The organism is Halorussus salinus (assembly GCF_004765815.2).
Classification (GTDB): Archaea; Halobacteriota; Halobacteria; order Halobacteriales; family Haladaptataceae; genus Halorussus; species Halorussus salinus.
Genome location: NZ_ML974128.1, coordinates 377077 through 432436, shown reverse-complemented (window position 1 = coordinate 432436; position 55360 = coordinate 377077). Strand labels below are relative to the sequence as shown.

At 67.0% G+C, this 55360-nt stretch carries 56 protein-coding genes (1 of these 56 cut by a window edge); 20 read left to right on the top strand and 36 right to left on the bottom strand.

What is annotated here, in order from left to right; genetic code table 11:
- A protein-coding gene (locus tag EPL00_RS10250) for a redox-regulated ATPase YchF (protein ID WP_135852798.1) crosses the window boundary here: on the top strand, positions 1–761 show its 3' portion. 433 nt of this gene lie to the left of the window's left edge; only the last 761 of its 1194 coding nucleotides appear in the window; its start codon lies off the left edge, out of view; the stop codon is at positions 759–761.
- A gap of 309 nt (positions 762–1070) precedes the next feature.
- On the opposite strand, the gene EPL00_RS10245 is transcribed toward EPL00_RS10250, so the two are convergent.
- Complete coding sequence (locus tag EPL00_RS10245; protein WP_135852799.1) at positions 1071–1946, bottom strand: class I SAM-dependent methyltransferase; 876 nt, start codon at positions 1944–1946, stop codon at positions 1071–1073.
- A 294-nt stretch (positions 1947–2240) separates the two neighbouring features.
- Entirely contained in the window at positions 2241–3716 is a 1476-nt protein-coding gene (locus EPL00_RS10240; protein WP_135852800.1) for a cytochrome P450, read from the bottom strand.
- An 82-nt stretch (positions 3717–3798) separates the two neighbouring features.
- On the opposite strand from EPL00_RS10240, the gene EPL00_RS10235 reads away from it, so the two are divergent.
- The 4 genes from EPL00_RS10235 (at position 3799) to EPL00_RS10220 (ending at position 7911) form a co-directional block, all read left to right on the top strand.
- Entirely contained in the window at positions 3799–4458 is a 660-nt protein-coding gene (locus EPL00_RS10235; RefSeq protein ID WP_135852801.1) for a helix-turn-helix domain-containing protein, read from the top strand.
- A 110-nt stretch (positions 4459–4568) separates the two neighbouring features.
- Positions 4569–6413: an acetyl-CoA carboxylase biotin carboxylase subunit gene (locus EPL00_RS10230; protein ID WP_135852802.1), complete on the top strand. Its 1845-nt coding sequence runs from the start codon at positions 4569–4571 to the stop codon at positions 6411–6413.
- Between the two features lie 67 nt (positions 6414–6480).
- A complete protein-coding gene (locus EPL00_RS10225) occupies positions 6481–6852 on the top strand; it encodes a DUF7522 family protein (protein ID WP_135852803.1) in 372 nt (123 codons plus the stop codon).
- A 72-nt stretch (positions 6853–6924) separates the two neighbouring features.
- Positions 6925–7911 carry a biotin--[acetyl-CoA-carboxylase] ligase gene (locus tag EPL00_RS10220; RefSeq protein WP_135852804.1) on the top strand — a complete coding sequence of 329 codons (987 nt, stop codon included), beginning with the start codon at positions 6925–6927 and terminating at the stop codon, positions 7909–7911.
- 146 nt (positions 7912–8057) lie between these two features.
- Here EPL00_RS10220 and EPL00_RS10215 read toward each other — a convergent pair whose 3' ends face one another.
- Positions 8058–8552, bottom strand: coding sequence for a universal stress protein (locus EPL00_RS10215; RefSeq protein WP_135852805.1), 495 nt, complete (start codon positions 8550–8552; stop codon positions 8058–8060).
- An 85-nt stretch (positions 8553–8637) separates the two neighbouring features.
- On the opposite strand from EPL00_RS10215, the gene EPL00_RS10210 reads away from it, so the two are divergent.
- The gene (locus tag EPL00_RS10210; protein ID WP_162224194.1) at positions 8638–8814 is read left to right on the top strand and encodes a hypothetical protein; all 177 of its coding nucleotides are present in this window, start codon (positions 8638–8640) and stop codon (positions 8812–8814) included.
- 7 nt (positions 8815–8821) lie between these two features.
- Here EPL00_RS10210 and EPL00_RS10205 read toward each other — a convergent pair whose 3' ends face one another.
- Entirely contained in the window at positions 8822–9481 is a 660-nt protein-coding gene (locus EPL00_RS10205; RefSeq protein ID WP_135852806.1) for a helix-turn-helix domain-containing protein, read from the bottom strand.
- A gap of 82 nt (positions 9482–9563) precedes the next feature.
- On the opposite strand from EPL00_RS10205, the gene EPL00_RS10200 reads away from it, so the two are divergent.
- Positions 9564–10982: a cytochrome P450 gene (locus tag EPL00_RS10200; RefSeq protein WP_135852807.1), complete on the top strand. Its 1419-nt coding sequence runs from the start codon at positions 9564–9566 to the stop codon at positions 10980–10982.
- A 15-nt stretch (positions 10983–10997) separates the two neighbouring features.
- On the opposite strand, the gene EPL00_RS10195 is transcribed toward EPL00_RS10200, so the two are convergent.
- The 4 genes from EPL00_RS10195 to EPL00_RS10180 form a co-directional block, all read right to left on the bottom strand.
- Entirely contained in the window at positions 10998–11336 is a 339-nt protein-coding gene (locus EPL00_RS10195) for a hypothetical protein (protein WP_368407943.1), read from the bottom strand.
- Between the two features lie 2 nt (positions 11337–11338).
- The gene (locus EPL00_RS10190; protein ID WP_135853231.1) at positions 11339–12883 is read right to left on the bottom strand and encodes an acyl-CoA carboxylase subunit beta; all 1545 of its coding nucleotides are present in this window, start codon (positions 12881–12883) and stop codon (positions 11339–11341) included.
- 160 nt (positions 12884–13043) lie between these two features.
- Positions 13044–14375, bottom strand: coding sequence for a sodium-dependent transporter (locus EPL00_RS10185; RefSeq protein WP_135852808.1), 1332 nt, complete (start codon positions 14373–14375; stop codon positions 13044–13046).
- 264 nt (positions 14376–14639) lie between these two features.
- On the bottom strand, positions 14640–15974 hold the full coding sequence (locus tag EPL00_RS10180) for a sodium-dependent transporter (protein ID WP_135852809.1): 1335 nt from the start codon (positions 15972–15974) through the stop codon (positions 14640–14642).
- Positions 15975–16176: 202 nt separating this feature from the next.
- Between EPL00_RS10180 and EPL00_RS10175 the strand changes: the two genes are divergently transcribed.
- The gene (locus tag EPL00_RS10175; RefSeq protein ID WP_135852810.1) at positions 16177–16767 is read left to right on the top strand and encodes a hypothetical protein; all 591 of its coding nucleotides are present in this window, start codon (positions 16177–16179) and stop codon (positions 16765–16767) included.
- On the opposite strand, the gene EPL00_RS10170 is transcribed toward EPL00_RS10175, so the two are convergent.
- From EPL00_RS10170 to EPL00_RS10145, 7 genes are all read right to left on the bottom strand, one after another.
- Positions 16728–17588 (bottom strand): hypothetical protein, encoded by an 861-nt coding sequence (locus EPL00_RS10170; protein ID WP_135852811.1) that lies wholly within the window; start codon positions 17586–17588, stop codon positions 16728–16730. The genes EPL00_RS10175 and EPL00_RS10170 overlap by 40 nt on opposite strands.
- Before the next feature lie 33 nt (positions 17589–17621).
- Positions 17622–18386, bottom strand: a complete 765-nt coding sequence (locus EPL00_RS10165; RefSeq protein ID WP_135852812.1) for an SDR family NAD(P)-dependent oxidoreductase — start codon at positions 18384–18386, stop codon at positions 17622–17624.
- An 87-nt stretch (positions 18387–18473) separates the two neighbouring features.
- The gene (locus EPL00_RS23535; protein WP_202932595.1) at positions 18474–18629 is read right to left on the bottom strand and encodes a hypothetical protein; all 156 of its coding nucleotides are present in this window, start codon (positions 18627–18629) and stop codon (positions 18474–18476) included.
- Positions 18630–18844: 215 nt separating this feature from the next.
- Entirely contained in the window at positions 18845–19858 is a 1014-nt protein-coding gene (locus tag EPL00_RS10160) for an amidohydrolase family protein (protein WP_135852813.1), read from the bottom strand.
- A 394-nt stretch (positions 19859–20252) separates the two neighbouring features.
- The gene (locus EPL00_RS10155) at positions 20253–20675 is read right to left on the bottom strand and encodes a hypothetical protein (protein ID WP_135852814.1); all 423 of its coding nucleotides are present in this window, start codon (positions 20673–20675) and stop codon (positions 20253–20255) included.
- A 6-nt stretch (positions 20676–20681) separates the two neighbouring features.
- On the bottom strand, positions 20682–21749 hold the full coding sequence (locus EPL00_RS10150) for an mRNA surveillance protein pelota (protein ID WP_135852815.1): 1068 nt from the start codon (positions 21747–21749) through the stop codon (positions 20682–20684).
- A gap of 52 nt (positions 21750–21801) precedes the next feature.
- A complete protein-coding gene (locus tag EPL00_RS10145) occupies positions 21802–22566 on the bottom strand; it encodes a DUF4013 domain-containing protein (RefSeq protein WP_162224193.1) in 765 nt (254 codons plus the stop codon).
- 174 nt (positions 22567–22740) lie between these two features.
- Here EPL00_RS10145 and EPL00_RS10140 point away from each other — a divergent pair, with 174 nt between their 5' ends.
- Positions 22741–24375, top strand: coding sequence for a methyl-accepting chemotaxis protein (locus tag EPL00_RS10140; RefSeq protein WP_135852817.1), 1635 nt, complete (start codon positions 22741–22743; stop codon positions 24373–24375).
- Between the two features lie 67 nt (positions 24376–24442).
- On the opposite strand, the gene EPL00_RS10135 is transcribed toward EPL00_RS10140, so the two are convergent.
- The 3 genes from EPL00_RS10135 to EPL00_RS10125 form a co-directional block, all read right to left on the bottom strand.
- Entirely contained in the window at positions 24443–25162 is a 720-nt protein-coding gene (locus EPL00_RS10135; RefSeq protein ID WP_135852818.1) for a DUF4013 domain-containing protein, read from the bottom strand.
- A 150-nt stretch (positions 25163–25312) separates the two neighbouring features.
- The gene (locus tag EPL00_RS10130; protein ID WP_135852819.1) at positions 25313–26074 is read right to left on the bottom strand and encodes a DUF4013 domain-containing protein; all 762 of its coding nucleotides are present in this window, start codon (positions 26072–26074) and stop codon (positions 25313–25315) included.
- Positions 26075–26203: 129 nt separating this feature from the next.
- Positions 26204–26626, bottom strand: coding sequence for a winged helix-turn-helix domain-containing protein (locus tag EPL00_RS10125; RefSeq protein ID WP_162224192.1), 423 nt, complete (start codon positions 26624–26626; stop codon positions 26204–26206).
- A gap of 113 nt (positions 26627–26739) precedes the next feature.
- Here EPL00_RS10125 and EPL00_RS10120 point away from each other — a divergent pair, with 113 nt between their 5' ends.
- Entirely contained in the window at positions 26740–27447 is a 708-nt protein-coding gene (locus EPL00_RS10120; RefSeq protein ID WP_135852821.1) for a DUF7509 family protein, read from the top strand.
- Positions 27448–27474: 27 nt separating this feature from the next.
- On the opposite strand, the gene rqcH is transcribed toward EPL00_RS10120, so the two are convergent.
- On the bottom strand, positions 27475–29586 hold the full coding sequence (gene rqcH / locus EPL00_RS10115; protein ID WP_135852822.1) for a ribosome rescue protein RqcH: 2112 nt from the start codon (positions 29584–29586) through the stop codon (positions 27475–27477).
- Between the two features lie 186 nt (positions 29587–29772).
- Here rqcH and EPL00_RS10110 point away from each other — a divergent pair, with 186 nt between their 5' ends.
- Together EPL00_RS10110 and EPL00_RS10105 are read left to right on the top strand one after the other, a co-directional pair.
- The gene (locus tag EPL00_RS10110) at positions 29773–30789 is read left to right on the top strand and encodes a hypothetical protein (RefSeq protein WP_135852823.1); all 1017 of its coding nucleotides are present in this window, start codon (positions 29773–29775) and stop codon (positions 30787–30789) included.
- Between the two features lie 83 nt (positions 30790–30872).
- A complete protein-coding gene (locus EPL00_RS10105) occupies positions 30873–31661 on the top strand; it encodes a DICT sensory domain-containing protein (protein ID WP_135852824.1) in 789 nt (262 codons plus the stop codon).
- A 228-nt stretch (positions 31662–31889) separates the two neighbouring features.
- Here the strand turns inward: EPL00_RS10105 and EPL00_RS10100 are convergent, their stop codons facing one another.
- From EPL00_RS10100 to EPL00_RS24015, 11 genes are all read right to left on the bottom strand, one after another.
- Positions 31890–32861 carry a zinc metalloprotease gene (locus tag EPL00_RS10100; protein ID WP_135852825.1) on the bottom strand — a complete coding sequence of 324 codons (972 nt, stop codon included), beginning with the start codon at positions 32859–32861 and terminating at the stop codon, positions 31890–31892.
- 6 nt (positions 32862–32867) lie between these two features.
- Positions 32868–33803 carry an ATP-grasp domain-containing protein gene (locus EPL00_RS10095; protein ID WP_135852826.1) on the bottom strand — a complete coding sequence of 312 codons (936 nt, stop codon included), beginning with the start codon at positions 33801–33803 and terminating at the stop codon, positions 32868–32870.
- A 427-nt stretch (positions 33804–34230) separates the two neighbouring features.
- Positions 34231–35886 carry a tRNA uridine(34) 5-carboxymethylaminomethyl modification radical SAM/GNAT enzyme Elp3 gene (locus tag EPL00_RS10090; protein WP_135852827.1) on the bottom strand — a complete coding sequence of 552 codons (1656 nt, stop codon included), beginning with the start codon at positions 35884–35886 and terminating at the stop codon, positions 34231–34233.
- Positions 35887–35976: 90 nt separating this feature from the next.
- Entirely contained in the window at positions 35977–36615 is a 639-nt protein-coding gene (locus tag EPL00_RS10085) for a phosphoesterase (RefSeq protein WP_135852828.1), read from the bottom strand.
- Between the two features lie 156 nt (positions 36616–36771).
- Positions 36772–38910: a DHH family phosphoesterase gene (locus tag EPL00_RS10080; RefSeq protein ID WP_135852829.1), complete on the bottom strand. Its 2139-nt coding sequence runs from the start codon at positions 38908–38910 to the stop codon at positions 36772–36774.
- Between the two features lie 68 nt (positions 38911–38978).
- Positions 38979–39218, bottom strand: coding sequence for a hypothetical protein (locus EPL00_RS10075; protein WP_135852830.1), 240 nt, complete (start codon positions 39216–39218; stop codon positions 38979–38981).
- Positions 39219–39310: 92 nt separating this feature from the next.
- The gene (locus EPL00_RS10070) at positions 39311–39574 is read right to left on the bottom strand and encodes a hypothetical protein (protein WP_135852831.1); all 264 of its coding nucleotides are present in this window, start codon (positions 39572–39574) and stop codon (positions 39311–39313) included.
- A gap of 57 nt (positions 39575–39631) precedes the next feature.
- A complete protein-coding gene (locus tag EPL00_RS10065) occupies positions 39632–39820 on the bottom strand; it encodes a hypothetical protein (RefSeq protein WP_135852832.1) in 189 nt (62 codons plus the stop codon).
- Between the two features lie 103 nt (positions 39821–39923).
- Complete coding sequence (locus tag EPL00_RS10060) at positions 39924–40577, bottom strand: YIP1 family protein (protein ID WP_135852833.1); 654 nt, start codon at positions 40575–40577, stop codon at positions 39924–39926.
- A 9-nt stretch (positions 40578–40586) separates the two neighbouring features.
- Positions 40587–41171: a thymidine kinase gene (locus EPL00_RS10055; protein WP_135852834.1), complete on the bottom strand. Its 585-nt coding sequence runs from the start codon at positions 41169–41171 to the stop codon at positions 40587–40589.
- 528 nt (positions 41172–41699) lie between these two features.
- Entirely contained in the window at positions 41700–41825 is a 126-nt protein-coding gene (locus EPL00_RS24015) for a hypothetical protein (protein ID WP_274380988.1), read from the bottom strand.
- A 160-nt stretch (positions 41826–41985) separates the two neighbouring features.
- Between EPL00_RS24015 and EPL00_RS10050 the strand changes: the two genes are divergently transcribed.
- Positions 41986–42720, top strand: coding sequence for a competence/damage-inducible protein A (locus tag EPL00_RS10050; protein ID WP_135852835.1), 735 nt, complete (start codon positions 41986–41988; stop codon positions 42718–42720).
- 1 nt (position 42721) lies between these two features.
- On the opposite strand, the gene EPL00_RS10045 is transcribed toward EPL00_RS10050, so the two are convergent.
- On the bottom strand, positions 42722–43741 hold the full coding sequence (locus EPL00_RS10045) for an NADP-dependent oxidoreductase (RefSeq protein WP_135852836.1): 1020 nt from the start codon (positions 43739–43741) through the stop codon (positions 42722–42724).
- Between the two features lie 65 nt (positions 43742–43806).
- Complete coding sequence (locus EPL00_RS10040; RefSeq protein WP_135852837.1) at positions 43807–44394, bottom strand: NADPH-dependent FMN reductase; 588 nt, start codon at positions 44392–44394, stop codon at positions 43807–43809.
- 92 nt (positions 44395–44486) lie between these two features.
- On the opposite strand from EPL00_RS10040, the gene EPL00_RS10035 reads away from it, so the two are divergent.
- The 3 genes from EPL00_RS10035 to gdhB all read left to right on the top strand — a co-directional run bounded on the left by EPL00_RS10035 (position 44487) and on the right by gdhB (position 48999).
- Positions 44487–47474 carry a bacterio-opsin activator domain-containing protein gene (locus EPL00_RS10035; protein ID WP_135852838.1) on the top strand — a complete coding sequence of 996 codons (2988 nt, stop codon included), beginning with the start codon at positions 44487–44489 and terminating at the stop codon, positions 47472–47474.
- Positions 47475–47555: 81 nt separating this feature from the next.
- Complete coding sequence (locus tag EPL00_RS10030) at positions 47556–47705, top strand: rubrerythrin-like domain-containing protein (protein WP_135852839.1); 150 nt, start codon at positions 47556–47558, stop codon at positions 47703–47705.
- Positions 47706–47709: 4 nt separating this feature from the next.
- Positions 47710–48999, top strand: coding sequence for a glutamate dehydrogenase GdhB (gene gdhB / locus EPL00_RS10025; protein ID WP_135852840.1), 1290 nt, complete (start codon positions 47710–47712; stop codon positions 48997–48999).
- A gap of 138 nt (positions 49000–49137) precedes the next feature.
- On the opposite strand, the gene EPL00_RS10020 is transcribed toward gdhB, so the two are convergent.
- From EPL00_RS10020 to EPL00_RS10005, 4 genes are all read right to left on the bottom strand, one after another.
- Positions 49138–50571 carry a serpin family protein gene (locus EPL00_RS10020; protein WP_135852841.1) on the bottom strand — a complete coding sequence of 478 codons (1434 nt, stop codon included), beginning with the start codon at positions 50569–50571 and terminating at the stop codon, positions 49138–49140.
- 81 nt (positions 50572–50652) lie between these two features.
- Complete coding sequence (locus tag EPL00_RS10015; RefSeq protein WP_135852842.1) at positions 50653–51357, bottom strand: SDR family oxidoreductase; 705 nt, start codon at positions 51355–51357, stop codon at positions 50653–50655.
- Positions 51358–51421: 64 nt separating this feature from the next.
- Positions 51422–51808 carry a hypothetical protein gene (locus tag EPL00_RS10010; RefSeq protein WP_135852843.1) on the bottom strand — a complete coding sequence of 129 codons (387 nt, stop codon included), beginning with the start codon at positions 51806–51808 and terminating at the stop codon, positions 51422–51424.
- 9 nt (positions 51809–51817) lie between these two features.
- A complete protein-coding gene (locus tag EPL00_RS10005; RefSeq protein ID WP_135852844.1) occupies positions 51818–52768 on the bottom strand; it encodes an HhH-GPD family protein in 951 nt (316 codons plus the stop codon).
- A 108-nt stretch (positions 52769–52876) separates the two neighbouring features.
- On the opposite strand from EPL00_RS10005, the gene EPL00_RS10000 reads away from it, so the two are divergent.
- The 4 genes from EPL00_RS10000 to EPL00_RS09985 all read left to right on the top strand — a co-directional run bounded on the left by EPL00_RS10000 (position 52877) and on the right by EPL00_RS09985 (position 55286).
- Positions 52877–53125: a hypothetical protein gene (locus EPL00_RS10000; RefSeq protein WP_135852845.1), complete on the top strand. Its 249-nt coding sequence runs from the start codon at positions 52877–52879 to the stop codon at positions 53123–53125.
- An 87-nt stretch (positions 53126–53212) separates the two neighbouring features.
- The gene (locus EPL00_RS09995) at positions 53213–53545 is read left to right on the top strand and encodes a hypothetical protein (protein ID WP_135852846.1); all 333 of its coding nucleotides are present in this window, start codon (positions 53213–53215) and stop codon (positions 53543–53545) included.
- Between the two features lie 423 nt (positions 53546–53968).
- Positions 53969–54688 carry an RNase P subunit p30 family protein gene (locus EPL00_RS09990; protein WP_135852847.1) on the top strand — a complete coding sequence of 240 codons (720 nt, stop codon included), beginning with the start codon at positions 53969–53971 and terminating at the stop codon, positions 54686–54688.
- Positions 54672–55286 carry a class I SAM-dependent methyltransferase gene (locus EPL00_RS09985; protein WP_135852848.1) on the top strand — a complete coding sequence of 205 codons (615 nt, stop codon included), beginning with the start codon at positions 54672–54674 and terminating at the stop codon, positions 55284–55286. The genes EPL00_RS09990 and EPL00_RS09985 overlap by 17 nt, the downstream gene beginning before the upstream one ends.
- Positions 55287–55360: the final 74 nt, after the last annotated feature.

Genomic DNA, 55360 nt, shown 5'->3' with positions numbered 1-55360 from the left:
TCGAAGTGCTGGAGAAGGGCATCGACCGCTACGAGAGCGGGTACGACGGCAACGACGACGACATCGAAGTCGAGTTGGCCGAGCAGATGAGCGCGTTCCGGACGAACAAAGACGAGATAAAGCGCGAAATCCTCTCGCTCGGCCTGCCGCTCGACCCCGCGGAGTGGGACGACGAGGACCGCGAGGAGTTGGCCCGCGAGATTCGCAAGACGACCAAGCCGATGGTCGTCGCCGCGAACAAGATGGACACGCCCGAGGCGCAGGCCAACTACGACGAAATCACCAGCGACCCCGAGTACGAACACCTGACGGTCGTGCCCGCCAGCGCCCACGCCGAGAAGGCCCTGAAGCAGGCCGACGAGCAGGGCGCGGTCGAGTACCGCCCCGGCGACGGCGACTTCGAAATCGTGGGCGACGTGTCGGGCGACCAGCGCGAGGGACTGGAGGCCATCGAGGAGTTCGTCGCCGAGTTCGACGGCACGGGCGTCCAGCAAGCCCTCGAAGCGGCGCTGTTCGATGAGTTGGGCCTCGTGCCGGTCTTCCCCGGCGGCGCGAACGGTCTCGGCAACGAGAACGGCGAGGTCCTGCCCGACTGCTTCCTCCTGCCGGAGGGCGCGACCGCCGAGGACTTCGCCCACCACATCCACTCGGACCTCGGCGAGGGCTTCCTCCACGGCATCGACTGCCGGAGCAACCGGCAGGTCGGCGCGGACGCCCGACTCGACAGTCGGGACGTTATCGACATCGTGTCCACGAACTGAGCGCGCTCGACCGAGACACCCATATCTGTTTCTAAGCCATATTTTAATCTTCTTGAGAAATATTTAGGTTTCTTTCGCCGACGCGCACACGAGTCCGGCCGCGGGCGCTCGGTCCGACAGCCGACACCGGCGAACGCCCGACAACATCGACCACCGGCGGGTGGGGTAGAGGGGCCGCGCGCTCGCGGGCGGGGCTTTCTACGTTCTTTCCAACTTCCCGTATCACTGTTCTCGTCGCGTTTCGACCGTCCCTCACCGAGGAGACGAAAGCTCTCGAAGCGAAAGCCACCGACGAGGGAAAAACGGGGGTTATTCGACTCGACAGACCGCGAGCATGTGTTCCGAGCAGTCCACCGCGGTCCGGTCCTCGCGGAGCGTCCGGACGACCTCCCGCACCGACTCGACGGCCTCGTCGTCGGCCTCGGCCAACTCGCATTTCGTCCGGGAGGCGACGTTCTCCAAGCCGACCAGCTTCTCGACCGCGAATCCGGCCGCTTCCAGTTCGCGCTCGAACTCGTCTACCCGGAAGCCGTGGCACTCCGCCCAGCCCTCGCCGTCTGCGTGTTCTGCGACTCGCTCGGCGGTGTAGTCGCCGTCTCGGGCGATGGGCGCGAGGAGACCGTGAGAGTCGTCCAGCCCGAACGTCACGATGTCCCGGAGCATGGCCAACCGGCCGATGACCGAGACGAAGACGGGGGCTTCGGGGACGGCGACGCGCCGAAGTTCCGCCATCGCGGTCGCGCGCTCGTCGTCGTCCACGACGTGGCTCAGGGGACCGCCGAGACAGCACACCGCGTCGAAGGTATCGTCCGCGAATCGCAGGTCGCGCACGTCGCCTCGTTCGGCGGTGACGCGCTCGGCGACGCCGCGTTCCGCGGCCTTCTCGCGGGCGATGGCGACCTGCGCGGCCGAGAGGTCCACGAGCGTCACGTCGTAACCTCCCTCGGCCAGCCAGCAAGCGTACCGGCCCGCCGCGCCGCCCGCGTCGAGGATGCGGACGGAACGCTCCTCGGCGTCCGGCGCGTCGGGCAGGTACTCGGCCAGATAGTCGGTCGTGTTCTCGAACTCCATGCGGGTCACGGGGTCGCGGTCGAGGCGCTCCCACTCGGCCGCGCCGAACTCGTCGTAGTAGCCTTCGGGGTCCAAGTCGGTGCCCGAGTCGCGTTCGCCCTCCTTGTCGCTCATCGCTCGACCCTCGCGTCGGCGGTCGATTCGGTAGCGGTTCGTCTGCTTCGTGTCGCGTGGTCGTGCTTCGTTCTCATCCTGTGGGTTGCTGTCGTTGGCGGTCGAAAATCGAGACGAAAAGAGTCGAAACCGTCGGGGTTCACCCCGACGCCGCGTCAGCGGCGGTCGGGACTCCACCCGGCGAAAGCGGTCGCTGGTCCGCGATGCGGGCCAGTTCGGGGTGGAGTCGGTCGCGTCACGGTCGAAGCGTCAGCGGGGCGGAATATAAATTTTGCCGGGGCGTGCTACCGCGGGTCACTCCCGTCGCCGGACGCGCATTGTCATCGGCTGGTCGGGTCGCATCGTCGCCGCCATCGAGAGGTCCGGGTCGCCGTCGTAGGTGGGGTCGAACGCGACCTCGCGGGCCAGCGTCGCCAGCACGAGTTTCAGTTCGGCGAGGGCGAAACGCATCCCGATGCAGTGGCGCGGACCGCCGCCGAACGGGAGGTAGGCGTACTCGGGCAGTTCCTCCTCGAACTCGTCGGTCCAGCGTTCCGGCCGGAACTCGTCCGGCGCGTCGTAGAACCGCCCGTCGCGGTGGAGTTTGAAGATGGGAATCGTCATCGCGGTGCCTTCCCGGACGCGATGGGGACCGACCCGGACCTCCTCGGTCGGTTCCCGAAAGAGGACGTACGCGGGCGGGAAGAGGCGCAGGGCCTCGTTCACCACCCGCTCGGTGTAGTCGAGCGCGGGCAGGTCGGCCATCGTCGCGCGCCGGTCGCCCAACTCGGCGTCGAGTTCCGCGCGCAGGCGGTCGAGTGTCTCGGGGTTGCGCCCGAGGAGGTGCCACGCGTAGGTCAGCGCGAGCGCGGTCGTCTCGTGACCGGCGAACAGGAACGTCACCATCTGGTCGCGCACCACGTCGTCGTCCATCGTGGTCCCGTCCGGTCCCTCCGCATCCAGCAGGATGGACAGCAGGTCGTCTGGCGACTCGGCGTCGTCGGTCTCGCGTCGCTCCGCGATGAGGTCGTCCACCATCTCCTCGAAGTCGGCCATCGCGCGCCGGAACCGGCGGTTCTTCGGCGTGGGCACCCAGTCGGGGAGGAACGCCGACGCGCCGCTGGCGTCGCCCCGAGCGTTGAGCGCGGCCGCGGCCTCCCGGACCACCTCGCGGCGGCCCGCCACGTCCACGTCGAACAGCGACTTGGCCAGAATCTTGAGCGTCACCTCCGACATCGCGTCCTCGACGTTCACCACGTCGCCGTCCGAGAACCGGTCGCCGGACTCCTCGGCGTACCGGACCATCGCGTCGGTGTAGCTCCGAATCTTCTCGGGCGTGAACGCCGGTTGGACGCGGACGCGCTGGTCGCGCCAGACCTCGCCCTCGGTCAACAGCAGACCCTGCTCGGCGAACCCCGCCGCGGCCTCCTGAAGCATCTCGGCTTTGACGTACTTCTCGTTCTCCTCGACCAAAATCCGCTGGACGTACGCCGGTTCGAAGACCGTGCAGAACTCCTGCCGGGCGACCTCGTAGCGGACCGCCTCGCCACGCGAATCGAGGAGGTCGTAGAACCCGAACGGGTCGCGGACGAACTGGAGCGTGTTGCCGACCAGCGGCGGCGAATCCAACTTCGGCGGGAGTCGGGCGTCCGCGCCCGAGCGGTCGCCGTCCGTGCCGGAACGGCCGCCGTCGCTACTGGGGCGGTCGCCGTCGGTTCCGGAGCGGTCGCCGTCGGTGCCAGCGCGCTCCCGGTCCGGCGACGAATCGGCGGCGGAATCCGAGTGGCTCATAGCCGATTGTTGGGTCGGGCCGTCGATAGGAATTCCGTCGAAGTGGCTAGCTCTTTTTTACGTGGCGTCGAGAACGTCGCCCGTGAAGTACCTCACGCTCACCATCCGGCAACCGCGGGAGACGCGCCACCCGATGCAGAATTTCATCGCGGACTCGTCGGCGGTTGCCCGCGAGGAGTTACTGGCGTGGAATATCCTCCACGACGAGGGCGTCGAGTACCTGTTGTTCTACGTCGAGGGCGACCGCGACCCCTACCGCGCGGCGATGGACGACGTGGCGACGATTCCGGAGTACAGGCTGGTCCCCATCGACGAGCGGTCGTTCTACGCCTACGTCCACCAAGAGACCCGCGAGACCGACACCGACTTCCGGTCGGTGTTCGCCCGGCGGGAGTTGCTCGTGGTGCCGCCCATCGAGTACACCGGCGAGGGACACATGCGGTTCACGCTCGTCGGCGCGCCGGAAGACCTGCAGAGCTTGCTGGACGACCTGCCCGACCGCATCACCGCCGACGTGGAGGAGGTCGGCGACTACGACCGCAGGCACGGCACCGTCGCTGGCGGCCTGACCGACCGGCAGTTCGAGGCGGCGTCGGTCGCCGCACGAATGGGCTACTACGAGGTGCCCCGCGAGGGGTCGCTCGCCGACGTAGCCGCCGAACTCGACTGCGCGGAGAGTACGGCCTCGAACCTCCTCCGGAAGGCCGAGACGAGCGTAATGAGCCGAGTCGTCGGCGAGTAGGGACCGGAGACTCGTCAACCGATTCGCTCGTCAGCGTAGACGAGCGTCCCGCTACTCGCCGGGAGGAACCGACAGAATGAGGTATCCCACCCGAATATTTGCCGCCAAGAATGTTCGACAAGGTACTCGTCGCGAACCGCGGCGAAATCGCGGTCCGAGTGATGCGGGCCTGCGAGGAGTTGGGTATCGACACCGTCGCCGTCTACAGCGAGGCGGACAGCGACTCCGGCCACGTCCGGTACGCCGACGAAGCGTACAACGTCGGCCCGGCGCGGGCGGCCGACTCCTATCTCGACCACGAGGCGGTCATCGACGCCGCGAAGAAGGCCGACGCCGACGCCATCCACCCCGGCTATGGCTTCCTCGCGGAGAACGCCGAGTTCGCCGGGAAGGTCGAAGACACCGAGGACGTGAAGTGGATCGGTCCGAACAGCGACTCGATGGAGCAGTTGGGCGAGAAGACCCACGCCCGCAAGACGATGCGCGAGGCCGACGTGCCCATCGTCCCCGGCACGACCGACCCCGTGGAGGACCCCGCAGAAGTCGAGGAGTTCGGCGACGAACACGGCTACCCGGTCGCCATCAAGGCCGAGGGCGGCGGCGGCGGCCGCGGGATGAAGGTCGTCCGGAGCGCCGACGAGGCCGCGGACCAACTCGAATCCGCCAAGCGCGAGGGCGAGGCGTACTTCGACAACGACAACGTCTACCTCGAACGCTACCTCGAAAACCCGCGCCACATCGAGGTCCAGATCATCGCCGACCATCACGGTAACGTCCGGCACCTCGGCGAGCGCGACTGCTCGCTCCAGCGCCGCCACCAGAAGGTCATCGAAGAAGGCCCCTCGCCCGCGCTGACCGACGAACTGCGCGAGGAGATAGCCGAGGCCGCCCGCCGGGGCGCGGACGCCGCGGGCTACTACAACGCGGGGACCTTCGAGTTCCTCGTGGAGGAAGACGAGAGTCGGGGCGACGGCGAACTCCTCGGCCCGGAGGCGAACTTCTACTTCCTCGAAGTCAACACCCGGATTCAGGTCGAACACACCGTCACCGAGGAGCTAACCGACATCGACATCGTGAAGTGGCAGATTCGGGTCGCCCAAGACGAGAAACTGGGCTTCGACCAGAGCGACGTGGACCTCGAAGGCCACGCGATGGAGTTCCGCATCAACGCCGAGAACGCCGCGAACGACTTCGCGCCCGCGACCGGCGGCAACCTCGAAACGTACGACCCGCCGGGCGGCATCGGCGTCCGACTGGACGACGCCTTGCGACAGGGCGACGAATTGGTCACCGACTACGACTCGATGGTCGCCAAACTCATCGTTCACGGGAGCGACCGCGAGGAGTGTATCGTCCGGTCCCAGCGCGCCCTCGCGGAGTACGACATCGAGGGCATCCCGACCATCATCCCGTTCCACCGCCTGATGCTCGAAGACGACGAGTTCGTCGCGGGCACTCACACCACGAAGTACCTCGACCACACGCTCGACCCCGAGCGCATCGAGGAGGCCCAAGAGAAGTGGGGCAGTTCGACCGAATCGACCGCGGGCGACGACGAGGAGGTCGTCGAGCGCCAGTTCACCGTCGAGGTCAACGGCAAGCGATTCGAGGTGGACTTGGAGGAGCGCGGCGCGGCCGCGATTCCGACCGCTGGCGGCGGGAGCGAGGGCGGCCAGAAGCCCCAACCCGCGGGCGGTAGCGACGACGGCGGGAGCGGCGGGAGCGCCGCGGCGGACGCCGAGGGCGAGAGCGTCACCGCCGAGATGCAGGGCACCATCCTCGACGTGAACGTCGCCGAGGGCGACGAGGTGGCCTCCGGCGACGTGGTCTGCGTACTGGAAGCGATGAAGATGGAGAACGACGTGGTCGCCGACCGCGGCGGCACCGTCACGCAGGTCGCCGTCGGCGAGGGCGACAGCGTGGACATGGGCGACGTGCTGGTCGTCATCGAGTAATCCTTCCTCCTTCTCTCGGTACCGTCCTGCCACAACCCACTTGCGCGGCGGGAGCAAACGTCGGTCCGTGTCGGAGGTCTACCCGTATCGACTCGCGGACTTTCTCCAAAGGCAGGTCGGCGACGGCCTGCGGAGCGTCATCTACCACGACCGCGACGAGTACGAGGTCGTCTTCGTCCGCGAGGACGTGGACGACTACGACGGCGAGATAGACGCCATCGTCACCGACCTCTGGGCCGACTCCCACGAGCAGGCGATTCGGGAGGACATCCGGGGCCACGGCGCGCTGAACTGCACCGTCTGGGTGTTCGACGAGGCCATCGAGATGCACTTCGTCGCCGACGAGCGAAAGGGCGTCGCGGTGGCGCTGGACACCGAGACGTTCCTCGCCCAGAGCAGTTTTATCAGACAGTGTCTCGGCATCGCGGGACTGGAGTAGGCCACGGCTCGGACCGCCACGCCCGTCCGCGGAAACGCACCTTTCTTGTCTGATTCGGCCCTACCGCCGAGTATGAACGACACCCGCCGGGCCGTCTTAGAGGCCGTCGCGGACGGGCCGATTTCCGGTCCCGACCTCGCCGAGCGCCTCGACATCTCGCGCAACGCGGTCTGGAAACACGTCGAGGCGCTCCGAGACGCGGGCTTCGAAATCGAGAGCGAGGAGGGCGGCTACCTCCTCGGCGGCGTCCCCGAGTACGGCGGCCCGGCCGTCGAGTTCGGTCTCGGCGCGCCCTTCGCCGTCGAGTACCACGACGCTATCGGGAGTACGAACGACCGCGCGCGGGAACTGGCCGCGGAGGGAGCCAGCGACGTGGTGGTGCTGGCCGACGAACAGACCGGAAGCCGGGGTCGCCTCGACCGCGAGTGGTCGGCCCCCTCGGGCGGCGTCTGGGCGAGCGCGGTCCTCCGACCCGACCTGCCGCCCGCCCACGCCCCGGCGCTCACGCTCGCGGCCGCGGTGGCGACGACCGACGCGGCCCGCGAGGCTGGCGTCCCCGCGGAAATCAAGTGGCCGAACGACGTTCTCGTGAGCGGAGCGAACGAGACCGCGGAAGGCGAAGCGACCGCGGAAACCGAGGAGACCCCCGACCGCGGCGGCCGGAAGCTCGCGGGTATCCTGACCGAGATGGAGGGCGAGGCCGGTCGGGTCTCGTGGGTCGTGGTCGGCGTCGGGGTGAACGCCAACGTCTCGGCCGACGACCTTCCCGAGGGCGCGACCAGCGTCCGCGAGGAGGTCGGCGACGTGGACCGGCGGGTGTTCGTCCAGCGGCTTCTCGAACGGCTCGACGAACTCCGGGCGGACCCCGAAGCGACCATCGACGCGTGGCGCGACCGGTCGGCCACGCTCGGCCAGCGCGTCCGCGTCGAGACCGCGACGGGAGAAATCGTCGGCGAGGCGGTGGACGTGGCGGTCCCCGGCGCGCTCGTGGTCGAGACCGACGAGGGCGAGCGCGTCCGAGTCCACGCGGGCGACTGCGAACACCTCCGGCCGGTGTGACGAGGAGGTCGCGGTGCTGTGCGGTAATTCCTTTTTGTCGGCAACAGCGCGGTTCACGGTCGCAGTGCGGTTTGCAGTCGCAGTATCGGTAGCTCTCGTAGTACAGTCCGTGGCGAGTCGCCAGTCACCGACTCCGAAATCTTCCGCTACGGTACCGACTTTCCGACGTTCGCACTCTCGGCGTCCGATTCGGCGGACTCCTCGGTATCGTCGCCGACCTGCACGGTCAGGACCGGCACGGAACAGGCCCGGACGACGCCCTCCGCGACGCTCCCCAGCAGGAGGCGGTCGATGCCTCCTCGGCCGTGGGTGCCCATCACCACGAGGTCACAGTCCTGCCCTTCGGCGTACTCCACGATACACCTGCTCGGCGAGCCGTCGAGGAGCTTCGAGGAACACGCGACGCCGTACTCGGCCGCGATGTCGGCCACCCGCTCCAGCGCGGTCTCGCCCTCCTCGCGCAACACCTCGTCGACGCCCTCCCACGAGGTCTCCATGTGGAGGCCCGCGAACGTCGCGGAGTTGACGACGTAGACGCCGTGGAGTTCGGCGTCGTGTGCGGCCGCCAGTTGGGCGGCGTGTTCGACCGCGCGCTCGGTCTCGGTCGAGCCGTCGGTCGGCACGAGAATCCGGTCGTACATCTATCTGATAGTTGGTACCATCCCGCACGATATAAGCGTTCCGAGCGTGGGCAACCGATTTCTGTCGGGAGAACGAAGCGAACGTATGGTCTCCCGCGAGAACAAGATCGTCCTCGCCTGTATCGTCGTCGCCGTGCCGCTGGGCTTCGCCGTCGCCTCCCTCGACGGCGTCCCCGACTGGGCGGCCTACCTCGTCCTCGTCGCGGTGGGCGTCCTCCTACCGGGGTATCTGACCGGGCGACACCGGCCGAACGCTTCGTAACCGCGTTTCAGCGAACGAGCGCGGCGTCCACGAGCGCGCGCTCGGCCTTCCGGAGGAGCGCCGACGCCGTACTCTGCGTGCAGTCGAGCGCGTCGGCCACCTCGGCGAGTTCGGCCTCGCGGGGCACCTCGTAGTAGCCGAGGTCGCTCGCCGCCTCGATGGCCTCGAATTGGCGCATCGTCAGCCGACCCGCCAGCGACCCGGCGAGGTGGCGGTGGTCGCTCACCCGGTCGATTTCGACGCCGACCTCCTCGGGGAAGTCCGCGACGACCCGCCGCAACTCGTCGGGGTCGCCAAGCACCGTCAGCGCGATAGCGCCGTCCGGCCCGAACACTATCGGCGGGACGACGACGACACGCCGGTCGGTCATCGCGCCGAACCACGCCGCGTCCTCGGGCCGCAGGTCCATCGCAACGTAGGCGTAGAAGGTGTCGTCGTCCACCGGCGAGAGTTCGAACGAGCGAATCGCCTCGACCGCGGCCAGCGCCTCGCGGACCGCCTCGATGTCCCCGACGACGAGCGAGAGGAAGTACTCCATCTCGTCCTCGTCGTGGGTGTGCCACGACAGCATCTCCTCGCGCTCGAAATCGTCGCCGGGCGCGACGTGTTCGGGCACCGACAACCGCATCTCGGGCGGGAGCCGAATCGTCACGTCGAGCGATTTCACGGCCGGACGAACGACCGCCCAATATAAAAACACCAATAGCTTCGCGGCAACCGGAAGGGGTTCGGATACCCTCTCTCCTGATATGAGCGACCTCGACTACGCCACGAGAGGCGCGGAAGGGACCGACCGCGAAACCGAGCGAGGAGTCGCCGAGACGCCGCCCCACCGTTCCGGCCTGCCGGTCGTCGGGTCCACCGTCGCGGCGTCGCGCGACGGACTCGACTTCACCGAGGAGGTCTCGTCGCGGGGCGACCTCGTGTCCTACGAGGCGTTCGGCACGGAGATGCTCGCGGTCTTCGACCCCGAGGTGGTCGAGACCGTGCTGGTCTCGGAGAACGATGCCTTCGAGAAAGGCGAGTTCGAGATGTCGTTCGGCGACCTCGTCGCGCCCGAGGGCATCGCCTTCGCCGAGGACGAGCGGTGGCGACGCCAGCGGACCGCGCTCCAGTCGGCGTTCACACCGGACAAAATCCGGGGCTACGCCGACGAGATGGTGGGACACACCGCGGCGCTGTGCGAGGACTGGGGCGACGACGAAGTGGTCGAAGTCGGCGACGCGTTCGCCACGCTGACGCTCCGCATCCTGACGCGCGCGCTCTTCGACCTCGACTTCGACGCCGAGCGCGGCGGGGTCGTCCGCGAAGCGACCGACGCCATCTCGGTGATGATGGACCGGTTCGGCCTGCTCTCGGTCCTCCCCGAGTGGGTACCGACGCCGACGGAACGACGCTACGAGCGCGCGATGGCCGACTTGGACGCGCTCGTCGAGGAGTTACTGGCGGAACGCGAGATGGGGACCGACCCCGGCGCGGACGCCCCGGAGCGCGACGACCTCCTCTCGCTGCTCGTCGCGGCCGCGGACGCCGACGGGACCGGGATGGACCGCGAGGCGGTGCGCGACCAGTTGGTGACGTTCCTGTTCGCTGGCCACGAGACGACCGCGACCGCGCTGACGTACACCTGCTGGCTCCTCGCCGGGAATCCGGCGGTCCGAAAGCGACTCGATGCCGAACTCGATTCGGTCCTCGGCGACCGCGACCCCGAGTTCGCGGACGTGCCGAATCTCGACTACACCGAGGGGGTGGTGAAGGAGGCCCTGCGTCTCTACCCGCCGGTCTACGCGCTCTATCGGGAGCCGAGAGAGGAGGTTCTCCTCGGCGGCTACCGCGTCTCGGGCGATACGACGCTCCAACTCGCGACCTACAACGTCCAGCGCGACGACCGCTGGTGGGACGCGCCCGACGAGTTCCGGCCGGAACGGTGGAGTAGCGAGGCCGGGAAAGCGAACGACGACCGACCCGAGTACGCCTACTTCCCGTTCGGCGGCGGTCCCCGCCACTGCATCGGCATGCGCTTCGCCATGACCGAGTTGCAACTCGTGGTGGCGACGCTCGCGCGCCGCGTCGAGTTCGAGCGCGTGACCGACGAACTGGACCTCTCGATGGGGCTGACGCTGGACCCCGGACCGGTCGAGATGCGCGTGCGAAAGCGAGGCGAGTAGAAAAGACGGACCGACTCAGAACCGGTCGCTTCGTCCGGAAGCGGCCCACGCGTCCGTGGGCGCGCTCGTCGGGACGCGGCCCGCGCGGCCCTGCAACCCGCGCAGGCGACCGGCGAACGACCAGCGGTTGCCGTCCCACGTCTCGTCGCCGTCGCGTTGGGCGGCCGCGGCCGCGGCGGCCTCCTGCGCCCGGAGGTGGGCACCGATGGCCGCGGCGATGGCGGCGGCCTCCTCGTCGGTGGCGTCGTCGGGAATCCGGAGGTCGGCGTCCGCCAGCGGGTCGCTGTGGGCGTTGGTGTCGCTCTCGTCGTCGTCGGCCTCCTCGTCGGGGTCGTCCGTGGTTGGCGTCGCCATCGTCAGAGCGGGATGTTACCGTGTTTCTTGTCGGGCAGTTCGTCGCGCTTGCTCGACAGCATCTCCAAGTCCTGAATCAGGCGCGGGCGGGTCTCGGGCGGTTCGATAACGTCGTCCACGTAGCCCAAGTCGGCGACCGTGTAGGGGTTGGCGAACTGGTCGCGGTACTCGTCGATGAGTTCCTCGCGGCGGGCCTCGGGGTCGTCGGCCTCGTCCAACTCGTCGTCGTAGAGGATGTTGACCGCGCCCTGCGGCCCCATCACCGCGATTTCGGCGGTCGGCCACGCGTAGTTCACGTCCGCGCCGATGTGTTTCGAGGCCATCACGTCGTAGGCCCCGCCGTAGGCCTTCCGGGTGATGACGGTCATCAGGGGCACCGTGGCTTCGGAGTAGGCGTACAGCAGTTTCGCGCCGTGGCGGATGATGCCGCCGTGTTCTTGGTCGGTGCCGGGCATGAAGCCCGGCACGTCCACGAACGTCAGGATGGGGATGTTGAACGAGTCGCAGAACCGGACGAAGCGCGCGCCCTTCTCGGAGGACTTGATGTCCAGCGTCCCGGCGTTGACGCGGGGCTGGTTGGCGACGATGCCGACCGACCGGCCGTCGAGTCGCGCGAAGCCGATAACGATGTTCTTGGCGTAGCCCTCCTGCACTTCGAAGAACGAATCTTCGTCCACCACGCCGTCGATGACCCGCGTCATGTCGTACGGTTTCTTGGGCTGGTCGGGGACGATGTTCGTCAACTCGTCGTCGCGGCGCTCGGGGTCGTCCCACGGTTCGACCCGCGGCGGGTCCTCGACGTTGTTCTGCGGGACGTACGACAGCAGGCGGCGGATGTCGTCCAAGGCTTCCTCCTCGCTCTTCTCGGCGAAGTGCGCCACGCCGGAGGTCGATTCGTGAGTCTTCGCGCCGCCCAACTCCTCGAAGGTGACCTCCTCGCCCGTGACCGTCTCGATGACATCCGGGCCGGTGATGAACATGTGGCTGGTGTCCTCGACCATGAAGATGAAGTCCGTGATGGCGGGCGAGTAGACCGCGCCGCCAGCGCACGGTCCCATGATGGCCGAAATTTGGGGGATAACGCCCGACGCCTCGGTGTTGCGCCGGAAGATTTCGGCGTAGCCCGCCAGCGACGAGACGCCCTCCTGAATCCGCGCGCCAGCGGAGTCGTTCAGGCCGATGACCGGCGCGCCGACCTCCATCGCCTTGTCCATGACCTTACAGACCTTCTCGGCGAACACCTCGCCGAGCGACCCGCCGAAGACGGTGAAGTCGTGGGCGAACACGAACACCTTGCGCCCGTTGACCTCGCCGTACCCGGTCACTACACCGTCGCCTTTGACCTGCTTCTCCTCCATGCCGAAGTTGTGGCTCCGGTGGGTTCGAAGCTGGTCGAACTCGTTGAACGTGCCGTCGTCCAAGAAGTAGTCGATGCGCTCGCGCGCGGTCATCTTGCCCTTGTCGTGTTGGGCCTCGATTCGCTCCTCGCCGCCGCCTTGCAGGGCCTCCTCGCGCAGTTCGCGAAGCTCCGCTATCTTGTCTTCCATCGTCACGTCGAATCCCTCCGATGGCTACTCATTGGGCGATTTGATGACCACTGGGCGGAAAAACGTTCCTAAACCAGCGGACGGAGGCGAACCGCTCACCCCGGCATCGTCGCGGCGAGACCGCCCGGAACCCGACGAGTCGGAACTCGGGGACCCGGAGTTAGAACCCCGCGAACGCGAGCAGATTCACCGCGAGCGTGGCGACGAGAAAGAGCGGCAGGATGGTCCGGACCGACCAGAGCCACGCCGGGCCGAGCGACCGGACCCGCGACCCCGCGCCCGAGGAGTACTCGGTGAGCGCGTCCTTGCCGAGGACCCACCCGACGAAGACGAGGAAGGCGACGAGTCCCGCGGTCAGCATCAGGTCCACGAGCGTCCCGGCGACGAAGCCGAAGAGGCCGGGATTCAGCGCGTTCGCCGAACCGGTGACGGCGACGACGCCCACGAGGAGCGCGGTCGCGGCCTTCCGCGAGACGCCGTGTTCGTCCACGAGGTACGCGACCGGGATTTCGAGCATGCTGATGGACGACGAGAGCGCCGCGAGGACGATGACGCCGAAGAACAGCACCGCGAGCGGTTGCCCCAGCGGGACCTGCGAGAACGCGCCCGCGAGACTCACGAACAGCGCGCCGGGACCGCCGCCGGAGGCGGCCGGACCCGTCAACTCGCCGAACGTGGCGAACAGGAGCGGGAAGACCACCAAGCCCGCGAGGACGCCGACGCCGGTGTTCAGGACCGCGATGGCGCTCCCGTCGGTGACGAGGTTTCGGTCGTCGCCGAGGTACGACGCGTAGGTTATCATCGTTCCGGCCCCCAGCGAGAGGGTGAACAGCGCCTGTCCGGCCGCCGCGCCCAGCACGTCGAAGAAGTTCGCCCGGAGGTAGCTCGGGTCGAAGTCGAGATAGAACGACAGGCCAGCGCCCGCGCCGGGTTGGCTGACCGCCCACGCCGCCAGCGCGACCAGCAGGACGACGATGGCGGGCATCATCACCTTCGTCGCCTTCTCGATACCGTCGCGGACTCCTCCGACCACGACCAGCGCGGTCAGCGCGAGGAAGCCGACGTGGAACCCGACCGCCGGGAGTCCGTAGTCGATGGCCGAGAAGTACGCGCCGGGCGACCCGAAGTACGACCCCGTGAAGCTGGCGAGGAAGTACCGGACGATCCACCCGCCGACGACGCTGTAGAACGACAGCAGGACGACGGCGGTCACGACGGCGAACAGGCCGACCGCGCGCCACGACTTCGAGCCAGACGAGAGTCGAAAGAGCGCGCCTGCCGGGTTACGCTGGGAGCGTCGCCCGATGACGAACTCCGCGAGGAGTCCGGGGACGCCGACCAGTAGGACGATACAGAGGTACACGACCAGAAAGGCGCTCCCGCCGTTCTCGGCGGTCATCCACGGGAAACGCCAGACGTTGCCGAGTCCGACGGCGCTCCCGACCGCCGCGAGGATGAAGCCGAGGCGAGTGTGCCACGATTCGCGTGTCATTGCTACGCACTCGCCATGCCTCCCCAAAGAGCCTTTCGAGTTTGGAATCGTAACTTCGAACTCACGACGGTTTTAGTGCGTATTTTCGTGATGATTTCGAGTGACGAGCGCCCGATAGTTCGGACGGCGATGAAGATTCGTAGATTTCGGCTCGAAATTCGAACTCGAAACTACGAATCGTAACCGGCAACGGAACCGGCCGCGCGGCTACGGGACGAGATGTCGAAAAAACGAACCGAATCCGCGGGGGTCAGGCCCGGCGCGTCAGAAGTACGCGCCGCTACTGAGGCCCTCGTAGAGCGTCTCGATACCGAGGTAGAGCGTCATGAGGACGACGGCCGGGACGACGATGCGGACCCACCAGAGCCACGTCGTCGTGAACGACGAGCCGACCGACGAGCCCCGACCGAGTTCGTCGATGGCTTCGCGGTCGGCGACCCAACCGACGAAGATGGCCAGCAGGAACACCGAGACGGGGAGCAGGAGGTTGAACACCACGTCGTTGTAGAAGCCGAGCCACGACGTGCCGAACGTCGCGGGCAGGCCGACCGCCGCAATTGTGCCGCCCATCCCGATGGCGGTCGTCCGGCGACCGACGCCGTAGTTCTCGGTGATGTACGAGACTGGAACCTCCAGCAGACTGATAGAACTGGAGAGGGCTGCGAACAGCAGGACGACGAAGAAGAAGAAGCCGATGATGCCGCCCGCGGGGATGTTGCCGAACGCGCCCGCCAGCGCGACGAACGCGGTTCCGGCACCGCCGCCCGCGCCTTCCGCGCCGCCCGTGGCGAACAGGATGGGGAAGACGACGAACCCGGCCAGCAGCGCGACCATCGTGTTGACGACGACGATAGCGCCGCCGTCGGCCGGGAGGCTGTCGTCGCGGCCGAGGTACGACGAGTAGGCGATCATCACGCTGAACCCGAGCGAGAGGGTGAAGAAGGCCTGTCCCATCGCGGGCGGGACGATGGAGCCGAAGTTACTGGCGATGAGGCCGAAGTCCGGCGAGAGGTAGTACTCGTAGCCCGCGGCGGCACCGTCGAGCGTGGTCGCCCACGCCGCGAGTCCGACTAACAGGAGCAGGATGGCGGGAATCATGAACTTCGTCGCGCGCTCGATGCCGTCGGTGACGCCCGAGGCGACGATGCCGACGGTTATCAGCATGAAGACGAGGTGCGTGCCGATGGCGACCGGACCGGATGCGACCGACCCGAAGTACGTCCCGGCGTCGCCGAAGTACGCACCGGTCGCGCTCCCGACGATGTAGCTGAGGACCCACCCGCCGACGACGCTGTAGAACGACAGGGTGACCAGCGACGAGAAGACGCCCAGTCCGCCGGTGAACGACCAGTTACCGTAGCCGATTTTCTCGAAGGCGGCCACGGGGTTCTGCTCGCCCCGCCGACCGATGACGAACTCGACCATCATCGTCGGGAAGCCGATGAGGACGACCGCCAGCAGGTACACCACGAGGAACGCCGCGCCGCCGTTCGCGGCGGTCTGGAACGGGAACGACCAGATGTTTCCGAGCCCCACCGCGCTCCCGACCGCGGCGAAGATGAATCCGATACGACTCGTCCACGTCTCACGTTCTGCCATGTGTGAGGGTAGCTTTCAAAGGGCCGGATATAAACGGAACGATTCGGGAGCGGGCGGGCGATTTTTACCAATTTCTTGTTGACACGTGGTTCGAGGAGAACCGAAATTAGACGAACGTCGAGTAGGCCCACGGAGCGACGGTGCGCCGCGTCTCGTGGCACACCCGATACGTTCTTGGTCGCGGCCCGAGACGCCCCGACCGATGGACGACCGACTCCGACGCGGCCTCCCGTTTCTGCTCGCGGTCGCCCTGCCCGCGGTCGGCGGTCTCGACTGGTACGCTCGCACGGGGTGTGACGAGTGCTACGGCGCGGCGCTCCCGGCGACGCTCGCGGGCTACCTGCTCGCGCTGGTCGCCGCGGGGGCGTTCGCGGCGCTGGCGTCGTGGCTCCTCGGGGAGGCGATAGACAGGGCGCTCGACTTCCGCCTCGGCCGGGCCGTCTTCGCGCCCTCGCGTCGGACGCTGGCGGCGCTCGTTCCCGTGGTCGGCGTCACGCTCGTGCTGGCCAGACCGCTGTTCGCGGGGGACGTGACCGCCGAGCCAGCGGTTTGGTTGCTTCTCGCGGTGGCCTACGCGCCGTTCGTCGCCGGACTGCTTCCGGGGTTCGCGCTCCTGAACGCGGTCGGGTCGGGCCAGCAGGGCGTCGCGCTGTTCGTCCTCCTCGTCGTCTGTCTGCTGGCCGCGAGTCTCGCCGAGGTCGTCTGGCTCTACCTGCTTGCGGGCGGTCTCGGGCGCGTCGCGGCGGGCGTCGCTCACCGCGTCACGTCGAGGAGAAACTCCGCGAGCGAGTAGCCCGCCCAGTCGGGGCGCTCGACGGTCGTCTCGCCCCACTTCGAGAAGGCGTAGACGTGGCGGCTATGGTCTCGGGTTCGGTTCCCGGCGGCCCCGGACTCCTCGTCGGTCTCCGAGAGCGCGGACCGACCGAAGACGAGGCGTCGGAGGTGGCCCTCCGTCTTGTCTACGACCAACGTAAGATTCGCGCGGAGTCCCCGCTCGCGGGCGTACTCGGTGTCGCCGATGCCGTCTCGACCGGTCGCGAGGTACTGCGCCGTGTCGGTGTCGTCGATGCGGAGAACCAGTACGCTCTCGTTCTCGCGGACGACGGTGACGTTTGCGTCCGGTTCGCGCACCGCGTCCCAGTCGCCGTGGAGCCTGTAGAACTCGGTCGGTCGTTGGCGACCGCCGAAGTTACACGCGCTCGGCGGGTCGGTCCCGCCGTCGGCGGACCGGAGCGACCAGACGCAGTTCTCGGTGGCGAACGTCGCGGGACCGGCCGACGGCACGACGCGAATCCGATTTTCGGACCCCTCGACGGCGGCGCTGAGGAAGACCCGGTAGTCGCGGCTCGCGGACGAATCGGCGTCGTCGGACTCGCCGCGTTCGTCGTCGGGCGCGGGCGGAATCCGCCACTCGACGGCGTAGTCGCGGTGGTCGAGTTGCGAGAGCGCGTCGTACGCGATTTCGTCGGGCGACTCCGCGAGGTCGAGGTCGTGGTCGGGCGTCGCGGGGTCGGCGAGGCGGTAGCCGACCACGCCAGCAGTGGTCAGCGCCAGCGCGACGACCGCCGCGAGGAGGACCCGTCTACGCACACCGGCGGGGAGCCGTCCGTCCATATCGGGACGCACCGACGCCGACCCGATAAATCCTCAGGCTTCGCCGTACACCGGCACCGCCGCGCCGCTGGTGACGGGGGTCGCCGACGAGCAGAGGACCAGCACCGTCGTCGCGATGTCGGCCGGTTCGACCCACGTAGAGTGGTCGGCGTCGGGCATCAGCTCGCGGTTGGCGGGCGTGTCGATGACGCTCGGCATCACCGCGTTCGCGCGGACCGCGCCCGATTCCTCCTCGGCGATGCTCTCGGTGAGCAGTCGGACGCCCGCCTTCGACGCCCGGTAGAGGGCGTCGCCCGCGCCGCCTTCGAGCGACGAGCGCGCGCTGACGCTCACGATAGCGCCGCGTCGAGCGTCGTTGCTGGTGTCCGCATCGTCGCTGGTATCCGCGTCGCCGCCGCTCTCCCGGAGGTGCGGAATGGCGTGCTTACTGGCGAGAAACGCCGTCTTGAGGTTCACGTCGAACAGGAGGTCGAACGTTTCGGCGTCGGTCTCCGCGACGGGCGACCCGCCGCGCCACGTCCCCGCGACGTTGGCGAGGTAATCGAGGCCGCCGTGGTCGTCCACGATGTCGGCGACGACACGCTCTACGTCGGCCTCGTCGGTGAAGTCGCCCTCGTAGAAGTCGATGCGCTCGCGGTCGGCGTCGAGGAGGGCGTCCTCCTCGTCGGGAGCCACCACGTCGGCGGCGGCCACGGTCGCGCCCGCGTCGGCGAACTCCTCGCAGACCGCGCTCCCCAGCGCGCCGCTCGCGCCGGTCACGAGTGCCACGTCGTCGCTGAAGTCGAAACTGACGCTCATGCGGGGTAGAGAGTCTACGCGGAGCGGGTTAAAGAGGCGGGGCGAGGTGGTGTGTGGTGAGGTCGAGTGCGGCGCGCGCCGAGCGGTTCAGGAGCGATAGAGGTGAAGCACGACCACGAAGAACAGCAGGAGCGGGACCACCGGGGCCGCGACCTCGAACGGGACCAAAAGGAGCAGTATCGCGGCCATCACGACGAACTCGACCACGACGAGGAGACTGATAGCTTCTGCCGGGTCGGTCATCTCTCGACGGTGGTCACCGAGGAATGTTAAATCCCCGGCGCGTTCGGAGCGCGTTCCGTCGGTCGTCTCACCGAGCGTATCCCGCTCCGTCTCCCGCCGAGCGCGTACCCCATCCACGTCGCGGACGCGGCGCAGACGCAAACGCCGACGAAAGACATCGCTGTCCACTGTTAGCAAACACAAATACGTCTTAGAGAAAAGGAATTATTTCCGTACTACAGAATTACGTCGGCCATGTCGCCGACGCCCGCGCGGCGGACGACCGCGCGCACCACGTCCTGCGCTCCGGCGAGGTTGTCCGAGTCGCCGTCGAGGACGAGGAGTTTCCCGGCGTGGCCCTCCTCGACGACGCCGCAGTCCAGCCCCGCGATGCGCGCACCGTTGTAGGTCGCCATCCGCAGGACTTCACGGGCGCTCACGTCGGCCAACTTGGCGGCGAACTCCATCTCGCGGAACATCGACGGCGAGTTGAGCATCACGTTGTCGGTGCCGAGCGCGACGGTGGTCCGCTCCGCGAGGTCCGCGATTGGCGGGACGCCGACGTTCGTCACGAGGTTCGAGCGCGGGCAGACCACGACCGGGACGGCCTTGTCGGCCAGTCGGTCGAGGTGGAGCGGTTCGGGGTGGACCATGTGGACAAGAAAGTCGGGGTCCAAATCCAGCGCGGGGTTGATGTCCGACGAGTCCCGCTCGCCCGCGTGGATGCCGAAGAGTTTGCCCTCCTCGGCGGTAGCGGTGCGCTCGCGGGAGAACTCGGCGTCCCGCGCCCCGCTCGCGCCGAACCCCTCGGCGGCCTCCATCGCCTCGACGGTCTCGCGGCCCAAGATGAACGGCTCCACGCCGAGACCCTCCGCGGCCTCCCGGAGCGCGTAGACGCCTTCGACGCCGCCCTCGCGGAATTCGAGGAACGACGCGGTGCCGGTCGTCTCCATGAACTGGATGGACCGGCGCATGGCTCGAACCTTCTCCTCGCGCGAGGCGGCGCGCAGGAGTCGGTGCTTGAGGCCGTCGGGCGGCGCGACGAGTTCGTCCAGACTCAGGCCGCCACCGGCCTCCTTGGCGATGGAGTCGCCGATGTGGGTGTGGGCGTTGACGAACGCTGGCAGGACGACGTTGGACGAATCGACGGACGCTTGCTCGACGGCCGTTATCTCGCCCTCCTCGACCACGACCCGGCCCTCGATGGGTTCGAAGTTCGGCCCGCGGAGGACGGTTCCCTCGACTATCATGTCCGAGGGATGCTTCCGGACGGCCTTGAACCTCCCTGTTCGTTCATCGCGGGACGTGGTTCAGTTTGGAGTTGCTCGACACGCGGTGGTCGGGTCGGTCGTCGGAGCCAAATCGGTCGTCGGAGCCAAATTGGTCGTCGGAGTCGAGTCGGTCGGCTAGCGCGAGACGAAAGTGAAATCGGCAAAGAAGCGAACTACTGCCGACAACACGGAGTTGACTGCACAGCACGCAACCGCACCGCACAGCACCGCGATAGCCACACCCTCCCCACCCGACTGCGGTCCTCACTTCGTTGCGGTCCTCGTCCCTCGCGCGGTTGGCGCGGCGCTTACGAGCGCCGCGCCAGCACGCGCCGGGCTAAAAGTCCAAATCAGCCCGAGGAGCCGCCGAGTCTCACGGTTCCGGCGTCCCGAACCGGTACGCCAGCGTCCGGAACCGGCCGACGACGCGGGGGAGCGCGGCCATCCCGGCGACCGAGACCAGCGTCGAGACCGCGATTCCGGCGAGAGCGACGCCCGAAGCGACGTGGGCGGCGGCACCGGCGTAAGTCGCGGCGGCGACGGTCGCGCTGTAGTACGCCGAGCGCAGGGGCATGGTGTAGAGGTCGCCCGGCGCGGGCCACTCGCCGAGGTCCACCCACGGCCCGCGGAAGGTCCCGGCCGCGCAGGTCGAGACCCCGAGCGCGGTCAGCGCGGCGACCGCGATGGGACCCGGCGGCTCGGCGGCGAGCAACAGGACGAGCGCCGGGAGCGACAGCATCGAGATTTCGAGGCCCGCGAAGAACACGTAGTCGAGCCAGCGTTCCACGTCCAGCATAGCGGCCTATTCGAGCCGATAGCGCAAGAGTGCGGCGATGCCCCCGAACCCGGCGAGCTGGTCGCCCGGCGCGAACTCGCTGGAGAAGACGGTCACGTCGCCGCCCTTCTGCTCGGTCGTCGTGATGAGTTCGTTCACGTCGAACGCCCACTCGCCCTCGGCGCCGCGCTCCTCGCGCAGGCGCTCGTCCAGAATCAGCAGGTGTTCGATGGCCCCGAAGTCGGCGGCCTTCTGGACCTGCTCGGCCCCGTAGGCGACTTTCGGCCCCTCGCCGATGCGCTTGGTGAGTTCGTCGATGAGTTCGGCCTCCTTCGCGATGCGGGTGTCCTTCTGGACCTCCTCGACCGCGCCGCGCTTGAGAACTTCGTGGACGCCCCGGTCGCCGACCGCGCTGGTGTCCACCGTCGTAATCTTCTCGGTCAGGTCGCGGGTGTTCTCCTCGATGTAGTCCAGCGCGTCCTGCTTGGTGAACCCCGGCCCGGCGAGGATGATGGCGTCCGCGTCGAGGCGTTCGACTGCGCTGGTGAGTTCTGCAAAGAGTTCGTCCCGACCGCGGGCGAACTCGCCTTTCCCGGTCGTGCCGGTGAACTCGGCGCGCTCTTCGGTCCCGTACTGGGCGACGGTGTGGATGTGCGCTTTCCCTTCTTCGACGGTGACGATGGCCACGTCGGCGTTCTCGGTGGCTTCTTCTGCCTCTTCGAGGCGGTCGAGTTGGTCGGGCTTCCAGAATTTCTCTATCGTGAGTTCCTTGTTCTCCTCGACGTTGACGGTGTGGTGCTGGCCGAGTTGGTCCTCGCGGGAGGCGCTCTCGATGATGCCGCTGATACGCAGGCGATTCGAGAACTTGTGGAACTCGGTCTCCTCGACTTTTAGGGTGACGTGCATGTGTTCGCGCTCGCCGCCGGTGTCGCGCATCTGGTCGTCGTTGCGCTGGATGCGCCGGGTCGTGTCGGCGGCCACGAAGTCGCCGGGTTCGAGGACGTAGGTGAGATGCCAGAGGTCGTCGAGGGTCTCGGGGACGAGCGTGATGCGCTCGCGTCGGCCCTCGGCGGGTTCTCTGCTCGTGATTCGCATATCGGTTCGTGCGTGGGTCGGAGGTAAGTGTCCTGCTATTCGGGGTGCCCCGTCAGTTTATCATCCGAGTGTCGTCGGTTCGGGTGTCGTCGGTCCGGCTTTCGGGAGGACGCCGAGCGTGGCCGTCGCCGCCCTCCGCGTCGAGGTCCAAGGCGTTGGCGAACGACCGACCGTAGATGTAGAACGTGGACACGCTGAAGAAAAAGTACACCCACGGTAGGACGAGGATGCCCACGATGGTCAGCGCGACGAGATTGGCGACCAGCCCTTGGACCGCGATGATGATGAACGCCAGCACCCAGCCCACGACGTACTCGGAACTGGTCGCCACCTCGAAGATGGTGCCGAAGTCGAAGCCCGCGCCGATGGTCCGCTCGCGCGCGAAGTTCACCTGCGCCGCGGGAGCGAAGTAGCCGAACACGAGGAGCAACACGAGGAACGCGAGTCCGCCGACGCCGGTGAACAGTCCCACGAGGTCCTCCGTACCCGAGGCGGTCCCGGCACCGATGCCGAGGAGGGCGAACGCGACGAACACCGTCGTCGGTACGAGCAGGTAGAGAAATCCGAGGACGAGCGACTTCAGGCCCGTCACCATCACGCCGAAGCCGAAGTCGCCCCACTCGGGAACGTCGTCGTCCTCGCCGAGCGCCTCGCTCATCACCTCCACGAGGAACCCCTGAATCGCCAACAGCGGGAGCAGGAGGAACGAGAACAGCAACAGGCCGCCCCCGATGAGGTTGGTCACGAGCCAGTCGTCGTCGGACATCGGGAACGAGAGTCCCCGCGTCAGCAAGTCGCCGGTCGAGCGTTCTACCATGCAGTCGGATTGACACATATGTTACTTAAGTTTGTACGTTTCAGACTCGATGACGGGACAAAATTCTCTCCTTTTTCGGCCGTTTCGATCAACTATTAGCAAGGAAGTACGGGCGTATTATCAGATATCATAATCGGAGATATACTTATCATAACCGAGTGGAGACTGAGACTCATGCTTTCTGGCTTGCTCGCCGCGATGGGGCCCTCGAACGAGGAGACGGGCGAGCGCGACGCCCCCTCAGACGAGCGCGACGACCGACCCGCCGACCGAGACTCCTCCGGCGGACCGAACCGCTCCGCGGCCACCGCCGATTCCATCGTCCGGAGCGTGCTGGACGGTCTCGGCTACCCCATCTTCACCGTGGACGCCGAGGGAAACATCGACCGCATCAACGACGAGGCGCTGGACCTCTTCGGGAAGACCCGCGAGGACCTGCTCGGCGCGTGCCTCTTCGACTTCGACGAGGCCGACAACACCGTGATGCGCGAGGTGCTGGACACCGGAGAACCGGTCCAGAACCTCGAAAGCACCATCACCGTCGATGGCGAGGAGATTCCCGTCAGCAGGAGCCTCATGCCACTCTACGACGACGCGGACGAAATCGTCGGCGCGCTCGAAATCAACCGCGACATCACCGAGCGCACCGAACTCCGCGAGCGTGAGGAGACCCTCGAAGCGTATCAGGAGACCGTCGTCACCGAACTCCAGACCAGCATCGCGCGACTCAGCGAGGGCGACCTCACCGTGGAGCCGACCGTGCCGGAACCCGAGGCCGACTTCGAGGCGATACACAACGTCCACGAGACGTTCGACGGGATGGCGACCGACCTCCGGGAGGCGGTCGAATCGCTCCGGACCGCGCTCGAATCGACCCGCGACCGCTCCGACGAGATGGCCCGCATCGGCACGGAGACCCACGACGCGGCCGCCGAGGTTCGCGCGGCCATCGACGACCTCGGCGACGCCAGCGACAGCGTGGCCGCGACCGCCGAGCGACAGGCCGAGCGCACCGTCGATGCCGAGGAGAACGTCTCGAACCTCTCGGCGTCCATCGAGGAGATAACCGCGACCGTCGAGCAGATAGACGGCCGGGCCAAAACCGCCGCCGACCTCGCGGAGACGGGCACGACGACCGCCGCCGACGCCATCGACACCATCGACGAGGCGGGCGAGGCCGCCGAACGCAACGTCGAGACGATAGAGTCGTTGGAAGACCAGATGGAGACCATCAACCGCACGACGGAGATGATAGCCGACATCGCCGACCAGACGAACCTGTTGGCGCTCAACGCGAACATCGAGGCGGCGCGCGCCGACGGCGACGGGGCCGGATTTCAGGTGGTCGCCGACGAGGTGAAGGCGCTGGCCGAGGAGTCCAAGGAGACCGTCGAGGAGATATCGTCGTCGCTCGGCGAGGTCAAGGAGGGCGTCAGCGAGACCGCGGCCGCGGTGGCCGAGAGCAAGCGGCAGGTCGAGACCGGGGTGGACGCGGTCCGGGGCGTCGTGACCGACATCGAGGAGATAGAGACCGCGATTCGGGAGACCAACGAGGGATTGGCGGAGATTCGGCGCGCGACGGCCGACCAAGCCGACGACGCCGAGGAGGTCTCGCGGCTCGTGGAGGACGTTTCCGAGGCGTCCCAGACCGTGAGCGCCGAAATCGAGCAGATCGCCGCCAGCGTGGACCAGCAGGCCCGTGCCGTCGAGGAGGTCCTGCGGGTGGCCGAAGAGACCTCCGAGTTGTCCGAACGGACCCGAGAACAGTTGGACGAGTTCGAGCTAACCGAGTCGGAGCGGGCGGCGTAGGAGCGTTCGCGGCCCTCCTCGCCGCTCCGGCCCTCCTCGCCGCTCCGACCCTCCTCGCTCCGTTCGCTCACGCCACGCCGCGACCCGCCAGCCGCGCGACCACGACCAGCGCGTAGAAGCCGAGAGCGAGCGCCGCGACCTCCCCCGGTCGCCCGAGCGCGGCCAGCGACCCCAACAGGACCGCGAAGACGACGCCCGTGACGGCCGCCGCGACCCACGCGACGAAGTAGCCGCCGCTTCGGGCGCTCCGGAAGAGTCGCCCGCGGTCGAGCGCCGCGCCGAGGGTTCGGGTCCGGGCGACTCCCGCCAGCGCCGCGGGCAGGAGGTAGGCGAACCCGAGCGAGGCGAACAGGACGACCGTGCCCGCGCCGAAGACGAACAGCGTCGTCCCGAACGACTCTGGGCGTCCGCCCGCGCCCGCGCCGCCGACCGTCAGGACGAGGAGCGCCGCCGGGAGCAGGAGGTAGCCGACCGAGACGACGACTGCACGCAGGCCGTCGGCCGCGAGGGTGCGATAGTTCCCGAATCCGGGGAGTTCGTCGTCGCCTGCGACGCCGCCCGACGCGGGAGTGTCTCCCCCGGACGCCGCGCTGGCTCCAGACGCCGTGCTGGCCCGGAGGACCGCCTGCGCGTAGCCCGCAAGCAGGACGGCCGGGACGACCGCGAGGACCCCAAGCAAGCCGAGTCGCGCGAGGACTCCGAGCGCGACGGCCAGAATCGCGCCGACAAGCAGGGTCTCCTCGCGCTCCTCGCCGCGGACCGGGTAGACGAGCGCCTCGCCGAGCATGCACGGAACTTCGAACGCGGGAAGTTAGGTCTGGCTACTCGCCCGCGAGGGCGGGAAAGAGGGAAGAGAAGAGAGCGAAAAGAAAGACGGAGAGAAGAAGGGCGGAGAAGAGCGGAAAAAGAAAGGCGGAGAGAAGGAGGGAGACGCGATTCAGGCCGCGGCCTGCTCGCTCCCGCCGACGGTCTCCCGGCGGTCGGCGGGGGTCGCCTCGCGGTACCCCTGTCCGTAGAGCGCGAACGCGACGACGTTGAGGTAGAACGTGGCGAACGGGACCAGCGCCCATCCGACGAAGGGTATCGACGCGAGACCGCCGACCAGTGCCCCGCCGACCACGAGGACGACCAGCGCGACCAGCCACCCGGTCGCGTACGAGTTGGTGGTGACGACGCCCCAGAGTCTCCGGAACTGGAAGGCCGCACCGAGGCGACCCTCGACCGCGAGGCGGGCGAGCGCGGCGGGTAGGACGTACCACGCGACGAGCGCGGAAATCCCGGCGAGCGCGAGACCGCCGAAGACGACCGCGACACTCAGGAGGTCGGGGCCGACGTTCGTGACCGGTTCGGCGACGACGGAGGGGTCGGTCGGGACGCCCGCGTCGGACTCGACCACTGTCGTCTCGACGGAGACGATTGCCAGACTCGCCACCACCGCGGTCAGCAGGACGGCCGGGAGCGCGACGTACGCCAGCACGACCGCGATGGCTTTCAGGCCCTCGGCGAACAGGTCGCTCCAGTCCTCGAACGACGGGGCGGACTCCTCGGCGGTCGTCCGGGCGAGGACCCGCTGGAGGTAGCCCGCGACGAACACCGCGGGAATCAGGAGCCACCCGAACAGGGTGAGGAGTCCGCCGACCAGTATCGTTTCGGTGCCGTCGTCGCTGTCCACGAGGTATTTGAGTGCTGTTTCGAACATGGGAATCACCGGGCGCAGGCGCTTCGAGGAGAAGGCGTCTTGCGTACGGTAGGGACGTTCGCTAACGGCTTAATCGTTGCGTGGGAATGTCCGAGGCCGCAGACTCAACCGCCAATCGCCGTTTCGGTGTCATTCGGGGAGTTCGCCCTCGACGTTCCACAAGTCGCTTCGTATCGCGCGCTCGCCGAGGTTCGTGATTCGATAGAACGTTTGGCGGCCGTCTGCACCGTCGGGTGCGGGAACTTCCGCGAGGAGATTCGCTTTCAGTAGCGGTCGGACGTGGGTCTGAAGTCCGTTCTTCTCCCTGTCGAGGAGTCGTTTCAACTCCGTTCGAGGCAGACGCTCGTCCTCGTCCCCGTCGGCCGAGCGGAAGAGGTAGTAGAGAATCGCGTAGCGAACGGGATGGGCGAGCGCGCGTTTGCGTGCAGTGAACCGTTCGAGCGTGTCAGTACTTTTGCCGAACAGTTGGTTATCGGTGAAATCCACGAGTTCCCCGTTTTCTGGGACCTCCGAGAGACGCCCCTCGCGCTCGGCGTTCGATTCCGTCGCCATCGTACGTCTCGCTTCGCCACCGACGCACATTAAGGTTAGGGATTACTAATCTTTCTTCCACGCTGTAGTCAAAATAGGAAATATTAACCAGCGGTAGGAAACGAAATTCGACCATGAAGAGACGGAAGTTGGGACTCGAATACGACGGGAAATCCATCTACCAACACGTAGTAGAGGGTACTCCAAATCCCGGAAATCGAGGGGATTTCCTGTGCTACGTCATGGGACCGTACACGCCATTCGACGTGACGTACGCCTATCCTGCAGACGCTATCGACACCGACGATCCCTATATCGAAGCGGAACTATTCGACCCCGAAGACCACGAAGATATGGAAGCGACCCTCGGAGGCGTCTGCACCGAACTCCGACGGGACCCCGGAATACGAGCATTCGTCGCGACTGACGTGGAGATTCCGACCGCGAAGGAAACGACACGAGAACGACTAGACGAGTCGGGTCTCAGTCCGCTCGACCAGTCCATCGAGTACGCAATTGTCAGCGACGCCGTCGTCTTCATACTGGACGAGGCAGGGCTGAACGCCGGAGTCGGAAGCGAGGTCGGGGCGATTCTGGGCGAGTTCAACCTTCGGATTCGAAATCGAGAACCGCCTCGAAAGCCTCGCCGACGGTTCCGGATCTACCTGTCGGACGAGTTCGGGAGTGCCAGTATCGAGGAGATACCGTCCGGCTACGGTATCGACGTGTATCGGTACCGGAGCGAAGCGGACCTTCTGGGAAACCTTCGGAACTTCGTTACGAACGTCGAGAGCCTCTCCCGGTACGACGGACTCGAACTGTACGAGCCTCCTGAAAAGTGAGACGACGAACCAGCCTGCGTCTCGACTCTACTCGTCTTTCATCCGACTCCCGCCCGGCGGCAGGAACTCCTGAATCAGGTCGGGACTCGCTACTTTCCGGACGAAGGAGGTGTCGATGAACCGCTCGCGGAACGCCCGGTAGATGCGCTTGGCGATGTCGTTCTGGGCGTAGCGGCCGGGTTCGACCTCGATATGAGTCTCGACCTGCGGGACGATTGCCTCGGGCGGACCGCCGAGGACGCGAGTGTGGGGTTCACACGAGATGCCGACCGCGACGCCGACTTCCACGTCGCGGAAGTACTCGCGGTCTCCTCGAATGGCGAACCCGCCCTTCTCCAAGTACTCGCCGCTCTCGGGGGTTTTGCTCACTTGGTCGGGCGTGACCACGTAGGCGTCACCGGCGAATCGACTGTCCTTCCAGACCGAGGAGTACGACACGGCGAACTGGGCGGCCTCGCGCTTGCTCTGCTCGGGCACGTCCACGTCGCGGGAGGGTTCACTCGGGTCCGAGGTCTTGAGGACGGTGACGGGACCGCCGTGGGCCTGCGCGTGGAAGAACAGGTCGTTGCCCTCCAGATACTTCTGGACCAACTCCTCGTTCTGGTCGGCGTTGCGGCCGCCGATAACGAGGAAACCGTCGCTGGTCCGGAACCAGCGGAACCGCTCGTACCACTGTTCCTGCTGGCGGACCGGAATCGACTGCCGGGAGAGCCAGTCTACGTCTTCCTGCTCGTCTTCGTCGGCCTCCGCGTCGCTCTCGTCGGGGTCGGCCTCCCACTCCTCTTTGCGCTTCTCGACTTCCTCCAAGTCCTCGCGGGTGTCCTCGATGGCGGCGAGCGCGCCCTCCTTCTTCTCCTCGATGCGCTTGGCCTCGGTGTAGAGGCGGTCGGCGTTCTTCTCGACGCCCATCTCCGCGTCGAGGGGAACGTTCACGCCGTCGAGTTCGACCGTGACCATCCCGTTCTCGGGGTCCACGCCCCGCACTGCCTCGGCGGCTTCGATGCCCTGCTCGGCTCCCTCCTCGAAGCGGGCCTCGATTTCGTCCCACGAAGTACCCTCGTCCAGCGCGTTCCGAACCGTGGTGAGGATGTCGTCGGCGAGTCCGTAGTGGCCGTAGAGTCGTTCGGCCTTCTCGCGTTCCTGCTCGGCCTCCTGCTCGAAGCCCTCGATGGCCTGCTCCTGCTGTTGGATGATGCGCTTCTGCTTCTCGATTTCGGCCTCGAAGTCGGGGCGCTGGTCGCCCGCGGACTGCTCGGCCTCCGTCTCGCCCTCGGGGACGAAGTTGGCGAAGTAGTAATCGACCGCCTCGTTGAACGTGTCGAACGCCTCGCTGTCGAGGTCGGCGTACTCTTCGAGGGGCATCGGCGTCACGTCCACCAGCACGTCGTCCTCCTCGTAGACGCGGGGGTCGAAGTCCGCGGACCGGACCGGTTCGGCGAGGCGCTGGATGGCGTCGAAGATGGCCTCGTAGTCGCTCTCGTCGGCGTCCGCGATATCCTTCCCTTTCTCGACGCCAGCGCGCGTACAGACCTCCTCGGCGTACAGACCGCCGAAGTTGAGTTGCGTGGCGAGGGTGCGCACGAGGTCGGTGTCGGACTCCTCCATGTGCGCGACCAAGGTCTCGTACTCGACTTCGAGGGGGTTGATTCGCTCGTCGGGGAACTCGTACTGGCTCCCCGGCGCGACGGTCCGGGACTTGAGTCGCACGGTGTCGAGCGAGTCCACGACCTCGTTGTTCTCGTCCAGCACCGCGACGTTGCCTTGTCCGAACAACTCGGCGACGATGGTGGTGTCCTCGTCGCCGCGCTCGAAGTGGAACTGGAGGATGCGGTCGAAGCCGTACTGTTCGACGCCCGCGAAGTCCGCGCCCGAGAGCCGATTGCGGAGCATCATGGCGAAGTTCGGCGGCCGTCCCGGCGCGTCGGGGACGTTCTCGGGGTCCGAGACGTGTGCGCGCTTGGTCTCGCCGACTTCCACGAGGAGTTCGACCCGGCCGCGGTCGAAGTCCCGCATCTTGAGTCGCAGGAGGTCGTCGTCGTAGAGGTAGGCCTTGTCGAGTTTCGCGCCCTCGTAGGCCCCGAGTTCGGCCACGACGGCCGCGAGGTCGATACTCGACAGTTCCCGCTTTACGTCGGTCATACGTAGCCCAAACAGGGCCTGCGGTATCCCGGTTACGTTTCCCGGAGGTTATTTCGGGGAGAATCGAAACCGAACGTAGAGAGGTCAGAACGCCCACAGACGGCCGAGCCAACAAGACTACAAGCGACCCGTAGACTCGACTGGATAGGTCCGCGGTCGGGTCCCCGACCCGGACGAGAGTCCATCATGACGAACCACGACTACAGCACGCCGTCTCGGGGGAGTTCGAACTGGCACGAGCCGATGAACCGCAACTTCGAGCGACTCGATACCGACGTAGAGATACGCGACGAGGAGGCCAACAGAGACCAGTACCAGCCCAAAGAGGGCGCGAAGTTCTTGGCGACCGACACTGGGGTTCGCTACCTCGCCGACGGGTCGAACTGGCACCGACTCCAGTACCCGACCAGCGAGTCGAGGAGTCCGGAGAGCGCCGACAGTGCTGGCGACGCTGGCAACTTCGGCGGGACCCGACCCGCCGTCAACACGGAGAAGACGTACGTCAAGGTCGCCGCCGACGGGAGCGGCGACTACGAGTCGATACAGACCGCAATCGACGAGGAGTTCCCGTGGCTCATCCAGCGGCCGGTCCAAATCGACATCCGGCCGGGCACCTACGACGAACACGTGTTGTTGCCCCCGTATCTGGCGAACTGGGCCGAACAGAGCGACCGAGACGAGCGCGTTCCGGTCACGCTCAAGGGAACTCGTGACGACCCCGAGAGCGTCACGGTGCGTTCGCTGATGGCGACCGGAGGCGTCGGCGCGACCCAAGCTATCGGCATCACGTTCGACGGCGCGTGCAAGTGGGACAACGAGGCCTGCGCCGTCGCGTCGTACAACACCTACCGACTGGCGCTCTACGACTGCAAGATAGACGCGCCGGGGAACGCGATGGTCGCGTACGACGGCCACCTCAAGGTCGGCCGCACCGAGGTCAACGCGCGCGGCGAGGCGGGCGGCGACAACGGGAACACCGGGTGGGGAGCGAAGGTCAAGAACATGGGCCGCTACTGGGCGACCGCGGACGGGACGACCGGGAGCGTCAGCGGTCCGGCGTACAACATCGACTCGGGGATAATCGCGTTCAACCACGCCGGTCGAGGTCACTTCGACGGCGACCCGCTGGTTTCGAACACGGGCGGCGGGTTCGCCATCGACGAGGGCACCAAGAAGATTCACGGACTGAACGGGTTCGCCTAAGCGCCGAGCGGGTCCGACAAGCGTGGGGTGTGAACTCCCATCACAGCGAAGTGCTTATCACCCCCACTCGTCTCTAAGAAACTATGTCAAACAACCTCGGTGTTTTTATCGAAGATATCAGGTCGGTCGATAGACATCTGGCGGTGGTGAACGCCGAGGAGACCGACGAACGCGTCGCAGAGCTACTGAACTACTTCGAACGCTACGCGTTCGAGGTGACGACCGCGATGGAAGTGGACGCACTTCCGGAGGCGTTTCTGGTCCTCTCGGACGGCGAGCGGTGTCTGGCCGCCATCGGCGTCGGGACCCTCCACGACTACCTCATCGACGCGCTGGACGCCGAGTCGTTCCCCCCGCGATACGCCGACGACCCGCGAGTCGTCGGCGCGGTCCAGACGTTTCTGACCGCACTCGACGAGAACGTCTACAGCGTCGAGTGCGAGGACAAGATTTCCCTTCTCGAAATTTCGCGCGTCGTCGAGGAACAGGCGGGCCACGAGGGGGCCGGAACGCTCCACACCGGCTGTCAGCGGCTCTCGCGACTCCGCGACGAGCGCGAGACGTGGGACACCTACCGCCGCATCGCCAACAGCGGCGTGGACGTGAACCTGTACGGCATCCCGGACTGGCGGCCGCCCGAGATCGACTCGATAACGGCGTTCGGCGACGACGAGGGCGACCACGTGACCGACCTGTGGTTCGTCGTCTACGAGGCCGACGACGACGAGGCCAGCGGCGCGCTCCTCGCGCGCGAGGTCGAACCGGGACGCTACACGGGATTCTGGACGTTCCGGCCCGAACGCGTGCGCGAGGTCGCGGCCTACATCCAGTCGGACCTCCAATCCGAACTCGCGCGACTCGACGGCGAGTGAGGGTCGCAAGTAGGGAAGGGTCGCGCGCGAGCAATCCGGACGACGAACCGCGAGCAGTTCGTCGCTCGCGTTACCGAGGCGCGCGTGGGGCGGCCTCTCCTCGCGGGCGGGTTCGCAGACCCAGCAGTCGCAGGTCGGCATCGGGGTCCGTGAGTCACCGCCCGACTCCGAGAGCGTGAGGTGCATGGAACCGGTAGCCGACGCGGGGACAGCGGGCGGCTGGCAGTCTCACGCGAGTCCGACGGGAAGCGAGACATCCACGAGACCGACGAACGAGGCCAGCATGACGACCATGTAGACGGCGACGAGAGCGCCGAAGCCGTAGGAGACGACCACGTACGCCGCGCTCCACGACGGCCGGAGGTCGGTCAGGTCCTCGATGCCCTTACGACGAACGTTCATCAGCCCGAAGTAGTCGCACAGAATCCAGAACCCGTCGCCGTGGATGAGCGGGTTCAGCGACATCACGACGTGTGCGAAGACGCTGACGACCAGAATCTGGACGAGGAGACTCCGGGGGAAGAGGTAGTAGAGCGCGACGAACGGGAGACCGGCCGCCAGTTCGACCAGCGGACCGGCGAGGTTGACGAGTATCCGCCGGTTGCGCGGGAGCATCCACGACCCGGTCGTGTCCGTGACGACCGCGGGCACGACGCCGTTCACGAAGTCGAACCGCACGGACGGGTCGAAGTGGCGGTCGCTGACGGCGTAGTGGCCGTACTCGTGGATGGCGAGGTACGCGGCCGAGAGGACCATCGTCGCCGCCACGTGGATGACCGACACCTCCCGGACCACCGCGACCGAGAGGTTCGAGACGACGGACGCGACCGCCGCTCCGAAGACCGAGACGAGGGCGAGGAACCCGGCGACGTAGGGCCAGAGCGCGATGTCGTCCGGCGGGAGGATTTCCACGACCGGGGCGTCTTCGCGGAGGACGCCCTCCTCGACGTAGCCCTCGACCAGCGACAGGGCCTCCTCGGCGGACGTGTGCGACTCGTCGATCACCGCCGCTCCGCCCTCGGCCTGCGTCCGGAGCGCCGAGAGGGGTATCTCGCCGCGAGCGACTTTCTCAAGCAGTCGAACGACCGCCTCGTTGACCTCCCGAAAGCCGCCGTCCGGCGTTTCGAGGAAGTATCGCTCCTCGACGTGACACCACGCGAAGCCGTACTCGGCGTCCTCGACGACCACGTTCCGGTTCATCGCTGTCTACTCGACGAGGTGGTCGGCGAGCGCCTCCGCGACGTTCGTGACCCCCTCGGAGTCGGCGAGCATGAACCGGCCGCCGGAGTTGACCTCCATTATCGAGTGCGAGCCGTCTTCGTCCAGTCGCAGGTCCACCGCGGAGTAGGTCGTCGGCAACACGTCGGCGGCCGCCAGCACGTCCTCGCGCGCCGCGTCGGGTATCTCGACCGGTTCGGCACCGACCTCGCCCTCGGGGTACTTGTACGAGAACGAACCGCCGTCGTACACGTACCGGAACTGCCCGACGTACTCGCCGTCCACCACGTACGCCCGAACGTCGTCGCCGGGAACGAACTCCTGAAACATCACGGGCGTCGTGAGGTCTTCGACCTCCTCCGAGTCGTCTTCGGTCAGGACGTACGCGCCGCCGAACTCGGTGATGGGTTTGTAGACGACCTTGCCGTGGTCGGCGAGAAACTCCTTGGCGGCGTCCGAATCGACCGTCGCCAGCGTCTCGGGCACGTCGATACCGGCCGCGCGGAACCGGTCGTAGGCGTGGGGCGTTATCTCGTCCCAGACGAACGTCTCGACGTTCGGGGCGACGGTCGCGCCGTGGGCTTCGAGCGACCGCAGGATGCTCTTGAAGATGCCGCGGTACTCCCGGAGTTGCGTCAGCGCGGCGTAGGGGTTCTCGTCGTCGCTCACGACGCCGTCGAGTCGGTCCTCGACGGCGGCGTTGAAGATGGTCAGCGGCTTGACGAACGCGCCTTCGACCTCGTCGATGGAAAGTGACTCCGACCCGAGGCGGATTGACTCGTCGCTCACGTCGTGGGTGATGGCTTTGCCGCTCGGCCAATCGTCCACGTCCACGACGACGACTTCGCTTCCCCGCCGTTCTATCTCCTCGCGCAGCAACTCGAATTCGTGCCCGAATACTCTTCCTATTAATAGGACAGTCATACTAAACTATCGCGTATTAGTGCGTATTAAATGTGTGGTTTCGAGGCTTTTCGGGGTGCGAGTGCGAGTATCTTAAATAGAGTACCGGCAACTCGGTCACGACCGACGAAGCGTCTCCTTCGTCGTCTTGTCGCGGTCACTGGAAAAGTCGATTCGTTCGGAATCGACGTTTCGCCGTCGTCTACTGCACGTCGATGACGTGACAGCTGACGACGATGGTGCTTTCTCGCTCGGTCACTTCTCGGTCCTCGAGGTCTCCGATGAGGTGCTTGTTATCGTCTTCCATGACTACATATCTCTATGGTAGGAACACCGTAATAAAATTGTTGATTGAATCTGAAACACATAATGGAATTGTCTTTACTCAAGTCGTAAAATACGGAATGACCAACTACTTCGGTCGGGGACTACGCTCGGTTCCGGCCGTTCAGAGTCGCTTACTCACGTACGGGCCGTCCTGATAGTAGCCTAATTTCTCGCGGTAGTACTCGCGGGCACCGATGCCCGAGATGACGCTGACCTTCTCGTAGCCCGCGTCCGCGGCTAACTCCTCGGCCTTCCCGAGGAGTTTCCGCCCGTAGCCCTTGTGCTGCCAGTCGTAGGACTCGTCGCCGACCTCGACCATCGGGCCGTAGACGTGGAGTTCCCGCACGAGGGCGGCGTCTTCGAGTTCCCCCCGGACCGGGTTTCCGGGTTCGCGCAGGCGACAGAACCCTATCAGGAGGTCCTTGTCGGGGTCCTCGTAGCTGATGAAGTGTTCGGTCCCTCCGGCGGCCTCGTAGGTCATCACGTCGAGTTCGACGTTCTCGGGGTCCTCGTCGTTCATCCCGACCTCGCGACACCGGATGCAGTCGCAGGTCCAGCCGTGGTCGTCCATCCGCTTCCGCGCGAGTTGCCGGAGGTTCGACTTCCAGACGCCCGCGTCGATGAAGTCCGCGGGGATGTCCCGCTGGACGCGCTGGAGGCGGGTGTACTTCGGAATCATCGACTTGATCTCCGCGACGAGTTCGGCGGCCTCCTCGTTCTGGAGCGGTTCGTACTCGTCGCGGTGCCACCAGTCGTACGTCGCGGTGCCCCGGACGACGAGCGTCGGGTAGATTTTGAGGTAGTCGGGCTTCCACTTCTCGTCCTCGAAGAGCCTGCGGAAGTCTTCGAGACACATCTCCTTGGACATGCCGGGCTGGCCGGGCATCATGTGGAAGCCGACCTTGAACGCCGAGTCTCGCAGACGCCGGTTGGCGTCGATGGAGGCTTGCACGCCGTGGCCCCGGTGCATCTCGCGGTTGATGCGCTCGTAGGTCGTCTGGACGCCGACTTCGACCTTCGTGCCGCCCAAATCGAGCATCCGGTTTATCTGCTCGGGGTCACACCAGTCGGGCTTGGTCTCGAACGTGATGCCGATTGCCCGCACGTCGTTCTGTTCGTTCTCCGCGATAACGTCTTCGAGGTACCGGAAATCGACCTCCTCGGGGTCTTCGGCGAAGCTGACGCCCTCGGCCGGTTCGGGCGACTTGCTCGTGTCGTAGTCGTTCATCGCCTCCAGCGCGCGCTTGACGAACCACTCCTGATAGTCGTGGCTCCGGGCGGTCATCGTCCCGCCCATCAGGATGAGTTCGACCTTGTCCACTGGGTGGCCGATTTCGCGCAACTGTTCGAGGCGGAGCGTGACCTGCCCGTACGGGTCGTAGTCGTTCTGGACGCCGCGGGCGGCGGCCGGTTCGTGGCCGGTGTAGCTCTGGGACGACGAGAACTCCGACCCCGGCCCGCCGGGACAGTAGAGACACTTCCCGTGCGGGCACTGGTGGGGGCTGGTCATGATGGCGACCGGCGAGACGCCCGAGGCGGTCCGGACCGGCTTGTTCTGGAGGACCTCCTGTAAGTCCTCCCGGCGCTCGTCGGGCGCGTAGTCGAGGAGTTCGGAGTTCTTCGGCACCTTCGGCGACGAGTGGTCCGAGCAGACCGACAGCTTCTCGCTCTCCAAGTCGTCGCGCTCGATTTCGCCGTCGAGGATGCGTTCGACTAGCTCCTCGCAGACCCGCTCGAACGCCTCGGTCTCGGTGGCGTCCGGCGTCTCGGTACTCATTACCTGTTTTTGGTCGGTTGGGCGGGATAAGGGTGTCGTCTACGAGTACGCTACGCGTTCGAAGCGACCCGCGACAGGGGTCGGCGACGCTCACGAAACGGCCGAGTCCGGTTCCGTACGCAACTCACCGTCCGTCTGGTACCAGAACGCGCCGACGACCAGCAGGGCGACGACCAGAAACGCGCCGACCGACTGCGCCCAGTCGTGGGCGCTCAGGTAGACGCGGTTGGGAACCATCACGACCGGAATCGCCAGCGTCGGCCAGAACTTCCGCTCGACCAGCGTCAAGTAGAGCGTCGGCACGAGCGCCATCGTGACGTGGCCCGAGAAGTTCCAGAACGGCGAGAGCGCGACGTACGGCACCGTAGCGACCGCGAGGGCTTCGAGGTACCCCGGCACGAGCGACCCCCAGCCGTAGCGATGCCAGACGAACCACGTCACTCCGGCAGTAAAGAACACTCCTCCCGCGACGAGCGCGTCCACCTGCCAGACGTTCCCCTTCGTGACCGCGCCGAGGCTCTGGCCCGTCACGGCGGCGTACGCCAGCGTCGGGACGAGCGAGAGGAGCCCCGCCCCGAGAAACGCACCGAGGCGTCTCGGGAGCGCCGACCGGTCGGCGTCCTGTCGGGACCACTCGGAGTAGATGAGGACGAGCGCGCCCGCGCCGACCATCACGGCCGGGTGGAAGACGTACGGATACAGCTCCATCGCCGTCTCGAATGCGTTCATCCCGGCGCGAGTACGACCGCACGCCGGAAAACCGCGATGGCAGTTCGAGACGGCAGGGCGTGCGACGAGAAGACAGTCCTCGCGCGGTCGGCGACAGAGTGGTAGTACTCGGGAGTCGGGTCACAGAAGTCGAGGAGATTCGGCCGCGACGACCGCTTACAGTCGCTGGCTGATGGCGTCGATCACGGCGTCGAGCGCGGCGTCGCGCTCGCCCGCGAGGTACTCGATGGCTCCGTCGCGGGTGCCCTTCGCAGAGATACCGGCTTTTTCGGCCGTCTCGGCCGCCTCCGCGGCGACTTCGCGGGCGTTGACTCGCCCGTCGCTCCGGACGTGAATCTCGTCCTCGCCGAAGCCGAGCGTGACGTGTTCGTCGCCGGGCGCGCCGTCCGCGCCGAGTCCGCGGCGGTGAATCTCGTCCAGCAGGACGCCCGTCGGCGGGAAGTCGAAGCGGTGGGTGAACGCCTCGGTGTCCAGCACGGTAAAGGAGACGCCGTTCGCGCCGCGGACCGAGAGGTTCGGCTCCACGGTGTCGAGTTCGGTTTCGAGTTTCTCGCGGAACTGCTCGCCGACGTGTTCGGCGAGGTCGCGCTTCTCGTGTTCGAACAAGAGGTCGGTGATGAGTTCGCGCTTGTCCTCGTAGGACTGGTAGAACGCTTCGAGCGCGACGGCCTCGCGGAGCGCGGTGGTGTGGTCTGCGTCGTAGCCCGCGTCGTCGGCGAGGTCGGTGTACTCCTCGGGCGCGTCGTCCCAGTAACTGACCGCCGGGAGGTGGGAAACCTCCTCGCGAACGTCGTCGTTGACGTGGGCCGCGAGGTTCGCGCCGAGGACGCCGACCGTCAGGTCGTCGGCGCCGTTCCCGTCGAGGTAGGGGTTGACCGCCACGTCGGCGAGGTCGGCTACGCCCTCGTCGGGGTAGCCCGCGTCCACGGTGACCCGCGGCGCGTCGTAGATGTCCAGCAGTTCGAGACCGTCGCGGGACTCGTCGGTACTCCCCGCGGCGACGAGGACGAACAGCGGCAGTTTCTCGTCGTGACGCTCGCGGTTGTCGAGCATCGTCGTCACGTCCTTCGTCGCGTCGGCCATGTCGTAGTCGCCGCCTTCGAGCGGTCGCCGGTCGAAGAAGTGGTACTCGGCGTCGCTCTTGGCGTGTTCGTCGCGGACGAGCGGCAAGACGGCGCGCTCGATGGCGGCACCGGCGACGTAGCCGTCGGCGGTGGCGTTGTGCCGGACGATGACCGGTCGGGACTCCATGACCGCGCGGCGAATCTCCTCGGCGGCGTCGCGGATGCGGCCGTGGACTGCGGACACCGACTCGTGGTCGGCCAGCAGGTCCACGTCGTCGGGGCGGGCCTCGGCGCGCAGGGCGTCTTCGAGTCGAGTCTCGACGGCCTCGCGGTCGTCTCCCTCCAACTTCTCCAGTTCGTCGGTCTCGACCTGTAGCTCGTTGTTCCGGAGTTCGACCACGCCGTCGAGTCGAACGAGGTCTCCCGTCTCGGCTTCGGGGTAGGCCCGGACGCCCGCCTCTACGAACGCGGCGCAATCGACCGTGGCGCTCTCGTCGCGGACCTCGAAGACCGTCGGCCCGCTGGTCTGGCGCGCGCCGACGATTTCGCCCTCGATGCGGACCTGCTCGTCCACGCGGTCGCTCAGACTGTCGATTTGGACGCGAGCGCGCTCGGAGTCCGACTCGTCAGCGTCGTCGTCGGTGGTCTCCTCGGCGTTGGCATCGGCGTCGGTGGTCTCCTCGGCCTCGTTCTCGCCTGCCGATTCGGTCTCGACTTCCGACTCGCTCCCGGACTCGTCGGCGGAGTCGCCGTCGGAGTCGTCGGCCTGCCGTTCGGCGGGGTCGACCGTGCCCGCGCCGTCGGTTGTCGCCTGCTGGTCGTCGCTCTCGTCGGCGTCGTCGTCGGCCTCTTCGGGGAGGATAGCCCCCTTCTCGGGGTCGTCGAGGAGCTTCCCGCGGAACTCGCGCTCGGACTGGCGAATCGACCAGCCGAGGTCCACGTTACCGTTGTCGCGGACGCCGGTGACTTGGACGAAGACGGTCTGGCCCTCGTCCCAGTCGAGCGAGTCGAGTCGCTGGTCGAGTTCGCTCTTGTGGAGGAGACCGGTCACTCGGTCGCCGATGTTCACGAAGACGCCGAACTCGGCGAAGCCGTCTACTGTGCCGCTGTAATACCGTCCCGGCGTCAACTGGTTGGGGTTGTCGCCGGCGAATTCGAAGAGGACATCCTGCTCGTGGCTGTCGCAGATGGCACCGTCGGCAGGGGTCCCGCAGATGATACACGAACCCATCTTATACGCGAGAAATATAGCCCCGGCCTAAAACTGTTGTCGAAACTGCCCCGGCGAACTGACTCAAATTAGTCGTCTTCGAACGCCTCCGCGCCCGGCAGGTCTGCGACTCCCTCGTGGGTGCCCGCGTACTCGGCGTCGGCGACCGCCTGCGCGAAGTCCTCGACGCGCGGGTACTCCCGAATCGTCAGGACGTGGCCCTCCTCGGCGGCGAAGACGATTTCGTCGGTCCCGTCCCGGTGCTGGTAGTGGTCGCCCTTCCGGGGCTCCTCGTGGTCGTGTGAATCGTCGGCCTCGTCGTGTCCCATCCCATCGGATTGAGACGCGCGAGGACTTTAAACTTGACCGCATTATTTGAATATCAGGGCGGTCGCAAACCGCGAGTCGATTCCCGAACGACCTACTCGAAGACCGGACTGTCGTCTTCCATCGCTTCGATGTCGTCCGCGATGTCGCGGACCTGTTCGGGGAAGAGCGCGACCTGTACCTCGTTACCCTCGCCGTCCTCGCAGACGAGTTTCACGCGCTTGTCCCCGAACTCGCGGGCCTCGGCCGACTCCACGTCGAAGAGTTTCGCGGTCCCGGACTTGTTCGAGGGGCCGACGTTCTTGATGGCTCCGTCCTTCAACTCGACCATGAAGTCGTCGAGGATGAGATTGAGCATGAACGCCCTTCGGGTCGAAACGTCTTATAAGTAGCCGAGTCGAGGAGGGACGAACCGTCAGGCGGCGTTCTGTTCTGCGCTCATCTTCAGGACTCGCGGAACGACGAGGAGGTCGAGGACGGCGATGCCCAGCACGAGCCATCGCATCGTTCCGTCGAGGAAGACGAAGGCGATGCCTACGAGGATTGCGACGTTGACGAGCGCGATGCCGTATCGGAGGGCCGGATTTTCGAACGGGGAGGCCATACGCGAGTAAAGCGAAAGGACCCTGATAACGATTGTTAAATTAAGTCAGTCCGCTTATCGCTCGCCCGCCGACCGAAGACGAGATTTGTGCTGTCGTCCCGTATCAGCCGAGCGGGAGACAGACCTGTGCGCCGACTTCCGGAACACGGAGACAGACCTCGCTGGCGGTCCAGACGGCGATTTCGCCGAGCGCCGCGAACCCGCGGAAGGCGTAGCCGAACACTATCGCGGCCGGAATCGCGCCCGCGACGAGCGCCCGGAGCGTCGTCGTCTCGTGGACCGTCCGGAGGCCAACGAAGAACAGGACCGCGCCGTAGACGGCGCACGCAGCCCGGAGCGTCGGCGAGGGAATCCCCGCAAAGACGCACGGTGCGGTCGCGTAAGCGATGACCTGCACCGTCTCGCTGGTGCCCGCGCGGTCCCGTACCGTCGCCATCAGCAGGACCGTCTGGAGCGCCCCAGTCAGGTGGAGGGCCGCGGGCGCGACGAACACGGTGACGAGCGCGAGACCGAACAGCGCCGCGAGCGCGGGGCGGCCGCCGATGGAGGGTGCCGCGCCGGGGACCAGCGCGAACCGGGTGGCCTCCTCCAGCAGGACGACCGTCATGGCGAACACGAGTCCCGGCGCTTGGTCGCCCGGCGCGATGCCGCGCTCGAAGAATCGCCGGGGACTGGTGAGGACTTCCAGCCACGCGCGAGCGAGCGCCGCGGGACCGCGGTCGCGCCCGCCGGTCGGGTTCTCGACCCACTGGGTCATTATTCGACTCTAGTCGGTCCGGAGGGTATGACAGTTCCGACATCGCGCTTCGTAGGACTCGTCGGCACCGACCACGATGGTCGGGTCGTCGACGTGGGCCGGTTCGCCGTCCACGAGTCGCTGGTTCCGGGTCGCGGGTTCGCCACACTGCGCGCAGATGGCCTGATACTTGTCCACGTACTCCGCCAGCGCGACCAACCGCGGCAGTGGTTCGAAGGGTTCGCCCCGGAACGTCTGGTCGGTGCCCGAGACGACCACGCGCCGGTCGTCGTCCGCGAGGAGTTCGCAGACCTCGACCAACTCCGCCGAGAAGAAGTTCGCCTCGTCGATGGCGACGACCTCCTCGCCGTTCAGTTCCTCGGGGATGTCCCAGACGCCCTCCTCGGGGTCCACGACCGTCGCGTCCCACTGGCGGCCGTTGTGCGACCCCACGGTGCCCTCGCCGTACCGGTCGTCCAACGCTGGCTTGAACGCCGCGACCTCCTGCCCGGCGATTTCGGCCCGGCGGAGTCGCCGCAGAAGCTCCTCGGTCTTCCCCGAGAACATACAGCCGGTGACGACTTCGACCCACCCGCTGTTCGTTATCTTGTGCATGTCCGTTCCGCGCTCACAGGAGCGTCAAAAGGATTGCCGATTCGGGTCGGTGAGAAATTTCCCGCGACAGAACGATATTTCTACGGAGGTCGGCAGAAGGGGTACAGTTCCGCGAAAATCGAAGACGGTTGCGACGGAAATCGCACCCGCCTCGACAGGTCCAAATGCGAGTGTTAGTACGACGACTACTGGTAAAAATCCATCGTCTAACCGAAACGGCGCTCGACAGGAGAAGAATATGACAATTTTTAAGTTTTTAGTTTATATAGTCACTCTCGCCGAGGCAACGCGCCTCGGCAGGTCCAAATGCCAGCGAAGAGCGCGTTGAAGTGGTGGCTCGAAGTGACTGCCGCCGTGGCAGGCATTCTCGGGTTCCTCATCACGGTCGGCGGAGTACTGGCCTAAAAATATCCCCTAGCGGGGATTTACGGGCAGTACGACCCCAAGCGCCGGTCGCTGGCTACGGTCCGAAACTCGTTTCGTTTGCTGTCCGGCCGGATTTACGACTAAACACGAGTGGAAAACCGGTCACGCCCCCGACGGTCTCGGCGATGGGTCGTCGCGGTCCAGAATCTCGTCTACGATTTCTCCGAAGTCCGGTGCCTCTCTGTCGTGGTCGGGTTCGTCGGAGGGGTAGTGCGGGACGACAGGCATGCTACCACCTTCTCACCGCTAAATAACGGGGCGGAGTAAAATATCGTTTACTGTCGCTTTTCGTGACGATCGCGGGGCTAACCTTCGGAGAAGCAATCACGAGGAGACTATCGGTCCCCGGCCGCGCCCCTTTTGTCCGCGGCCGACCTCCCTTCGCCCGATGGAAGTCGCTATCCTCACCGTCGGCGACGAAGTGTTGGCGGGCGACACCGAGAACGCGAACGCGACGTGGCTCGCGGGCCGACTCACCGACGCTGGCGCGACGGTCGCGCGCATCCTGACCATACCCGACGACCGGCAACTCGTCGCCGAGACCGTCCGAGAGTGGGCCGAGGAGTTCGACGCGGTGGTCGTGACCGGCGGTCTCGGGGGCACCCACGACGACGTGACCGCCGACGCCGTCGCCGACGCGTTCGACCGCGACCTCGTGGTGGACGACGCCGTGCGCGAGGACGTGATAGCGACCGTGGCGGCGTACCGCGACGAGAACCCCGAGGAGGTAGCGGCCCACGACCTCGACCTCGACGTGGACGCGTGGGCCGCGCTCCCCGACGGGAGCCGACCGCTCGTGAATCCAGAGGGGCTGTGTCCGGGGTGCGTCCTCGGGAACGTCTACGCCTTTCCGGGCGTCCCGGCGGAGATGCGGGCGCTGTTCGAGCAGGTCGCCGACGAGTTCGGCGGCGACGTGGTTTCGCGGACGCTTTACACGCCCCAACCCGAAGCGTCCCTGCTGGACGCGGTGGCTGGCGTGCGCGAGGAGTTCGACGTGACCGTCGGGAGCTACCCCGCCACCGACGAGCGAAATCGCCTCAAGGTGTCCGGCTCGGACCCCGAGGCGGTCGCGGCGGCCGCGGCGTGGTTGCGCGAGCGCGTCGAGGTCGTCGCCGAAGAGTAAGTCACTCCTCGCGCTCGCCGACCTGTACGAGCTGTTTGCCGATGTTCTCGCCCTCGAAGAGTCCGAGGAAGGCGTCGGGCGCGTTCTCCAAGCCCTCGGTCACGGTCTCGCGGTACTGAATCTCGCCCTCGGCGACCCACTCGCCGAGCTGTCGGGTCGCCTGCTCGAATCGCGGCGCGAAGTCCGAGACGAGGAAGCCCTCGACGGTCGCTCGGCTCTCGATGAGTTTGCCGAGCTTTCGGGGGCCGGTCGGCATCTCCTCGGCGTTGTACATCGAAATCTGGCCGCAGACCGCGACTCGGGCGTCCACGTTGAGTTTCGAGAAGACGGCGTCCGTAATCGGGCCGCCAACGTTGTCGAAGTAGCTGTCTACACCCTCGGGGGCGGCCTCGTCAAGCGCCGCGCCGTAGTCGTCGGTCGTCTTGTAGTTGATTCCGGCGTCGAAGCCCAGTTCGTCTTCGAGGAATTCGACTTTCTCGTCGGACCCCGCGAAGCCGACGACGCGAGCGCCCGACTGCTTGGCGATTTGGCCCGCGACCGAGCCGACTGCCCCCGCCGCGCCTGTCACGACGAAGGTGTCACCAGCGTTCGGTCGGGCGACCTCGCGGGTGCCGAAGTAGGCGGTCCGGCCCGGCATCCCGAGGACGCCGAGCGCGGTCGAGACCGGCGCGAGGTCGGGGTTCACCGACTGGAGGTCGCTCCCCCGCGCCGTCGCGTAGTCGGCCCACTGGAGGTCGCCAGCCACGACTTCGCCCTCCTCGAAGCCCGCGCCGTTCGATTCCACGACTTCGCCGACCACGCCGCCCCGGAGCGGGTCGCCGACCGCCCACGGGTCGGCGTACGACTCCCCGGCGTCCATCCGGCCGCGCATGTAGGGGTCCACCGAGAGGTAGAGCGTCCGAACCAGCACCTCGCCGGGGGCCGGGTCCGGAACGTCCTCTTCGGCCAGTTCGAAAGTGTCGCGGTCGGGTTTGCCGTCGGGGCGCTTCGCTAGCAGATACTTGCGGTTAGTTTCGGACATACCCACATCGAGGGCGACCACGGGGAAGGGACCTGCGGAAGGGGCAGGGATGGTCGCTGTAAACCTCAGTCAACCGCGCCGACGTTCTCCTCGCTCTCCATCGTCGGCGGACACGGTTCGATGTTGGCGTAGCCGACGACCTCGCGGCCGAGTTCCCGGACGCGCTCGGCCACGTCGTCGTCGGTGAACGCCCCGTCTCGGACCGCCGAGTGCGAGCGCGGGACCGCGGCCTGATGAGGCAGGACCCATGCGTCGAGCGCGCGACAGACCGACCGGAGGTGTTCGAGCGCCGTGATGGGGAAACTCCCGCCAGAGACCGCCAGCAGGCCCACGGTCTTGTGTTCGAACTCGTCGAACCCGCAGTAGTCCAGCGCGGTCTTCAGCACCGAGGAGTACGACCCGTGGTACATCGGCGACCCGAGCAGGATGGCGTCGGCCTCTCGGATAGCGCGGGCGAGTCGGGCCGCGTCGCCCGCCTCCTCGTCGTCCACGTCCGGGTCGTAGGCGGGCAGGTCGTACTCGCGCAGGTCGAGGAGGTCGGTCTCGCCGCCTTCCTCCTCGGCGGCGTCGAGCGCGGTGTCGAGCGCGACTCTGGTGACGCTCTCGTCTCGAAGACTGCCGCAGACCGCAACGACGTGTGGCGTGTCCGGCATACCCCTCCCGTCGGAAGCGAGCGACAAATAGGTTCGTGACGGGCACCCGCGACAGCGAAGACTCTTATTTTGCCGCCCGCTACGTCGCGCCGATGGATACGATTCGGGCATCGCAATCCGCCGACCGACGCCGCGTCCTCCTCGCGGGACCGGAGGAGTGGCGCGAACGGTTGCGTCCGGCGTTCGCCGCGGACGAGGAGTTCGCCGTGCGGACCGTCTCGACGGTCGAGGAGGCCGTGTCGAGCGCGACCGACCGACGCGCCGCGGTCGATTGCGTGGTGAGCGCCGGACGACTCGACGGCGCGACCGGTCTGGACCTGTTGGACGCGCTCGGGTCGCACAGCACCGACTTGCCCGTCGTGTTGGCTCCGGCCGACGGGAGCGAATCGCTCGCCAGCGACGCCATCGCGGCGGGCGTCACCGACTACGTGCCAGCGGACGCCGACGGCGAGACGGTCCGGCGGCGGTGCCGAGAGGCGATAGAACGAGGAGCCGACCGGCGGCGACGGCGCGAGCGCGCCGACCAGTTCGAGTCGTTTTTCGCCACGCCGGGCCAGTTCGGCGCGGTCCTCGACGCCGACGGGACCGTCGTCCGACTGAATCGGGGCGCGCTCGACGCCCTCGGGCGAGACGAGGAGACCCTCCTCGGCAAGCGGTTCTGGGGACTCCCGTGGACCGACGACTCGTCGCGGGACCTCCAGCGAGCGGTTCACCGCGCCCGGAGCGGGGAGTACGCCGAGTTCGAGGCCGGACTGCCGGGCAGTAGTAGAGACGGCGAGGGCGTTGGCGGAGCGAGCGGCGAGAGGGCTGGAGGGAACGACGGAGCCAGATTCGAGTTCACGATTCGACCCGTCGCGGACGAGAGCGGCGACGTGGACCGCCTCGTCGTCGCTGGCCGGGAGGTCGCCGAGCGCGTCCGACTGGAGGAGGAACTGCGCGAGTCCGAGGAGTTGCACCGCGTCACGCTGAACAACATGACCGACACCGTGTTGGTCACCGACGACGACGGCGAGTTCACCTACGTCTGCCCGAACGTCCACTTCATCTTCGGCTACAGTGCCGAGGAGATACACGACCTCGGGACCATCGACGAGCTACTGGGCGAGGACCTCTTCGACCCCGACCGACTCGACGCCGAGGGCGTGCTGACCAACATCGAGTGTACCGCGACCGACGAGGAGGGCCGGGAACACACCCTGCTGGTCAACGTCCGGCAGGTCTCGATTCAGGGCGGGACGACCCTCTACAGTTGCCGCGACATCACGAAGCGCAAACAGCGCGAGCGGGCGCTCACCCAACTCCACCGAACCAGTCGGGGCCTGCTGTACGCCGAGACGAAATCCGAAATCGCCGACCGCGTGGTGTCGGACGCCGCCTCGATACTGCCCGCCGCCGCCGCGGCGCTCTACCGATTCGACCGCGACGAGAACGTCCTCTATCCGACCGCGGTCTCCGAGAAGTTCGCCGACCTCGTGGGGACGCTCCCGGAGTTGCGCCTCGACCGCGACAGCCCCGTCACCCGCGCCTTCGTGGAGGACGAGACCCGGACGTGCGACCGCGAAGGGCGGACGGGTCGCGGGAACCGACTCGACACCGCAGGCCGGACCGACCGCATCGACCGAACCGACTCGGCGACCCGGACCGACCGCGCTCCTCGGTCGCCGTTCTCGACGCTCGGCGATTACGTCGCCGTGCCGCTGGGCGACCACGGGGTCTTCGTGGCGGCCGCCGCCGACGAGACCTTCGACGAGGTGGCCGAGGAGGTCGCCGAACTGCTGGCCGCGACGACCGAGGCGGCGTTCGACCGGGTGGAGCGCGACGGCGAACTCCGGGAGCGCGACCGGCGACTCCAGCGCCAGAACGAGCGGCTCTCGCAACTCAACCGGGTCAACGAGTTCATCCGCGAGATAGACCAAGCCCTCGTCGGCGCGGAGTCCCGCGAACAGATAGAGGCCGCCGTCTGCGAGCGACTGACCGCCGACGACCGCTTCCGGTTCGCGTGGATCGGCGGGACGACCGCGCTGGACCGGACGCTCCGACCCCGGACGTGGGCCGGGGCCGAGCAGGGGTACCTCGACGGCGTGCCCTTCGAGTTCGACGGCGACCCCGAGACCGTCGAACCGAGCGTCCGGACCGCCGAGCGTCGGGAGGCGACGCTCGTCTCGAACGTCGCCGAACACCTCCGGACCGGCCGGTGGGGCAAGGAGGCGGTCTCGCGGGACTTCCAGTCGGTGCTGTCGATTCCGCTGGTCTACGACGACGTGCTGTTCGGGACGCTGACCGTCTACGCCGACCATCCCGACGCCTTCGACGAGATGGTCCGGTCGGTCCTCCGGGAACTCGGCGACACCGTGGCGTCGGCCATCAACGCGGTCCAGCGCAAGGAAGCCCTCCAGAGCGACACGGTGGTCGAACTCGAATACCGGGTCGCCGACCCGAGCGCCCTCCTCGCGCGCCTCGCCAGCGAGACCGGCGCGACGATAGCGGTCGAGGGCGACGTGACGGGCGACGACGGGACGACGCTCGTGTTCGCCACCGTCGCGGGCGCGCCCCTCGACGGCGTGGTCGCGGCGGCCGACGAGTCCGTCGGCGTCGCGGACGCGGAGTCGATTCGGGAGACCGACGAGGGCGGACTGGTCGGCCTCCGACTGCGCGGGGAGTTCGTGACCGCCGCGCTGGCCGACCACGGGGCACTCCTCCGGCACTTCGAGGCGACTCCGGAGGGTATCTCGCTGACCGTGGACGTGCCCGACTCGGTGACGACGCGCTCGATAGACGAGGTGGTCTCGAACACCTACGACGCCGCCGAACCGGTCGCACAGCGCGAGCGGACGCGGGCGCTGGACACGCGAGGACGGACCGGGCGACTCGTAGACGACCTCACCGAGCGACAGTTAGAGGTCGCCCAGATGGCCTACCACGCGGGGTTCTTCGACTCGAAGCGCGACGTGACCGGCCGGGAGGTCGCCGAGATGTTGGACATCTCTCACACCGCGTTCTACGACCACGTGCGCCGAATCGAGCGAAAACTGTTCTCCTCGCTGTTCGAGAACCGGCCGCGACCCTCCGAGGTGGAATAGTAAACCACGCGGTCGGGAGTCACGGGTTACTATTCAACGGGACAGCCCATGTTCGGGGAGCCGCTTAGCAATATTTACCGAATGAGAACCCGCGACCCAGACTACGACGCGGACGAAGATTACGAGTACGAGTGCCTGAACTGCGGCGAGACGGTGAGCGCGAGCAGTCACCCCGGCGGATGCGGCGACTGCGGGAGTTCGATGCGCAACCGAGGGATGCCCTACGAGTAGAGTCATGGCGACGAACACACTCGACGACCCCGACGGAGACGACTACTCGGAGACCGAATCGGCGCTCGAAACCGCCCTGCGACAGCTCTCGGCGGCCGCGACGCACGTGGACGTAGAAGAGGGCGTCATCGAACGCCTCAAGCACCCGACGCGGGTGGTCGAAGTCGGCGTGCCGCTGAAGCGCGACGACGGGAGTGTCGAAGTGTACACGGGCTATCGCGCCCAGCACGACGACGTGCGCGGCCCGTACAAGGGCGGCCTGCGCTTCCACCCCGACGTGACCGCCGAGGAGTGCGTCGGTCTCTCGATGTGGATGACGTGGAAGTGCGCCGTGATGGACCTGCCGTTCGGCGGCGGGAAGGGCGGTATCGTGGTGAACCCGAAGGACCTCAGCGCCGACGAGAAGGAGCGACTGACCCGCCGGTTCGCCGAGGAGATTCGGGACACCATCGGGCCGAAACAGGACATCCCCGCGCCCGACATGGGCACCGACGCCCAGACGATGGCGTGGTTCATGGACGCCTACTCGATGCAGGAGGGCGAGACGACGCCCGGCGTCGTCACCGGGAAACCGCCGGTCATCGGCGGGAGCGAGGGCCGCGAGGAGGCCCCCGGTCGCTCGGTCGCAATCATCGCCCGCGAGGCGCTCCGGTACTACGACAAGACCGTAGACGAGGCCACCGTGGCGGTCCAAGGCTTCGGGTCGGTCGGCGCGAACGCGGCCCGCCTGCTGGACGACTGGGGCGCGAACGTCGTCGCGGTCAGCGACGTGAACGGCGCGGCCTACGACACGACCGGTCTCGACACCCACGCGGTGCCCTCCCACGAGGAGCAACCCGAGGCCGTGATGCAGTACGACGCGCCCAACACGCTCACGAACGAGGAGGTCCTCGAACTCGACGTGGACGTGGTGATTCCGGCGGCCATCGGGAACGTCCTCACGGCGGACAACGCGGGCGACGTGCAGGCCGACATCGTGGTCGAGGGCGCGAACGGCCCGACCACCTCGGCCGCCGACGAGATTCTGAACGAACGCGGCGTCGCCGTGATTCCCGACATTCTGGCGAACGCGGGCGGGGTCACCGTCTCGTACTTCGAGTGGTTGCAGGACATCAACCGGCGTCAGTGGTCGCTCGAACGCGTCAACGACGAACTCGAATCCCACATGCTCTCGGCGTGGGACGACGTTCGCCGCGAGGTCGAATCCCGCGACCTGAGTTGGCGTGACGCCGCCTACGTCGTCGCGCTCGAACGCGTCGGCGAGGCGAAATCGAGCAGAGGTCTCTGGCCGTAGCGAACGCGGTCCGAGACCACCGACGAAGCGAACTTCGCAGACGGCGGGCGCATCGGGTTCGCTTCGCGAAGGGAACTAGGGATTTGCTTGCTCGGACGAACGCCGATGCGCCGGGTCAGGGGCGGGCGGTGCGGTCAGCTATTCTCCGGAGAGGTCGGTCACGCGCCCGACGAACAGCGGCGTCTCCGTCGGCCGGTCCCGGATGTAGAACAGGAAGGGACGGTCCACGGTCATCTCGACTCGCTCGGGGAGGGCGCTCTCGGCGACGACGACCGCGGTCGCGGCCGCGGCCTCGGTGCCGCGCTCGTCCACCGAGACGAAGCTGTCGTGGCGAATCTCGCTGACGAACAGGTCCTCGCCTTCCGACTCGCTCATGCCGGTCAGGTCTGCCGACGACGTGAACGCCCGTCTCATGCCGAGGTTCTGCATCGTCTTCACGAGACTGAACGACGACTCGACCTCGAACTTCGGGAGCGAGAGTGACACCTGCGCCCGACCGGTCCGGTCGAGCATCGTGGCGAGTCGGTCCACCGAAAGCGACTCCTCGAACGTCTCGAACTCGCCCGCGGCGGGCAGGACGACCACCATGCTCGTCTCGCCGTTCGCGTAGGGGAGTTCGACCAGTTGGTGCCCCTCGATTTCGGCGTACTGGGTCTTCAGTTCGTTGTGCATCGTCGGCACCTTCGCGGTCGTCCCGTCGAGCGCGGTGAACTCGCGGGCGTCGGTCGCCTCCTCCGAGAACGGAATCTCCCAGCGCGCCGAGAAGTAGACCGCGTTCGTCAGCACGAGGCGAGTCGCTTGGTCGATGGACCCGCGAGGGAGGAGGTCTTCGATGCGATTCTCCGTGTTGTCGGCGACCCACGCGTTGATTCGCTCGCGGGCCTCCTCGGGCGACCCTCGAAAGTCCGCCAGTCGGAGGCCAGCGCCGTAGTAGGCGTCCAGCAGGTCCAGAAACTCCTCGCGGAAGGGGAACTCCTCTTGACCCCACACGCTGTTGGCAGTGGTGAACTCGAAGGCGGGACCGGGGTCCTCGCCGTCGTCGCGCGAGACGGTCCGGACGCTCGCCTCCTCGCCCTCCTCGTTGCGTCGCTCGAACTCGGCCGCGAGTGAGGAGAACGCCGGATGTAACTCCTCGGGGTCGAGGCGGAAGTGGAGCGCGTCGGCCATCTCGGCGGCCGTCTCGCCCCGCGCCCCGGCGTAGGTCATCGCCAGCGCGACCGAGACGCTGTAGGGCGAGAAAAAGAGGTTGGGCGCGTCCTGCTGGTCGCGCAGGGTTGCGAGCAAGTCGATGGCGAACGCGACGTTGCCCCGAATCTGGTCGGCCAGCAGGTCCTCGGCAATTTCGGGGTCGGTCGCGGGGTCGATTTCGGGGAACGGGGGCGCGTCGAGGTCGTCGAAACCGGGGGACTCCTCGGGCGTCGTCTCGGTCGCCGGGTCGTCGGGAGTGGCCGTGTCGCGGGTCGTCTCGGTCGCGGTGCCGGTCGTCTGCGGGTCCTCGCTCCCGGTGCATCCGGCGAGTCCGGCGAGGAGGGCACCCGAGAGCGCGAGGGTTTCGCGGCGTCGGAGGGGCATACTCGGGCGTTCGACGGGTCGGGGTAAACGCTTTCCGTAGAGTGAAACGGGCGTTTCAGTTACGGGGGAACGGGCGAGAACTCACACGGACTCGGTGAGACCGCCATCCACGCGGACGTTCTGGCCGGTGAGATAGCTCGACTCCTCGGAGACGAGGAAGGCGACGACATCGGCAATTTCCGACGTTTCGGCCGGGCGACCCATCGGGATTTCGGCGCGGGTCTCGTCGTCCACCTCGTAGCTGTCGGCGAACCCCGGCAGGACCGCGTTCATCCGGATACCGTCGCTAGCGTACCGGTCGGCGTAGAGCTTGGTGAAACTCCCGAGTCCGGCGCGAAGGACCGACGATACGGGGAAGTCCGAACTCGGCTCGTACGCCGAGAACGTGGAGACGTTGACGATAGCGCCCGCTCCCTGTTCCTCGAATATCGGCGTGACCAGTCGCGCGACGCGGACGGTGTTGAGCAACACGAGGTCGAGTCCTTCGTGCCACTCGTCGTCGGAGATGTCCAGCAAATCGCCCGTCGCCGGGTGACCCGTATTGTTCACCACGGCGTCGATGCGCCCGTAGCGTTCGCGGGCGGCCTCCACGACTGCTTCGAGGTCGTCGGGGTCGGTCACGTCGCCCTCGAAGCCGACGCCGCCCAACTCCTCGGCGACCTCGACCGCCGCGCCGGACTTCGAGAGGAGGACCGGCGTGAAGCCGTCGGCGGCCAGTCGCCGCGCGCACGCTTCACCGATGCCTCGCCCCGCCGCCGTGACGACGGCGACTCGCTGTGAATCCATGCGAGGAGTACCGACCGGCGGGACTTAAGTGTCCGTGCGCGAGGTCGCGCTCGCTCGCCGCGGCTCACTCGTCGCGTTCGTTCGACTGCCGGGGCGCGTCCCGGAGCGAGTCGAGCGTCCCCCAGACGACCGCGGCCGCAGTCGCCAGTCCGACGACCGCCAACAGCGAGTACAGCGGCGACGCGAGCGGGAACAGCACGAATATCGAAATCAGCGACAACGCGAGGGCCAACAGCGCCGCGGTAGCGATTTCGACCGCCCGCGGCCGGGTTCGGAGGACCGAGGGATAGCCGAACTCCTCGGCGACGGTCGAGAGTCCGAGGAGGTTCAGGGTGACGTACCAGAGTACGAGGACGACCAGCGGGAGCGACGTGTCGTAGATTAGCGGGAGGTGGCCCAAAACCGCGAAGGACGCGCCCCACAACAGTTGGTCGATTCGCCGGAGATTCATACTACCTCGTCACCGGCGGAGGCGAGCGACCGTCTCGCCGTCGCCCGACTCGTCCCCGTCCGGCACCTCGACCTCCACCAGTCCGTCGTCCGCGAGGTCCGAGAGCAGTCCCGTCAGCCACTCCCGACCGTACTCCCCGCCCGGCGCGTAATCGACTCGGATTCGGGGACCGAGTTTCGACAGCGGGAGTTCGTCGTACTCCTTCAACAGGGAGATGGCTTTCCCGCGGAACTGTCGCCTGCTGCCCTCGAAACTCGGCTGGGTGGGCACGTCGGGCGCGGTGAAGTCGCCGGTCTCGTAGGCGTGGCACCACTCGCGCCACGGACAGCCCGCCGAGTCGCACTTAGGTTTCTGCTCGCAGGCGACGCCGCCCAGTTCCATGATGGCGTTGTTCCAGACGCGCGACTCGCCCTCGGGCATCGCTTCGCTGGCGGCCTCCTCGAAGGCCGCGTCGTCGTCTGGCACGTCGAACGCGCGGTGGAGGACGCGCTTGACGTTGGTATCGACCACGGCGTCGCCGTTGTTGAACGCGAAGGAGGCGACGGCGTTGGCGGTGTAGGGACCGACGCCCATCAGATTCTGGAGTTCGTCGGGCGACTCGGGGAACTCCCCGTCGTACTCTTCGACTACCTGTCCGGCGGCCTCGTGGAGGTACTTCGCGCGGTTGTTGTAGCCGAGGCTGTGGTCGGTCCAGAACCCCACCACGTCGGCGCGGTCGGCGTCCGCAAGCGCTCGGGGCGTGGGCCATCTGTCGAGGAACGCCTCCCACGCCTCCACGACGCGGCCGAGTTGGGTCTGCTGGCTCATGACCTCCGAGACCAGAATCTCGTAGGCGTCGTCGGTCTCGCGCCACGGGAACTCGCGGTGGTCCGTCTCGTACCACGAGACGAGGGCGTCGCGGACCGCCGGTAGCTCCTCGGGGAGCGAGTAGTCGGCGTCGTCCGGTGCGGCATCGCTCATTGGCGGAGAGTAGGGAGGAGGTCGGTAAATGGTCGGCGGTTCCGTCGAAACGGCGAGATTTATGCGACCGCCCCGAGACCGCCGAACTATGACCGCTTCGGTGGAACCGTGACTGATTCGGTAGCGCGCGCGGCGATGCTGGTCGGAGCCACGCTCGTCCTCGGGGGACTGGCGATGACCGTCGCCGGAGTCACCGGTCTGTTCGCGGTCGGTGGCGCGCTGTTGCTGGTCGGCGCGCTGGCCTCGTTCTCGCCGTCCCCGGAGTCGGAGTCGGGCAGTGCCGAGTGCCCGAACTGCGGCGCGAGAAACTGGGCCGACAGAGGAGCGTGCCGGGAGTGTGGCGTGGACCTCCGGTAGCGTGGACTCCCGGTGGCGCGGTTCACGGACGGCGCTCGGACGCGACCAGTCGAAAGGCGTTTCCGCCGGGCCGCCAATCCTCCGGGCATGAGTCTGGACGACCTACAGGACGACGTGGAAGGCGAGTACGCGGACCTCGGCGACGAACTCTCGGTGTCGCTGGACGGCGAGACGCGCAACGAACTGGCACTCCTCGAAACGGCGCTCGACCCCGAGGAGACCGACGAACTCGTCCGGCGGGCGATTCACATGCTCTTTCAGCGCACGGTAGACACCGGAAATCTGGACTTCCACCTCCGGAGTAGCTACGACGTGACTTACGACGAGTACCTCTCGGGGATGACCTACGACGAGATGACCGGCGGCGGCCAGTCGTTCCCACAGCAACAGCAGAAGGACGACCGACGCTACCAGTTCTGAGGCGCGTCGCTTTCACGGTTTTCGTCCCGTGAGCGTTCCACAGTCCGCAGTTTTGTTCCGCGACCTTCGATAGTCCACGGGACGCGCCGCGTCTGCGCTCGCGCTCGCGGTTCCGCGCGAGCGCAGACGCAAGCGGGGAGGAACGGGGGCGCGATGCGGGGCAGTGCGGTGCGGAGCGGTGCGGGGCAGTGCGGTGCGGAGCGGTGCGGTGCGGTGCGGTGCTGTGCTGTGCTGTGCGGTCTGACTGGTGTCGGCATCAGTCCGGGTCGCGGTTGCGGTGCTGGCCGGGTCGGCGGCGGTAGCCCGCTACATCTCGACTGTCCGCTCAGTGTCGAACGAAGACCGAACGACCACCCAAATCTCGACTCCGAAAGGACAGACCCAAAACGACGCCCGACGAACGCTCACGACGAGACTGTCCCCATGCCACGCTACGAGGGCGTCCACGCCCACCCCGACGGCGACAGCACCGCGGCGCGCTTCGCGGCCACCGCCGCGCGGTACGGCTTCGACGGCGTGGTCGTGCGCAACCACAGCGACTCGACGCTCGACTGGGACGAGACCGACCCCGAGCGCATCGCCGCGGAGTACGACGTGGACGTGGTGGACGCCATCGAAATCCGGGCCGAGAACCCCGACGTGGCGTCGGGCCACGTCGGCAACTACCGACCGAAGTACACCGTGCTGGCCCTCCACGGCGGGACGAACGCGCTGAACCGGTTCGCGGTCGAGTCCGACCGCGTGGACGTGCTGGCCCACCCCATGCGCGGTCGGGGCGACTTCAACCACGTGCTGGCGAAGGCCGCGGCCGAACACGGGACGCGCGTGGAGTTCGACCTCTCGCGAGTGCTTCGGGACGACGGCGGGCCGCGCGTCCAAGCGTTGCAGGACCTGCGAAAGCTCCGGGAAATCGTCACCCAGTACGACGCGCCGTACGTCGTCAGCGCGAACCCGACGAGTCACCTCCAGTTGCGGACTCCTCGGGAGTTAGTCGCGGTGGGCGAGGCAATCGGCTTCTCCGAGGAGCAGATTCGGCGGGGACTCGCGGAGTGGGCCGAGGTCGCCAAGCGCAACCGCGAGCGCACGTCCGACGAGTTCATTGCACCGGGCGTCAAACGCGGCAGGTATGAAGAAGACGATTGAGGAACACGCCTCCCGGTTCGACGACGTAGCGGGCGAGTACGACGACAGCCAGAACGACACCGAGGAGTACCGCGCTTGCGTTTCCCTCGTCGTGGACCACGCCAGTCCCGGTCCCGACGACACCGTGGCGGACCTCGGCACCGGCACCGGGGCCATCGCGCTGGCGCTCGCCGACGACGCGGGCGAGGTCGTCGGCCGCGACATCAGCGAGGGGATGATGGAGGAGGCCCGCGAGAAAGCCGAAGCGGAGGGCATCGAGAACGTCGCGTTCGGCGAGGGTCGGTTCCGCGAACCGAACGTCGAGGCGGCAGATATCGTCGTGTCGAACTTCGCGATGCACCACCTCAGCGACGACGAGAAGGTCGAGGCGGTAGAAGCGATTGCGGAACTGGGACCGCGGAAGTTCGTCCTCGGCGACGTGATGTTCTTCGGCGAGCCGAACCCCGACGAGCCGTTCTACAGCCCCGAAGTGGACGACCCCTCGACGGTTGGCCATCTGGCGGACGCGCTGACCGAGGCCGGGTTCGCGCTGACCGCGGTGGAGAAGGTCCACGAGCAGGTCGGCGTGCTGGTGGCCGAGCGCGGGGACGGGGAGTAATCCACGTAGGTCGGGGGGGGGGGGGGGGGGGGGGGGGGGGCCCCCCCCCCCCCCACCGAAGAAGAAGAGAGGAG

Excerpts from the sequence above, each read along its gene's own strand:
- EPL00_RS10245 (WP_135852799.1), bottom strand. The coding sequence starts at position 1,946 with ATGAGCGACAAGGAGGGCGAACGCGACTCGGGCACCGACTTGGACCCC.
- EPL00_RS10240 (WP_135852800.1), bottom strand. The coding sequence starts at position 3,716 with ATGAGCCACTCGGATTCCGCCGCCGATTCGTCGCCGGACCGGGAGCGC.
- EPL00_RS10230 (WP_135852802.1), top strand. The coding sequence starts at position 4,569 with ATGTTCGACAAGGTACTCGTCGCGAACCGCGGCGAAATCGCGGTCCGA.
- EPL00_RS10220 (WP_135852804.1), top strand. The coding sequence starts at position 6,925 with ATGAACGACACCCGCCGGGCCGTCTTAGAGGCCGTCGCGGACGGGCCG.
- EPL00_RS10215 (WP_135852805.1), bottom strand. The coding sequence starts at position 8,552 with ATGTACGACCGGATTCTCGTGCCGACCGACGGCTCGACCGAGACCGAG.
- EPL00_RS10210 (WP_162224194.1), top strand. The coding sequence starts at position 8,638 with ATGGTCTCCCGCGAGAACAAGATCGTCCTCGCCTGTATCGTCGTCGCC.
- EPL00_RS10200 (WP_135852807.1), top strand. The coding sequence starts at position 9,564 with ATGAGCGACCTCGACTACGCCACGAGAGGCGCGGAAGGGACCGACCGC.
- EPL00_RS10195 (WP_368407943.1), bottom strand. The coding sequence starts at position 11,336 with ATGGCGACGCCAACCACGGACGACCCCGACGAGGAGGCCGACGACGAC.
- EPL00_RS10190 (WP_135853231.1), bottom strand. The coding sequence starts at position 12,883 with ATGGAAGACAAGATAGCGGAGCTTCGCGAACTGCGCGAGGAGGCCCTG.
- EPL00_RS10185 (WP_135852808.1), bottom strand. The coding sequence starts at position 14,375 with ATGACACGCGAATCGTGGCACACTCGCCTCGGCTTCATCCTCGCGGCG.
- EPL00_RS10180 (WP_135852809.1), bottom strand. The coding sequence starts at position 15,974 with ATGGCAGAACGTGAGACGTGGACGAGTCGTATCGGATTCATCTTCGCC.
- EPL00_RS10175 (WP_135852810.1), top strand. The coding sequence starts at position 16,177 with ATGGACGACCGACTCCGACGCGGCCTCCCGTTTCTGCTCGCGGTCGCC.
- EPL00_RS10170 (WP_135852811.1), bottom strand. The coding sequence starts at position 17,588 with ATGGACGGACGGCTCCCCGCCGGTGTGCGTAGACGGGTCCTCCTCGCG.
- EPL00_RS10165 (WP_135852812.1), bottom strand. The coding sequence starts at position 18,386 with ATGAGCGTCAGTTTCGACTTCAGCGACGACGTGGCACTCGTGACCGGC.
- EPL00_RS23535 (WP_202932595.1), bottom strand. The coding sequence starts at position 18,629 with ATGACCGACCCGGCAGAAGCTATCAGTCTCCTCGTCGTGGTCGAGTTC.
- EPL00_RS10160 (WP_135852813.1), bottom strand. The coding sequence starts at position 19,858 with ATGATAGTCGAGGGAACCGTCCTCCGCGGGCCGAACTTCGAACCCATC.
- EPL00_RS10155 (WP_135852814.1), bottom strand. The coding sequence starts at position 20,675 with ATGCTGGACGTGGAACGCTGGCTCGACTACGTGTTCTTCGCGGGCCTC.
- EPL00_RS10150 (WP_135852815.1), bottom strand. The coding sequence starts at position 21,749 with ATGCGAATCACGAGCAGAGAACCCGCCGAGGGCCGACGCGAGCGCATC.
- EPL00_RS10145 (WP_162224193.1), bottom strand. The coding sequence starts at position 22,566 with ATGGTAGAACGCTCGACCGGCGACTTGCTGACGCGGGGACTCTCGTTC.
- EPL00_RS10140 (WP_135852817.1), top strand. The coding sequence starts at position 22,741 with ATGCTTTCTGGCTTGCTCGCCGCGATGGGGCCCTCGAACGAGGAGACG.
- EPL00_RS10135 (WP_135852818.1), bottom strand. The coding sequence starts at position 25,162 with ATGCTCGGCGAGGCGCTCGTCTACCCGGTCCGCGGCGAGGAGCGCGAG.
- EPL00_RS10130 (WP_135852819.1), bottom strand. The coding sequence starts at position 26,074 with ATGTTCGAAACAGCACTCAAATACCTCGTGGACAGCGACGACGGCACC.
- EPL00_RS10125 (WP_162224192.1), bottom strand. The coding sequence starts at position 26,626 with ATGGCGACGGAATCGAACGCCGAGCGCGAGGGGCGTCTCTCGGAGGTC.
- EPL00_RS10120 (WP_135852821.1), top strand. The coding sequence starts at position 26,740 with ATGAAGAGACGGAAGTTGGGACTCGAATACGACGGGAAATCCATCTAC.
- rqcH (WP_135852822.1), bottom strand. The coding sequence starts at position 29,586 with ATGACCGACGTAAAGCGGGAACTGTCGAGTATCGACCTCGCGGCCGTC.
- EPL00_RS10110 (WP_135852823.1), top strand. The coding sequence starts at position 29,773 with ATGACGAACCACGACTACAGCACGCCGTCTCGGGGGAGTTCGAACTGG.
- EPL00_RS10105 (WP_135852824.1), top strand. The coding sequence starts at position 30,873 with ATGTCAAACAACCTCGGTGTTTTTATCGAAGATATCAGGTCGGTCGAT.
- EPL00_RS10100 (WP_135852825.1), bottom strand. The coding sequence starts at position 32,861 with ATGAACCGGAACGTGGTCGTCGAGGACGCCGAGTACGGCTTCGCGTGG.
- EPL00_RS10095 (WP_135852826.1), bottom strand. The coding sequence starts at position 33,803 with ATGACTGTCCTATTAATAGGAAGAGTATTCGGGCACGAATTCGAGTTG.
- EPL00_RS10090 (WP_135852827.1), bottom strand. The coding sequence starts at position 35,886 with ATGAGTACCGAGACGCCGGACGCCACCGAGACCGAGGCGTTCGAGCGG.
- EPL00_RS10085 (WP_135852828.1), bottom strand. The coding sequence starts at position 36,615 with ATGAACGCATTCGAGACGGCGATGGAGCTGTATCCGTACGTCTTCCAC.
- EPL00_RS10080 (WP_135852829.1), bottom strand. The coding sequence starts at position 38,910 with ATGGGTTCGTGTATCATCTGCGGGACCCCTGCCGACGGTGCCATCTGC.
- EPL00_RS10075 (WP_135852830.1), bottom strand. The coding sequence starts at position 39,218 with ATGGGACACGACGAGGCCGACGATTCACACGACCACGAGGAGCCCCGG.
- EPL00_RS10070 (WP_135852831.1), bottom strand. The coding sequence starts at position 39,574 with ATGCTCAATCTCATCCTCGACGACTTCATGGTCGAGTTGAAGGACGGA.
- EPL00_RS10065 (WP_135852832.1), bottom strand. The coding sequence starts at position 39,820 with ATGGCCTCCCCGTTCGAAAATCCGGCCCTCCGATACGGCATCGCGCTC.
- EPL00_RS10060 (WP_135852833.1), bottom strand. The coding sequence starts at position 40,577 with ATGACCCAGTGGGTCGAGAACCCGACCGGCGGGCGCGACCGCGGTCCC.
- EPL00_RS10055 (WP_135852834.1), bottom strand. The coding sequence starts at position 41,171 with ATGCACAAGATAACGAACAGCGGGTGGGTCGAAGTCGTCACCGGCTGT.
- EPL00_RS24015 (WP_274380988.1), bottom strand. The coding sequence starts at position 41,825 with ATGCCTGTCGTCCCGCACTACCCCTCCGACGAACCCGACCACGACAGA.
- EPL00_RS10050 (WP_135852835.1), top strand. The coding sequence starts at position 41,986 with ATGGAAGTCGCTATCCTCACCGTCGGCGACGAAGTGTTGGCGGGCGAC.
- EPL00_RS10045 (WP_135852836.1), bottom strand. The coding sequence starts at position 43,741 with ATGTCCGAAACTAACCGCAAGTATCTGCTAGCGAAGCGCCCCGACGGC.
- EPL00_RS10040 (WP_135852837.1), bottom strand. The coding sequence starts at position 44,394 with ATGCCGGACACGCCACACGTCGTTGCGGTCTGCGGCAGTCTTCGAGAC.
- EPL00_RS10035 (WP_135852838.1), top strand. The coding sequence starts at position 44,487 with ATGGATACGATTCGGGCATCGCAATCCGCCGACCGACGCCGCGTCCTC.
- EPL00_RS10030 (WP_135852839.1), top strand. The coding sequence starts at position 47,556 with ATGAGAACCCGCGACCCAGACTACGACGCGGACGAAGATTACGAGTAC.
- gdhB (WP_135852840.1), top strand. The coding sequence starts at position 47,710 with ATGGCGACGAACACACTCGACGACCCCGACGGAGACGACTACTCGGAG.
- EPL00_RS10020 (WP_135852841.1), bottom strand. The coding sequence starts at position 50,571 with ATGCCCCTCCGACGCCGCGAAACCCTCGCGCTCTCGGGTGCCCTCCTC.
- EPL00_RS10015 (WP_135852842.1), bottom strand. The coding sequence starts at position 51,357 with ATGGATTCACAGCGAGTCGCCGTCGTCACGGCGGCGGGGCGAGGCATC.
- EPL00_RS10010 (WP_135852843.1), bottom strand. The coding sequence starts at position 51,808 with ATGAATCTCCGGCGAATCGACCAACTGTTGTGGGGCGCGTCCTTCGCG.
- EPL00_RS10005 (WP_135852844.1), bottom strand. The coding sequence starts at position 52,768 with ATGAGCGATGCCGCACCGGACGACGCCGACTACTCGCTCCCCGAGGAG.
- EPL00_RS09995 (WP_135852846.1), top strand. The coding sequence starts at position 53,213 with ATGAGTCTGGACGACCTACAGGACGACGTGGAAGGCGAGTACGCGGAC.
- EPL00_RS09990 (WP_135852847.1), top strand. The coding sequence starts at position 53,969 with ATGCCACGCTACGAGGGCGTCCACGCCCACCCCGACGGCGACAGCACC.
- EPL00_RS09985 (WP_135852848.1), top strand. The coding sequence starts at position 54,672 with ATGAAGAAGACGATTGAGGAACACGCCTCCCGGTTCGACGACGTAGCG.